The organism is Acidaminobacter sp. JC074 (assembly GCF_022496765.1).
Taxonomy (GTDB): domain Bacteria; phylum Bacillota; class Clostridia; order Peptostreptococcales; family Acidaminobacteraceae; genus JABXKX01.
Genome location: NZ_VANV01000002.1, coordinates 57672 through 115342, shown reverse-complemented (window position 1 = coordinate 115342; position 57671 = coordinate 57672). Strand labels below are relative to the sequence as shown.

The following is a 57671-nucleotide window of genomic DNA, read 5'->3' as shown; positions in this document are numbered from 1 at the left end:
GTTGTAATCCCTCCTGCTGCTGCAGAAGCTGTACCAGTATAGAAGTCTTCACTTTCAGTCAAGCCAGGGTCATTTAAGTGTACATGAGGATCAATAAAACCCGGAAACACATACTTGCCATTAGCATCAATAACAGTTTCAGATGGTAAAATAACCATCTGACTGTCATCAATTTTTTCTATTTTGTCATTTGTAACATAGATATTGCCTTGAAAAGTCTTGTCTTCTGTTACAATTGTGCCGTTTTTAATACATAAGTTATACATGTCTACTCCTTAGGCTGGGATGCCCATTAATGTCGCTAATAATGTGATGATTGGTAGTAAAATGATTGTCTTAGTGACAAAGATGATAGCTAAGTCCTTGAATTTAAGAGGAATTTTTGAAATTAGAACATAAGCCCCCATCTCTGACATAAAGACGATTTGAGTTAATGCAAGTACACCAATAATAAATCTTGTTTTTGCTGATACAATTGTTGAAGATATTAGGATAGGAACAAACATATCTGTGAAACCAACAATTGTTGCAGGCGCAGCAGCCGCTGCTTCCGGTACTTGAAGTAGTTGCAAGTAATACTTAAAAGGTATTGAGATTATATCAAATATAGGTGTATACTCTGTTAAAATCAATGCAAATACACCAATAGTCATAACGATTGGAATCAAGGTAACAAATAGACTTGTAATCAAAAGGAAAGAACCCTTAAGCATATCCTTGATACTTGGTGCAGTTTGAGCTTTTCTAACACCTAATTCAAAGGCATAAGATAATCTCTTTTTACTTGATGGAATTTCATCTTCTAATCTATTTTTATTTTCTACATAGTAAGTATCAGCTAACTTAGATAATGGTGGTATTCTAGACATAACAACGACACTTGCAAAACCAGCTACAAATATAGCGATGTAAAATTGTAAGAAATACTCTGACAAACCTAATATTTCACCACACACCAACCAGAATGCAACACCTGTCGCTGTAAAACAAGATGCGATAATTGCAGCTTCTCTCTTTGTATAATTACCTTTTGTATATTGGTCATTGGTAATAACAAGACCAAGTTCTACCATACCAACCCATGACGTTAAAAGGTCTACAGTTGCTCTTCCTGGAAGCTTAAATAAAGGTCTTGTAAACTTGTTAACTAGGGTACCTATAAACTCCATAAGGCCAAACTCTACCATGAGTGGCAACAATATAACTGATGGGATCAGCCAAATACCAATTACAAATAATAAATCAAAAATAACAGGTCCAATATTTTCATTTAAAACAAACTCTGGACCAACTCCGAATAAAACCATAAAGAATAATGCAGCACCAACAAGTCGACCTACTGTATTCAAAGCACCTGCATTAAAGGTCTCTTCTAGGAAACCATGTTCTTTAAACTTTGGTTTAAAAATAAACACATAAGTTGTTACCAAGGCTGACACAACTATAAAAGCACCAGTTATATAGGTATTCCAAACGCCTAAACTATCTTGGAAGCCCTGACACAAAGCACCAATAATTAACGTGTAACCACCATTTGCATTTTTAATAGGAAATAAAAATATAATCAGTCCCAGTAATGATGGTATAATAAATTTTAACTTGTCTTTTAAAGTAAATTTCTCTTCCATATTTTTATGTACAGTATTTCCTTCTATCATACTTCCCCCTTATATAATACTAACACACTTATCCAAATTCGCAGACTTCATCATGCTCTGTACAGTCTTCTTTGATGACTGTAAAAGGTCTTCAAGGTCTATATCTACAAATGCCTTGTCCTTTAAAACGAGTTTGCCATCAATGATAACCGTATCTACTTGATAACCATTGCCAGAAAAAATCATATTTGATACTGCTGATAGATTGGGTGTTGTCGAAAGACTCTTGGTATCTACTATGATAATATCTGCTTTCTTTCCAATTTCTATTGAACCAACTTCTTTATCAAGTCCTATGGCTCTTGCACTGTCGATGGTAGACATCTTAATAACGTCCATAGCATCTAATACAGAAGCATCCATATTATGAACCCTGTGTAACAATGCACATGATTTCATCGACTCAAACATATCTTGGTTGTTGTTACTTGCAGCACCGTCAACGCCGATACCAACCACTGCTCCGTGCGCTTTAAGATCAAGAATGGGTGCTACACCATCACCAAGAATCATATTGGCAACAGGATTATGAGCCACGCTGACACCCCTGTCTGCGATGAGTTTTTTCTCATTTGCATTGATCCAAACACAGTGAATGAGCATGGTTATTTCATCTAAGACACCTAAAGTATCTAAATACTCGATGATACCCATGTTATGATCGGCCTTGATGGTTTGAAGTTCACCAAAGGTTTCTGCCGTATGCATTTGAAAGATGGTCTCATACTTTTTTGCAAGACCATGCAGCTCTTTAATCATTTGGCCTGTACAATCAATTGGCGTAATGGCTTCTACACCAATTTTCAGACGCCCATTAAGGCTATTATGATGTTTCTTAATACAGGCTTCGGTCTCTATAAGTGCTGTCGTTAAATCTTCAATCACGCAATCTGGCACTTCAGGCGCATATTTCATATCTTGCGTCGCCCTACACAGGATACCTCTTATGCCAGTTTCATCTACCGCCTTTGCCAAACCATCCATATTCTCTTTCTTGTGAATCATATAATGGCTATCACAAAAACATGTGGTGCCAGTTCGAATCATTTCAAGCATATTATGTATGCCTGCGATTCGGGTTTCTTCATAACCCATTTGAACACCTAAAGGAAAAATCACTTTTAACACCCAATCATCCAAGTTTAGATTGGCCCCTATTCCTTTCATTAAGGATTGGAAATGATGGGTATGGGCAGTCACAATACCTGGCATAACTATCCCATGATCATGTTCAAAGTAATTACATGCTTCACCGTTTTCAATTATCTTATCAAAATACTTTTCCCTCATATTCTGATACCTGCCATAGTCATGTATCAGGTTATCTTTTATGACAACTAGACCTTCTCTTATGACATCTCCTTCTGAGTTCATTGTTAATAACAACTTACCTTTTACAAACTTATAGCCACTTTTCAATCAATCCCCTCCTAACTGATCTCTCGTCTACTTTTTAATTGTAATATTCAGAAAATTTAAAATCATTGGTGTTCCTTGTAGATTCGAGTTCCCTTTTATGATATTCTTATCAAAAGTGACACTGTACATATTTTTAGCATTATAATAGACTCAGGAGGCGTTTATGAATCACAATTATTATCATTTGGATTTTTATAAGTTAACAAGAGTTGGGTCCTTTTCTGTTAAAAACGAGCTAAAACTCATGATGGTTCTAGAAGGACAGATTACCCTTCGCTTTACAGAAAACTGTCATGTGCTTACAAAACACGACATAGAGATTATAAACTTTAATGAGCCACATGAGCTAAAATCAAAGTCCGATCAAAGTATTGTCTGTATACTGAGTATTTCTGAAGAGTTTATTAACTTATATGCACCTGAAATAAAAAATAGAATCTACAACTGTCACACCAGTGAGTTTTATGAAGGCGGTGCAGATTTAGACGACATCAACAAGCTCAAGTCAAAGCTCTTGGCAATCATCAATAATATCATGTCTAAAGGAACACACTTAATATCAGATATGCAAGATATGTTGGCCTTAATTATTAAGAATTTTGATGATATCAACAACCTGCTTTCAGCCTCGGACAGCGAACTTAAAAGTGATCGTTATTACAACATCATCTCCTATATACGACTCCATTTAAATGAACACATCATGCTGAACGACATCGAACAAGAAGTTTTTATTTCTAAGGAGTACATTTCTAGGGAATTTAAAAGACTTTTTAACAGGACTTTCAAAGAAATTCAAGCCTATTACAGGGTTATAAAGGCCAGCTCACTCTTATTGAATACAAAACTCAGTATTGAAGAAATCAGCATTGAAGCCGGCTTTTCAAGTAAGCGCTACTTCTATAAGTATTTTGAAAAGTTTTACAAATCCACACCAAATCAATTCAGAATGGAAGCATCCTCTCTAAAAGATGCTTATCTTCTTGCAGATAAAGAGACTGTTGGTCATCTTCTAAATCAACTGCTAATTGATCAAACAAGAAAATCCATTCAAGTGACCAAGAAGTTAACAGTCATTTGGAAGCATATAGACGAAGTCACTTCTTATTCTCTTGATACTTACGACTACCTAGAAGTTGTCTTTGATAAAGAAGATCTTGAAACTTGTAACTATCAAAAGATTGTTGATAAACTCGTAGAATTAGATTCTAAGGGAAGAAATATCAAAAGGATTTCATACCAAATACCTGTAGGTCAAACTGATCCAACAGACTTATTTTCAGACTTAATCTATACACTAAGACAAGTGCCATATTTTAAGAATAAACCTATAGAAACCATACTTGATTACACAATAAAACAGTAGGCATTTACCTACTGTTTACTATTAACTCTTGAATTTTCTTTATTCTTATACATATGTTCATCCACCTGTGACAGCATGGCTTTCAGATCTAGATATTCATAATGGGCATAGAATCTATAACCTGAAGATATAGATATCGTGTAGTCTTTCAATCTTTTTTGATTATAATCTTCTAGACGACTTTCAAGTCTACTCGCTACTTTTTCAGCAGCTCTAATGGAGTCTGATGGTAACAGTGCTATAAACTCATCGCCACCGTACCTACAAAGAATGTCTGAACCCTTGACAGACACTTTTAGAATGGATGCAAATCCTTTTAAGGCACTGTCACCTTCTAAATGACCATACTTGTCATTAATTGACTTAAAATCATTTAAATCAATGATCATTAGGCAAAATGGGACACGCCTTTTTATGAGTTCTTTTGCCTTGTCTTCAAATACCCTCCTAGAGTCTAACTGTGTCAGATTGTCCTTTAACATGGCATCTTTTTCTACAAGTATGTAGACAAAGACAGTTACCACACAAAAGACAGGCCATGTAATCATCCAGCCGTAGAAAAACAATTGAAATATAGCTGCCAGTATAGGAATGATCCAAAACATGAGTATAGACTCAATCAAACGTGTAGAAACAGTTCTTCTATTCCTATAAACCATGACAACCGACCAGACAGGTACCATGTACATAATAAGCACGACTAGATAGAACAAGGGTCCCCTATGATAAACACCAGAGCTATCAATTCTAAAAATCACATGAACAAACAGATTAATTAAACTTAGAACAACAAGTAAGATTGTAGGTGAAAAATAATAGATTAATCGTTTTTTTAGCCTAACTTTATCATGATATATTTTATAATCAATGTATATGATCCAAAATGTTAAGGGCAGTGCCAAGGTTGCATATATAAAAGTATTCAAATAAAAGTTTAAATGCCTTGCAAAGTCTCCTTGAGTACTGGCAAGTATCATATACCAACCGAAAAAATCGAGTGTTAAGTTAAATAACATGGCTATAATTACATACTTAAACAATCGACTTGAATTATTTTCTTTGGTCCATCTTCTGGTATTAAAGTACACAAAGAGTAATAAACCAAAAGAAACCAAGTGTAAATCAAAGGCTTTTGCAAAATCCATAGTTCCCCCAAATATCATTTCAATTCCAACAATTTAGATTATACCATAAGCCATCCAAAAAAAGAGTAACATAGGCTACTCTTTTAAGGCTAATTTTCTCTTTCTTTTGTCTTCGTACATATGACGGTCTGCTTCTTTCAGTAAGTCATCCAAAGTTTTTTCTGCATGTAAATCATAAAAACTAATACCTATAGAAACATTCAACCATTCTTTTTCTGGTATTAAAACAGGTTTATTTAACCACTGACTTATTTTAAATTCATAACCTCTCAAGTCACTAAAAACAGCTTGTATCTTTTCTTTTATCTTCTGACCACTGTCCAAATCATTGTTTAAAAGCATAATGACAAACTCATCCCCACCATACCTGCCGACCAGATCAGTAGATCTTAAAGTTGTTGTGAATAAATCTGCAACACTTATTAAAATTTTATCTCCAATATCATGTCCAAATGTATCGTTGTAGTACTTGAAATTATCCAAATCTAAAAACAAAATAGTAAAGCTATTTATTAAGCCACTGTTCACCCTTCCAATCATTTTTAGTATTTGCTCATGGAAATGTTCTCTATTGATTAAGCCAGTTAATTGGTCCGTTGAAGCCATATTAAATAGCTCATCATTTTGTGCTTCTAGTTCATCATTTTGATCTTTTAGAAGATGATTAAGTTTATTAAGCTCTTCTGTTCTTTCTCTTACCATTTCCTCAAGATGAAGTGTATGTTCATTAATGGATAGTCTCATCTGGTTATAAGCTTGGATTAAGGTATTCATTTCATCTGATGAGCCATAATCCTCCATCAAACTGTTTTCAGACATTTTTGAGCTACTAATTTTTTCTGTTAATGTAACAAGAGGATTAACCATTCTTCTAGCATAGAGACTGGCAGCAAAGGCTAAAACAACAGTCAATGGGATGGTTACCAAAACCAAGAGGCTTATCAGACGTTCTGAATCTGCATATGTCTCTTCTGGAATAGTTGTAATCATCAATTTCCATCCTGGTGTTACTGCTATATCATAGTAAGTAAGAATCTTATTTTCTTTTAGAATGCCATCATAGTATTCACCAAATCCAAAGTCTTTTTCTCTACTGTCATGCCAAATATCTTCTAGACCCTTATAACCCATTTCATCTGTATCTAATAGATTGGTTTTCATCGCATGTTCCTGGCTTGGATGGGCAACAACCAAGCCCTCTTGATTACATAACCAACCGTATGAGTTGTCACCAATATTGGCATCAGATGCAATCATTGATAACTCCTCAATTAATAATACACCACTGACTGCTCCTATCAGTTGTCCCTCAACTCTTACAGGTACTAAAATTGCAATAGCAGGCACCTGTCTTGCTCTACCTATGACTGGATCAGATATGATGTAGTCAAAATCACCACTCATAAGTTGATGATAAAAGTCTCTGTCAGATGCATCTGTTTTTTCACCTGAAGGCGTTTCTGTCTTACCATCCATCTCTAAAAAGAAAGTATTGAAAAAGTCATAGTTTTCATTTTCATCAATTTCCAATAGAGCATGCAAAATAGCCTCTCGGTCTAAATTTTTCACAGATACCTCAACCGAAAGTTCTTTTAACTCATTGATATGTTTGGTGAAATAATCGTCCATCATCTTGGCTTGGAGTTCGTTCACCTTAAGTGACTTGTCAATGGCAATGTCTTTCAAATGATTACTTTCAAATACAAAGAAAGTAACTGAAATAACAATAATAGTAATTAGGACAAGCATGACCGAGCCAAATGCTATCCGACTTTTAATGGATTTAAACATAAAGCCTCCTGTAACTTATTCATACCCTAGAATGATAAAGAATATCTACAAAAGGCTAATTATCTATTTAATGTATCTACCCAATGCAAAAGACAGTGAAATTGCAAGTATGGATGTAACTAGAAAACCCAACATATGACTTAATGAGAAGTATTTCAACACAATAACAATCATAACAATCACAAAAGAGTGAACCATATAAGCGCCAAAAGCATTAGATGACAGTGATTTTAATACTGGTGATGTCTTATTCAAGTACTTCTGAAATATGGATAGCAAAGACAAGGTCATGACAAGATACATAACTTGATCGAAAAAACTATACAATAACTGATAAATGCTAAAACCACCAAATGCATAGGTAATATCATTAAACTCATAAACCATCAGCCTGATAACATATGCCATTGCAAGTAATAAGGGAATTAATAACAAGGTTAAATACTCATATTTTTTACTCTTTAAATGCGTAAGCCAATCATGCTTACTAAATAAAACACCTAGAGAATAGGCAAATATATACTGTGGTATATGCGCCGGCTGAAAACCTACTATCGGCAGGAAGTAGCCTACAGGATAAAAAACTCTTACAACAAATGTGATAACAGTTACTAGTGCAACTAAGAACAGTAAATATCTCGATTTCGGAAATCCTCTTTCAAATGCTGATTCTCTATAAATTAACTTTGCAAACAAGACATCAAATATAAAGAGTACCAGCATAAACCAAATTGCCCCCATATTGAATCTTATGGTCACCTCAGAGATCTTAAGACCATAATAGGCTAAGTCTTTTATGATAAAAATTAATGGAGAAACAATAAAGTAATAAAGCAAAACAGGTATAAAGAGTCTTTTTACTTTGCCTTTAATAAATGACTGCTTTCCTTTTTTCTTAATTGATTTGTAAGAAAAGAATGCTGAAATGGTAAAAAACAACCCCATAAAGTAGGATTGGCTATAGGCAAGAAATCCAGTTAAAATCACTTGTAAAGATTCACTGGCTTGTGTAGGAGCTGAAATAATGAACTCACCCGCACCTCCAAATACAATTGCCACATGAAATAATATCACCTGCATCGTTAAAATGATTTTTAAATTGTCTAAATAAAATACTCTTTTCGTCATCATACATCCTTTCTAAACTTGTATCATTAGCTTAAACGTAAATTATCTTTATGACCATCAGTCTAGAGTAAGATACATGTCCTAGGTCGTAACATACAAAAAAACTCCTCATAAGTGAGAAGTTTAAAAGTAAAATTTAACTATCTGAGTCGTTTTCAAAATCCAATGTCCGCATTTGTCTAGCATGGTAGATACGTGTGAAGAAAACTGCTGACCAGTTTATAATAACAATCCCCCACCAAACACCTCTTATACCTAGATCAAAGACATTACCTAATAAATAAAAGAGAATGATTGGTAAAATGATTTGTCTGTATAAACCAATATATACAGCAAAATTTGGACGTTTGATCCCTTGTAAGGAAGATACAGATACATTTAAAAGTACATAGGTTACAAAGGCAAACACTTCAATTCTTAGATAAACTGTTCCTGCAGATACAACTAAAGGATCATTGTTAAATAGGCTTATAACAAGTGGAGCTAGTGGATATATAACAATAGCACCAATAATCATCATAATGGTTGTTATTTTAGTGGCTACACGATGGATTTCTAATATCCTATCTTTGTTTTTAGCACCAAAGGATTGGCCTGTTATGGTCAATACAGCTATATTTAAGCCTAGGGCTGGCAGTAAAACCAGCTGTTCAATTCTTACCGCTGCACCGTAGCCTGCTATGGTCGGCGGGTCTGCAAATCTTAAAATAAAATAGTTAATAACAAATACACCAATGGCAACAGTTGCCATATTTAAGCTTGCTGGTACACCCTGTTTAAGGATTTCTCCACAGACACTAAGTAAAATCTTTACCTCTTTTAAAATACTTTTTTCAAAAACTTCACTTCTCAAAACTTTATATAAGAGATAGATAACGCCGATCAACTGTACAATCACAGTCGCTAGTGCAACACCCACTGTACCAAGCTTAGGCAGTCCGAACCAACCAAATATAAAAAGTGGATCTAAGATTAAGTTTAAAAAGAAACCAAAGACTAGAAAATTTCTGTAGGTCTTGGTATCACCACCTGCATTTAGAAAGCCATTTAAAATACTGTTCATGATAAAGAATAATGCACCATAAAGGATGGTCTTAGTGTAGTCTACTCCTAATGTCATGGATCTACCAGAGGCACCTGATAATCTAAATAAAAAAGGTATAAGTATTGGTGATAATAGCCATAACAAGAGACTCATCATAAGTCCCAGAAAAACGGCATTGTATAAATAAGCATGTACTTTATTAGAGTCTTCTTCTCCTAAAGATATGGAAGCTAAGGCTGTCATACCTGATCCAATACCAGTTGACAAGGCTATCAAAATAAAGAAGATTGGAAATGATATGGTCATACCTGCCAAGGCATCTGTTGACAGCTTACCTGCATAGTATGTATCAACAACGTTGTAAAGGGTGTTGAACAAATAGCCTATACTAGCTGGTATGGCTATTTCTCTTATATGTTTATATATTGATCCTTTTGTTAAGTCACTCATAATCGTCTCCTTTTTCTCTTTATATCCAAAGTCTACTAATTTAATCTATAAACATGCTTTTCACAAACTATATATTCTTGCATTTCTTAAAGTTTCATTATCAATCTGTAGAAATTCAAAATTTGATTTTTGTCTATAGATAAATTCATGTATAATTGAGTCAGAGGTGAAATAATTGAAAATCGGAGACTTTGCAAAACAATTTAACAAGAAGAAATCAACTATTAGACATTATACAGATATGCATCTACTCATACCGACTTTAACGAATAGGTATCCTGATTATGACGATCAGTGTGTAAAGGACATGACATCTGTTTTACATTTAATTGATCTTGGTTTAAGTTTGGATGAAATTCAAGCCCTCATGGCCTACGAAAGACTGCATACGAATATAGTGAATCAGCAATCTAAACCAATTGAGCATCTTCTCAATGAAAAAATCAGCGAAACGTCTGATGAAATCATTCGATTAACTGAACGACTTGACCAATTAAATAAATATAAAAATCATATATTAAACAATAGAGAACCATTTGACAGTGACAAGGGATCTAGCCTTCAACTTCTTGGATGGCTTGTTTGTCCTATATGCCAAAAGGAGTTTAGTGCTACCAACTGCATGATCTTAGAAAACACCATTGTATCTGGCGACTTCATATGTGAGTGTGGTCAACATTATATCTTTAGAAGAGGCTTATTTATGCCTTGTCGTTCAGAAGAACCTAAGTTTAAGGAAGGCAGACAATATGATAACCTATCTGACTTTATAGAAACGTCCTCTTCTGAAGGTATCTCTTCATTAAAGCATGTAGGAGACATTATTAGAGAACATATGTCTGAAAAAGAAAACATACTTTTTATTGCAAGTGATGCAGATATAATAATTGGCAAGGTTCACGAAAGCTTTGAAGAAGGAAAAAACTATATATTTTCTTCATATAACATCAATATACTTCTAGATGTTAAAAACCTGCTTTATAAGGAAAAAGCACCCGGAAACTTTCTATTCGTCATTGTCAATGAGGGATTTCCCTTAAAAAATAACTTCAACTTAGTTGTTGATAATAGTTCCATAATAACGGAATGTTTTATGAAGTTGAGACCTTATCATTCCTTAGACTATGTCATAAAAAATACCGAAGCGCTCTTTTTAAGTTCTTTTTATTCTGCAAAACTTAAAGATATTATAGATACTGAGTTTAAGTACTTGAATATAGACAATTACATTAACTATTTTAGAGAGCATCAATATCAACTTGTCTCAAACATACCAATAGCAGAATTTAAGAAACCTAGTCAAATGCTGCCAGCCTTAAAATCGGATACACTTGAAATTTCATTACTTGTACTAGAAAAAGACTGAGAATAATCATCTCAGTCTTTCTTATCTACACCACGAAGGTATCAACTAACTTTTACTCTACCAAACCATATTGATGCATTTCATCCATACTCATATAGTGCATGCCATCCGCTTCTGCAGCATTGATTGTAAAGAAGTAGAAACCTTTAGGATCCGGCATTTCCATTTCCTTATAATACTCAATATACTTCTTATGTTCTTCATCATCTTTAGGTAGTAAAGCAGCATTTGTTACTTTACCACCAGCCCAAGAATGTACACCAACTTGTGCACCTTCCTCAGCCGTTCTCTTTACGCCTGCACAGAAAAAGTCTGTTCCACCTGAAGCGATATGTCCATCCTTAGCTACATAAGTATTTAAACCCGCCTGTCTAACAAGTCTAGAAGCTACCAGGTTGGACTCATCATCTACTGAACCATCAACACTAACCATTTGAATGGTTTTTACATCAGGATAATCTTTAATCAGTTTTTTAACTTGTCTGATTGTATCTTTTGAAATCACACCAGACATATAGGCAACATCACCTTCTATTTTAAATGATGACATCATTTCACGTGTGATTCCCATTTGTAGCGTCATAATCTTTTGAACATCTGCCGCACCTATGTAGTTTTCTTTATCATACTGGTCTGGATTACTTGGTGTTTTTAACATGTAGGCTCCAAATACACCTAAACCTAATACCATTATCAATGCGCCTATTAAAATCTTTTTCATATTGTCCTCCAAAACTTTTATTTATTATCATGACTCTATGATACTTGGCCTACATTGATTTGTGACTAAGCAAAGATTAAGATTTCTTAATCTACAAAAAATCACCAGCTGGGCTGGTGATCAAAATAAAGGTAATTCAATTTGAATGGCAACCGATAAGTCCGTCTCGTCTTCCTTTAGTAATCCAACTTGGCCATCATGTAAGTCAACAATCTTTTTAACAATGGCCATGCCTAGTCCTGTTCCAGAACCTGTAGTCCTAGCGTCGTTTCCTATTATAAAGGCTTCAAACACCTTTTCTCTAATAGCCTTTTCAATACCAACGCCATTGTCTCCTAGTGTAATGACCACGTGACTGCCTACCTCTTTAATTGAAAAGAAGATTTTAGCCCCTTTGTCATTATACTTAAGGCTATTACCTATAATATTATCGTAGATTCTCTTAAAGTTCATAAGATCGAGAGAAACTTCTATTTTATCTTCAGGCAAATCAATATCTAACTCATAACCTAAAGTATCTAACTCATTGTACTTATTAATCAGGTATTCTCTTGAATAATCTACAATATCACAAGAAACCATTTCAAATTTCAAATCTGAATGAAAAAGTTTACTATACTCACTGAATAGATTAATAAGCTCACTCATCTCATCAGTCTTTGTCACGATTTTTTGCATCATCTCTTCTTTTTCTTTATCAGACACCTCTTCTTCACTAAGAAGCTTCGTATAAAGCTGAACAACAGATATTGGCGTTTTTAAGTCATGAGATATATCAGCAATCATCTTTTGATTGTTATCTTGAGCCTCTTTTAATCTTCCAGCCATCTCATAAAATCTTGAAAATATATTTTTGAACTCTAGAGGACCATTATAAGTCATCGGTATCTGACTATCCTCAACATCAAAGTTCAACATGTTTTCTTCAAGAACCTCTATAGGTTTTATCACCTTCTTATTCAGTCTCTTAAGATATAAATACAAGGATAAAAGTGCAGAAAGGATAATAATCAAAAGTATCGCAAGTATAATAACAATCATTTCACCTAATAAATACTCATTGATTTCTGTTGGAAACATAAAGACTGCTAGATGTTTCTGATCATTCACATAAAAAACTTGTTTGATCATTTCAAAGTTTTCGTTCTCACCATATAAGCAGTCAAAGGTATCTTCATCCATTTTGCCTTCTATGCCTCTATTTGAGTAGATGACTTGACGAGTATCATCCACGATAACAAGCGTCTTTATATCACCTGTCATTTCTTTAAACTCAATTTTGTAAAGCCTTCCCTGGTCACTTTCAATCCAAGATGTTGTTAAATCATCTAACTCATCAGGGATTAAATATGTTTGATCCTCACTGTATGGATATTCAATATCATCATTCGATTGATAGACGATCTTAAAGTACTCATCAAAAACATAGAAATGACTCCCCTGACCATATTCTTTTTCTATATCTAGTTTATCGTATTGACCAGAATCAAACCAATCTGAGTTAGATGCATAGGGCTCTTTGAAAAACTTTTCCTTAGCAATAAAGGCAAAGTAAAACACCGAAACCACAATAATAGAAATGATGACTATAGAAATAATAACAAATACCGCGAACTCCTTGAGCATGACAGAAAATAGTTTACTACCTTTTTTAGTTTTCAATTTTATACCCTAATCCCCTAATTGTTTTTATATAATCCTTACCCTCTTTGTTCTTCCCAATTTTATCCCTAATATGAGATATGTGCACAATGACCACTTTTTCATCACTTTCAAAGTATTCTCCATTCACATGCTCACATATCTGTTTCTTCGAAAATATCTGATTGGGATGTTCCAAAAAAAGCTTGAGTATTTTATACTCTGTTGCTGTTAGTTCAATCAGTTGCCCATTCTTTAGAAGCTGTAGACTTTGAGTATTTAAAACCATCTCACCAAAAGATATCTCCTGCGATGGTTTCATAGTCCCCTTCATAATCTTCCACCTTCTCATAGACGATTTTACACGCGCAAGCAGTTCAGGTGGAGAAAAAGGTTTTGTAATATAATCATCAGCCCCCACTGATAAACCTTCAATTTTATCTATCTCACCACTTTTAGCTGAAACAATCAAGATAGGCATTTCAGATTTCTCTCTAATTTTCTCTATCAAATCTATTCCCATCATGCCCGGAAGCATCATATCAATAATGCCCATATCAAAGTCATTGGCAAAGAATAGGTCTAGTCCCTCCTTGCCGTCATTGGCTATAAGTACATCATAACCTGCATTATGTAAATAAAGTTTCATTGCCTTAGAAATATCTAAGTCATCTTCTACTACTAATATTTTTTCATTCATTTTACACCTCTCAACTCATTATACATAATCCAATTGTAAAAAGAAAACAAGAAAATACCTTATCAAAATAGATAAGGTAATTAGTCCTTTGTTATCAGTTTTGTTTCATCCATACGATAAATCAGACGTATAGACTCCATATCATTGTTCTGGGGTATACACGTTATAAACACATCGTCGTATCTGGTATATAGTTTCTCAGAAATGAGTATGTAGTAATCATCTGTTTCCACACCTTGGTCACTTAAGTAGTTTATAGTATATAACATAGGCTTAGAACTTGATTCCATGTGGTCATGAGAAATAACAATAAATCCTAGCTGAAAAACAATCATAGCAATCGCCACCATCACCATTTTTCCTTTGTTGACCTTAAGCTTCACTAAGGAACCAATAATTGAGCCAAGTATAGCAGACAGGACATACACAGGTATGATGATTAATATAAACCTAGGTAATATTACATAAAATACAAGTGTGGTGATAACAGAAAGAAATGATAAAAACAAATAGTTATACTTGTGTTTGATAAAAGTCTCAATAAATAAAGACCAGGACAAGGTCGTCGTTCCCAATATAATAGAAACAATAATTTGATCTTTCAAAGTATCCGTTATTAAATATGACAAAATACTCGTACCTATAATCAACATGCCATAAACACCGAATATCCTAATGCAAACTGTAAGAAAAGACTTCTTTTCTTTCCTTTTACCAAATACAAGGTCTGTAACAATAATAACGATAAACGTAAGTATTACTAAAATCAATAAACTATTTTTCTCTATCATCTTTTCACCTCAACACAATTAGTTTAACATATGTATCTAAAGTAGAGATTAGCCAAAGTGCAAAAATAATGTTTTATTAAGAAAAAGGACCGAAAGGTCCTTAAACTATCCTTAACTTACTTTGATCTTATCTTCTATCTTGATCAAGTCTTCCTCTTTTGTTGATTTTCCAAAATAATGAACGACAAAATAGATACCAACAGAACCTAGAATAAGTGGTACTATCACTGTTAAGCCTGTAAATCCTACTATAAGGTAACACAGTACAGCAAATGCAGCAGGTACCAAGGCATAGGGAATTTGTGTTTTTACATGGTGAATCAGATCACAGCCTGTTGCAGAAGCTGATAGTATAGATGAATCTGAAATTGGCGATGTTTGATCACCAAATATAGAACCTGAAAGTGTTGCTGCAATCGTTGCAATAACAAGTGTCGATTGAGTCGGATCACTTGTATAAGCTGCTGCAAGTGGTATTGCAAGTGGAAATACGATCGGCATGGTTCCCCAAGAAGAACCTGTTGAGAAGGAAATTAAACATGCCAAAATAAATACCATCATAGGAATCAATGCGCCTGGAATAGATGTTGTTAAAGAGGTAATTAAGAAATCGGCAGTACCAATTTCAGAAAGTACCGAACCAAGTGCCCATGCGAGGATCAAGACAACACAAACCTCAAACAGTTCTTTAGCACCATTTATCCAAGATTCAAAAATGTCACTTATAGATAATTTTTCTTTAAGAATACCAATAATCCCTGCAACAAAACTTGATGATACTGCTGCCCAAACCAGTACTGGCATAGGATCAGCATCTCCAAATGCTGTTCTAAAGCCTTCAAAACTGAAAGGATTTATATCTGGATTCCCCATAGAACCTGCATACCAGATACCAAAGAAGGTAACTGCTATCATGGTAACTATCGGCAGTACTGCATAATATACCTTGCCGCCACCATATTCAAGTTCTTCATCTGATACTGAAATCTTTGCATCATCTGCATGAACCTTACCAGTCAGTCTTGCTCTCTTTTCCGCTGCATACATCGGACCAAAGTCCTTCATCTTATAAGCAAGTAAAAATGAGATGACAATTGCAAATATATTATAAAACATAAATGGAATGTTCTTGAGTATCATGGCAAATGCATTGACTTCGTGACCGAGCTCGTAAAATGCATCAGAAACCAAACTCATTTCAAAACCAATCCAGGTAGTCATAATAGCTATACCAGCTACAATACCAGCTGTTGTATGTACGTAGTAAGCCAGTTTCTCTCTTGATATCTTTAACTTATCCGTTAGTGGTCTCATGGTTGGCCCTACAACTAGGATATTTGCATAATCATCAAAGAAGACAATACAACCTAATAACATGGTAATGATCTGAGCACTTCTAGGGGTTTTAGCACTTTTGATGAGTTTTTCTGCTATGGCTCTTGTACCACCAATTCTAGATACAATACTAATCATGCCCGCTATACATGTAGTAAATATCAAAATAGCAGCATGCGATTTCGAAGCCAGTGAATCGATGACATACACGTCTAAGGTTCTCATAAATGAGATACCTGGATTAAAGCCAAATAACAATAAAACACCAGTAAACAATCCTAATAATAATGACAGTACAACTTGCTGTGTAATAAGCGCCAGAGCAATTGTGATGATTGGCGGTAAAAGTGTTAATATACCTGGATTACTTCTGCTAAGAAGCAGAACAATCAAGACTAGAATCCCACTAATTATCAGCCATTTTGACCTCTTATTTTTCATAAACTTCCCCCTCCATTAAAATTTCCTTCATTAAGTTTTCACTTAAGTTACCACCTGTAATAACTAGACCTATCTTCTTACCACCTATCCTTTCTCTATTTTGAAGTACTGCACCTACACAAATCGCACTTGCAGGCTCAGCAACTACTTTTTCTTTAATTAATAAATGTTCAACGCCCTTTCTTATGTAGGCTTCTGAAACTTGTATCAAATCATCGTACAGACCATCAGCCATTTCATATGCAAGTTTACCTACGCCACCAATCAAGGCATCACAAATAGATGATTCAGAAGGATAAAACTCATAATACTTATGATCATCAAGTGACTTGATCATTGCTGGACAAGCTGCTGTTTGAACACCAATGACTCTTATGTCAGGTTTTAGTCCTTTTGCTGCTACAGCAACCCCAGTAGACAAACCACCTCCCCCAATAGGTACTATAATAGTGTCTATATCTGGACATTGGTCCAAGACTTCTATGGCAACCGTTCCTTGCCCTGCGTAGATCAAGGGATCGTTGTAACAAGCGTCAACAAAAACCATATTATGTTCTTTAATATACTCCTTTGCATAGGCTGAAGCCTCATCATAGTTAAGACCAACCTGGATGACCTTGCCACCGAAGTATTCTATGTAATCAACCTTGGACTGTGGTGTTGTGGTTGGTACAATCACTTGAACCTTATCCACACCAAGAAGTTTACCTGCATATGATACTGCTGCCCCATGGTTACCAGAGGACACGGCAACAACGCCTCTACTCTTTTCTTCCTCTGTTAGAGAGGTAATCTTACTGACTGCTCCCCTTATTTTAAAAGACCTTGGTATCTGCATATTCTCAAGCTTTAAGAAATAATTTTTATCTTCACTTTCTAAATAAAGAGATGGATTTAGGTTGGTTTTTATAATATGGGGACGGATTCTTTTATAACTTTCTTTGACATCATTTAAATTAAACATAAACACTCCTTTTTTTGATTCTATAAAAATGTTATCCTAATTTTCAGAATATTTCTTTGGACAAAGTCTAATTATCATGTATAATAACTATACTTAGTACAAAAGGAGTTTATATGTCATTATCAGTCTTAGAAGCTACACATATCGGCGAACTTAAGAAAATGGAACTGATTGCAGGAAAAAATGGTCTCGACAATACAATCGAAACCATTGGTATATTAGATCATGAAATTGTTGAATCTGTAAAAGGAAACTTCGGTGCAGGTGATTTCGTATTAACAACCTTCACTGCGGCAAGAGACAATGAAAGCCTCTTGATCAAGTGTATCAAAGACCTTATAGCCTGTGATATTGCTGGTCTTGCCATCAAGAAAGTCTATTACACCAGCCTGCCAAAAGAAATTGTAGACTTTGCCGATAAAATGGGCCTACCAATTTTTATGTTCGACAATGAAATTTATACAGAAGACATTATCAGAGACCTTTCATTTGGCATTAAATCTAGATCAAATATAGAACTCATGTCATCAAAGATTGGCCTACTCTACAACAATGAATACAACCGCGCCCTTGTATCAAAGTTGGCTCTTGAAATCAATCCATATATGAACCATGAACACGTTGTATTTTATCTAAAAGACAAGTATTATGTATCAGATGACTTTCTTCTTTATGTAGCAGAAAAGTATTATAACTCGGGTGTTAAATCAACCCGCCACTCTTTGATCAAGTACAATGACGGTTTAATACTCATTCTAACCTATAAAAAAATTACAGACAGAGACATTAATCTTGACTTCGAACACATACTCGACCAATACGACATAAAAAGAGACGCTTTTTCCATAGGCAAGTCACAGATCTATAAAAACCTTCATATGCTTGATAAAAGTATCAAGGAATCCATCTATGCTGCAAGTGCATCGGAACTTTTAAGTCAACCACAAATGTCATATGACGAATTGGGCATCTACAAGTTTTTACTGCCTCATATTAAAGACAAGTGGCTCATATCATTTACGCGTGGCCTACTCGATCCAATCATCTCGCACGATGATGGCAAACTGATTGAAACTGCAAGAGTCTACATTAAAAACAAAGGTGATGTTATTAAAACTGCTGAGGAACTTTTTCAGCATAAAAACACCATAAGATACCGTATAAAAACCATGCAGCAACTGACTCATATAGACAATATCTATGACTTTAACGAGCAAATGACCATAGCCATTAAGTTTGAAAATCTACAATAAGAACTCAAACCATCGAGGCTTTCATTACTTATGAAAACAGGTTTTCATACCAATAAAAAATCGAGAATGAAAATTCTCGATTTTATAAGTTAAATTCGTCTTTTAGAAGTTCTGAAATCCCTTGATGGTTATTTGACAGTGTTACCTTATCTGATATTTTCTTGATGGCTTCAGGAGCATTTTCCATGGCAACACCAAGGCCAACTTTTTTTAGCATGTCCCTATCATTTTCACTATCTCCAAAGGCTATGACACGGTCCATATCAATACCCAAATGATCTGCAAGTACCTTCGTACCTGTGCCTTTTGTTATACCACTGGCTGTGATTTCGAAGACATTGTAGTTGGTAACAGCCAGCTCAAAATCTTCTGATGAATCCATTAATTTTTTCAGTTTCTTAGAGACCGTCTTCCACTTCGGAAAGCAAATAACCTTATGGACCTTGCAAACATCTCTAGAAATGATCATCTTCAAGTCTTCCATCTCAGGCACATATTTCAGACAGTTGTCATCTTGGCCTCTCTTATAAAAGAGTTTATGAAAAATATAATGAAACCAATTACTGATATAAATATGTTTATGCGTCACAAAAACAGGTTTGATTTTAAGTTTTTCAAAGGCTTGAAAGAGGTTTAACTTTTGACTCAAGGTCATGCTTGTATCAAGAATCAACTCATCATTGTTACCTATAACAGCGCCATTTGAAGCCATATAGAAAGTGTCCTCTCCGATTAAGTCTGCATGATGTTTGGCATCAAAAGCAGCCCTACCTGTTGCTATAGATACTGAAACACCTCTTTCTTGAAGTTGTCTCAAAACTCTTAGAGATTCTTCATCAATTTCTTTTTTGGAGTTTAATAATGTGCCGTCCAAATCTAAACATATTAGTCTATAATCACTCATTTTCAACCTTCCTATCTTAACTTCACTATAGCACATAAAAAGTTAATTGAGTATGATTCTTAACAAATTAATATTATTTCAAACCAAAACTGAATCTAATTAGATTCAGTTTCAACTAGTTAACATCAATCAAAACAGTTTCGAAGGAACCATTACCATCTAGGTCTACCCTTACATCACCATAAAATCTTGCTCTTAAATCACCAGTTGTTAATGTTAAAGTAGCACCATTCCAACTAAATCCAATATCATTACTTGTTCCACTTTCTAAACCTGCAGTTATGATGTTCTTTTGTGTAGTGGTTGGTTCAACTGAAAACACCAAATTTCGTGATTGCCAAAAGTAGAATGTATATGGGCTTGCACCACTTAGTGGCGTGACAGTTGGAAGATTATCAATTACAAATACACGCTTACTATCTGTATAAGGCGAACCAGTGTCTGGATTATTTTCATCCGTTTTCACTTGAATTGTCGTACTACCAATGGCTTCACCACCAATCAAACCATTATCCATGGATACAACATTACTATCCTCAGTCGACCAATAAACAAGTTGATTGTCTGCATCTATAGGTTGAACGGATGCAGTCAATTGCCTACTCTCACCTAGGACAATATAGATATCATCTTCAAGTACATTAATATTAACACCTTTAACCTCAGTTGGTCGTACAACTATTAAACATGTATCTTCAAAATCACCTGAAACACTTGTGATAGTGACCGTTTCCTCACCACCTTTTTTGGCAATAACTGTACCATTTTCAGTTACATCGATGATTTCAGAATCTGTCGGTTTCCAAGTTACAGTTTGATTTTCAGCATTTGAAGGAATAATGTTGTAATTTAACGCATATGACTCACCCTTATCTAAGGTTACACTCTCTTCTACAATATCCACACCAGTTACTTGTACAACTTCTAATATTTCAAGTGTTAGTGTTGTTGTCTTTTCAGCATTATCTACCGCTGTTGCAGTTGAATACTTAGTGCCATGTTGGCTTGTATTTATTGTAGCCGGCACCCAAGTAACTTCTACTTCTTCATCTCTACCACTCGTCATTCTAGCTAATATAGTAGATGGCAAGCCATATTGATCACCTTGATTGATGACGATATTAAGTGGATGCAGATAATCAATTGTTGCATTCGGTGGAATAGGATGATATTTATCTTCAAGGTAGACCAAGACCTCATCTACATCGCTTTGATCTAGTACTGCATCATAAACAATAAGTTCAGCTACATCTATATCATCAAGACTACTAGATAGTGTAATGTCAGAAAATAAAGTGATATAGTCTGGTAAATCATCTCCAGTATATATTCTAAACTCTTCTTCCGAGCTTTCTTTTGATATTAAGAAAATAGTGCTATCTAGAGGATCAACTGTATAATTCACACTCATAGAGTCACCCGTTTCAAAGTATAGGTAATTCACATAAGTATCATAAATCTGCTCATTTGAAACAAGTTCACCTACAAAAAAGTTTTTTATCAACTCTGGCTGTGCATTAGAACTTCCTTGCACACCATCATTGTTTTCATCAGACATATCATGCCATCTCTTTACTCTATCTTGCCCACCAACTTCATTGATTGCGCTTGAATCTTCTTCAAAAATCATCGAAGCGTCTAAATGTACTGCCAAGTCACTTATATGAGGAAGCCCTGATACAAAGATATGATTACTATGAGATATCGGACCTAACTTCCCTGATTTTGCAGCAGACGTTACAGTACACACTATATGTTTACCTGCATAAGAAGATTTCAAGTAGGACAAAGAACTCGATGTATTACCTGGTATAATTGTATAATCATTTGGGAAAATTGGATAATACCTACCTTCATCTGTTTCTACAGGTTCTGCATACATAGGCATATGATAACCATCTCTCGATATATACCACCTATATATATAAGTCAAATGGGCACCATGACTAGACGTTAGTCTTGCATCTGAATCCACATAAACATTTGATGTATCAACATATACATGGTCAAGAGAACCTGAATGATCCCTAAACTCTATATCAACTTCAGTCGTGTCCGTAAGGTATAAAGGCATATTTTTCTTGGCAACTGTAGTAAAAAACGACTGTTCATCTCTAATCCCAGTTAGACTAACTGTTCTTGGATAATAAGTAACTGTTACAGGATGACTGTCACCAAACAAGACGATGGTCTCACCCACAGGCTCTGTTCCCTCTGTAATGGCTTCATTCATCAGATCAATTTCTTGTTCAATAAGTTGTTGTGTTTGAAAAACATCGTCTGTATAATTTTGAGATCTTTTCAACATGGAATAAGAAGAAGCGAATCCAGAAAATATGGCCATAACAATAATAGATAATAAAGCTAAAGAAAATATGATTTCAATTAATGATAAACCTCTTTTGTCTTTAATCACAGTTCTCATCTCCCTTTATAATTCAGGTCCTTTCAAATACCATAAATCATTCACTATATCTGATCTGATTTCATTAAAAACTTCTTGGAGTTCATCAGAGTCACCTGCTACATATTGGCGATTCTCTGCATTACAGGCAAGTGCAATGTCTCGAAGACTGTTTAGATCTCCGTTTTTAGATGAAAAACCGATCACATAAACTTTTGCAAAGTCGTCTTTGGCTAAATACTGAGTGCCAATTAGATCCACATATTCAGTACCTTCATCAAGTAGATCCCATCCTTGTGACCATAAGACTTGACTACTTTCTAGATCTCCTTCAGCAACATTACCATCACTTATAATAAAATCTACATCACTTGCATCTGGATCATATACACTGGCTGCAGTTGTAACACCATCCACTAATACAATCACATAGTTCTTTGGTGTCACATAATAGCCTACGGTATCATTATGTTCATCCAACATATAATAGGCCCTTCTTAAACCATCACCCGTGTTCGTTGAACCATTTGCCACCATTGCATCTATGTAGGATTTTAAGGCCGCTGAGTTCGTATTGACATTCTGAAATGCCCTTGGGTCATTTGCCTCTCCTGAGAAAGGTACAAGTGATATGTCAATATTCTCTTCTGATGAAAATGCATCAATTAATGCTTTTGCCTCAGTTTTGAGAATATTGATACGCTTTTCATCTTCACGGTTGGTTCTTTCACCATATATATCTCGTGTCATACTTGTAGACTTGTCTAAAACCATGGCCACATGACCAACGAAATTTTGAGATCTTTCTGTATTCTTAAAGGCGATTGCAACCGATGGGTCATAAGGTGGAGAACTCAAGTCAATAACCTGTAAAGAGTTAAGCGCTTCTACTTCTGTTATAAACTCATCTATAGGTTCTAACAAACCATAGTCATCGTCATCACTCATTGGATATGTTTTGATTGTAAACTCTAATAGAGAAGAATCACTGTCCTCATCTCTTTTGTTAAATTGAAGTTTATAGTTAACATTTGGTATGGCATCTAATAAGACAGTCGAAGTGTGACCAATACCTTCTTCATAAGTATACTTGACAATTTCACTGCCCTTAACACCAGGAGACATTTCCTTCTCCTGAACGCCTATATAGTGCCATCCATCATCTAAATTATCTTTATGAAAACTTGATTTAGGAATCGTAAATACAGCTGTTGCATATCTTATGACATCACTCGTCTGTTGCATGGTTGATCTGATTTCATGTTGGAACTCATACTCATCAACTGACCGGTTAATGGTAGATCGTCCAAATATCATCATCGAAAAACCTAGCATGATTATAACACTAGTGAGTGCCAGTACAATTAATATTTCTATCAAGGAAAATCCTTGATTGTTAAGGAGCTTATTTTTCATGTCATCCCCCTATAAGTTGTTTTGTACAAGTGGATTGTCCACTAGAAATTGCAATCTAGCAGTTTTAGTCACACCTGTATCTGCTACAGTTGCTGTAGATACAATCTCAACCCACCTTCTACCATCTTGTTCAAATGCAAAGACCCTGATTGTCACACTTCCATCAACACTGCTCTGAATTGTACCTGATGAGCCATCTGCTGTAAACATAATTGTATCTTCAAGTTCTTCTCTGGTATCTATACTGCCTGTTTTATAGAGATTGTTAGATAAGGTGTTGTCTTCATCATGATCTGGTGAGACCGTTAGTGCAGCAAATGTAAGTTCTAATCCTGACACTGCCAAATAATGTGCTCTAATCGTATCTTCTTGTGAAATCGCTTGTGACATATTGACATCAACTAGGTTGAGCATGCCAACTACAATTGTCGTGACCACAACAAAGGTAATAATAACAAAGATATAGGTAAAACCGGATTGATTTTTCAACTTCTGATAGATTTTCCTCATAATATCACCATCACTCTCTTGAAATTACAAAAGGTTCTTCACCTTCAAGCGTTACAGTACATACACCATTTATCGGCCCTGATAACACAATTTCTGTATAATAATCTGATGTTAAATTCTGTTGGTCCGCTGGCCATAGATTATTAGCCGCAAGAATGGTTTTCCAATCATCCGATTCAAGTTCCTCTTCTAATCTTTGATTGATTCTATGAGCCACCATGGCATTAACCGCCATTAATGCTAAGTTCTCATCTTTTAATTTTTCGTTTCTTTCTTTATAGGCATCATAACTAGGTATGGCAATGCCTATGATGATAGACATGATTGCTAGGACAATAATTAGTTCGATTAATGTCACACCGCTATATTTCTTCAATCTAGACATAAATGACCTCCTAAGTAAACACACTTATTCTTTTACTACCCCGCTCACAATGAGATACGCATTTTGTGTTATAATGATTATCAATACTAAGACTTGTCTTGGCTCTAACGAAAAAAGACCGTCGTAAAGACAGCCTTTAATGGTATAAACTTTCATCAATATCTGGATGATGAAATGGCACAGTTAAAATAAAGGTTGTGCCAACACCTAACTTAGATTGACACACGATATTACCTTTAAGAATATTTATTGCAATATTGTAGGTGATATTGAGCCCAAGACCAGTACCGCCTTCACCACGTTTTGTTGTAAAGAATGGGTTAAAAATCTTCTTGATATATGCTTCTTCAATACCTCGACCATTGTCATGAAAACGGATTATCAAATCATCATCATGCTTTTCTACATTCACCCTAATAATTCCTGAGTCATCCTCATCAAAGCCATGAAGTAAACTATTCATAATTAGATTAGTAAAAATTTGAGCATAGGCTCCCGGATAAGAAACCACAGTAATATCTTCTGGACACTCGTTCACAATGTCAATTTTTCTATGTTTAAACTTCGAATGTAAGTTTCTTATCGTTTCATTAAGATAGTCATGAAAATTAAATATCCTGATAGAATGACTTGCCTGGTCAACAGCAACTTGTTTAAAGCTTGTAATCAACTCTCCCGCTCTTAATAGATTTCTAACGATACTAGCTGATGATTCTTCTAATCTCCCTAGGGATTCCAGAAACTCTTTTTTTGATAAGGTGTTTTCATTTACTTTATCAGTTAGACGGTTCACTTCTCTTTCAATAAATGAACTCACTGTTAAACTCACACCTATCGGTGTATTGATTTCATGAGCAACACCTGCTACAAGTTCTCCTAAGAGGGCCATTTTACCTGACTCCACGAGGAGTTCTTGGACTTCTTGAAGCTCAGTAAGAGTATTGGATAAGTTCTTATTGCTGGCTAAGAGTTCTTCTTCTGTTGCTCTGATAACTTCAAGAGATTCTATAAGTTCTGCATTTTTTAAATTTAATTCCTCTGTTCTTTCTTCTACCTTATGCTCTAAATCTTCATTTAAACTTTGAATGGCCCTTCTGGCATCTATAATCTTATAGCTCATGATATTAAAGCTTCTTGAAAGATCACCGATCTCATCATCGCTTCTAATATCCATTTGTGGCACATCATCTTCACTTTCAGCAACAGACTCCAAAGCAGATTTTAGGCTCGTAAGGGGCTTTGTAACCTTGGTAATGGTGACGAACAGAGTCATGATTAAGAAGGCGATCAAAAGAACCATCTCTAAAAGATGAATCTGATAAGATCTTGTAATTTGCTGTTCGATGAAATATCTTGTCATGGTTAACTCTACAGATCCTATCACTTGACCATTATGCTCTATTTCTTTCGTCTTTTTTGTCAAAAGGTCACTTTCATGCTGGAAGCCATATGTTTTTCTGTCAAATAAGATACCTAGTGAAACATCTTTAACAACAATCTGACTGACAGCATCATTTTTAAAGAAAGAATCACATATGCTGATGAGGGTTTGTTCGTTTAAGTTCCAAAGAGGTTCCTCTAGTGATGAAGCTGCCACATCTATCATAGATTCTAAGTCTGTTTCAAACTCAGCATTGTGATAATATGAGTTGATGCGTTGAATGATGACATTCATTATGAGCATGATAAATAGCACTGTTAAGATAGCGCCCAGTGCTAACTTCTTCCATATTTTGTTGAGCTTTAATAAAGAAGATTTTTTCATCATTTCATCCATTTCATTCTATTTAAATTCATTAAACTCCAAGTAAGGTAGTCCATATTTTTTCGCAAGTTTTTCTACAGTGCCATCATGGTGCATACTTCTTACAGCCATTTCATACTTGTCCAATAGCGGCTGTAAGTTTTTAGCCTTTGAAAAGACATTGTAAGAGTAATCATAATGAACAGGTGGCATCAAGGCTTCTACACTATCTTGTAAGCCCATTTCCATAGAAATATTTTTACCTGTCGACTCTATATCAACTATTAAATCTACTCGTCCATTCTTTAAGTTTTCCATATTTTTTTCAGGTGTATCTGCAATTATAAAATTAAAAGTCTCATCGTCTTTATAAGGCTCTAGCAGGCCTATATAATAATCTCTGATATAACCAATTTTGTAAGGCTTCAAGTCTTCTACACGACCTGAATAATCTATTTCCATGGATGACTTTTTAAAGAGAACTGTCGGATAAGCAGCATATGGCAACTTAGGATAATAACCATATTCACTGCGTTCTTCTTTAAAGTACAAGTCTGTTGCTATATCCAAGCTACCTTTTTCAAGTTCTTGAAGCATTCTTGCAAATGGAATATCTACAAACTCATAGTTTACACCGATTCTATCTAGGGCTTCTGCAGTGTACTCCACTCCAAAGCCAATGAGTTGATCATTTTCATAATAAGCATAAGGCTTTGTTTCGCCAAGTATACCAATCCGAAGTGTTTCTAACTGATCAAAGAAATCTCTTTCATTCTCTAAGTCTACAAAAACATCATTGTAGTATGTCATATCATAGGCTACGTATATTTCAGATATTCTGCCGTCAGACTTCATATCTTTCAGTTCCTTGTTCACGCTGATGATAAAGTCATCCATTTCGGTGCTTTTTCTAAAGATGGGATAATTGAAGTCACTTGTTAAAGTTGGTTGAAGATACATCAAGTTATCTTCGATATTTCTTACGCTTAAGTACTCTTTCACAACAGCGTAATCTTCAACTATCAAATCAACTCTTCCCTGTAAAAGCTTGTCTATGTTTTCATCTGCTGTTATGGCAATGTCCACTTTTACTAGATTGTCATCAATCGCCTGCATGAAATCACTGGTATAGAAGTAGTCTTGTACAACACCAATGGTATAACCACTTAAATCAGAGAACTCTCCATAATATTCGATACCACTTTCTTGTAAAGAAATGAACTCTATTTGACTAAAACCAATGGCTTCACTTGAGTAGACCAAGAAGTCTTCTCTCTCAACATTGTAAAAGAAAGGAAAAGCTAAATCGACTTGACCGGCCTTCACAGAACTTACAAGCCTCGACCACGGCAAGCCCATGACTTCATACTCATATCCTAAAGACTCCAAGCATGAAGTAATTATATCAACATAGGGTCCAGATACCTGGTCATCTTTGCCATTTATATATGGACTGTATTCATTAAGTACACCAACCCTGATGACCAAATCGTCTCTTTCTTCAATAACTTCTTGAACCTCAGGTGTACTGACTGGATCATTTGCATCACAGGCCAATACTAGAAACATCATTAAAAAACTTAATATAAGGTATGCAAGTTTCTTCATGTCTATCTCCCTTCTCTCAAGATGATCATATATAGCTAATTCATACCCATTCCTACTTGGATTTAACACCAATCTAGTAGATATGAAGACAAAAAAATAACCCCATGTTTAAACACAGGGTTAGATTCTTTATTTTAATTGATCCATTACTTCTTTAATAACTTTTGGTGCTTTTCTACATTTTTCTTCTGATACTGCACAAACTGCAAATCTTACACCCTTAGCAAGTGGTACCATAAAAATGTTCTTTTCAGTTAAAGCATCACTGATTTCATATGGATTGTCACAAGGTAAAGATACGAAGAAACCATCTCTGTATGGTAACAACTCAAGATCTACCTCTTTAGCTGCCTCAACAAAAGCTTCAGCTCTTCTTCTTAAAATGCCCTTCCACTCATCTTTCTCTGTCGTGTACTGAGCCAGTAGGTCTTTGTTGTTGTAAATCTCAGAAACAACTAACATAGCCCCTCTGTTACCGTTTGACCAGTTTGCTCTACCTGAGTGTAGTGCAGCAATGTTAAACTCATCAGCAATTTCTTCATTTGAAGAAATACCAATGATTGCACCTAGACGAAGACCATACATTGTATAACCTTTAGAAGTTGAGTAAGCTACCATTGTAAAGATGTTGTTTGGTAAGTTAGAGAATTTAGAGAAGAACGCTCTCTTTTCATCTTTTTCACCAGCAAAATCGATGTAAGCTGTATCTACTAATAAAACAATCTTCTTTTCAGGATTTTTAGCTTCTTCTTTAACAAATGCTAAAATCTCATCCCACTCATCATCAGATATTGAATAACCTGTTGGATTTTGAGCAGGTGTATTTAGAATCGCCATAATACGATCTTGTCTGTTTAAAATTTCTTTAAACTTCTCTTTGAAGTCAGCAACATTGAAGTGACCGTCTTCAGTGAAAAGCTTAAATGTTTTGATGTGTCTGCCTGCTTCTTCTGAAATCGTCTTATATGGAGACCAATACCAGTCAGAAGTAAGAATTTCATCACCTAGATCAGTGTAGTTCCACATAGCGATTTTTAAAGCGCCAGAACCACCTGGTGTAGCAACCGCTCTAATGTGAGCATCTGGCTTGTAACCAGCAAATAATGTTTCAACTGATGCTTCTAAGTATTGTGGCATACCAGCAATTGGTGCGTAAGCAGAAATTTTCTCATTAGGCATAGCCTTTAAAGTACCAAATACAGAATCAAATGCAATTAACTTGCCGTTGTCATCCATTAATGCACCTAATGTAGAATTTGTTACATTTTCCTTACCATGCTTTTTAATAGCTTCTTGAGCTTTACCAGCTATAGCAAAAATCGCATCTGCTTTTGCAGGCCATTTAGCATGACTTGCTACCATAGAATTTGTCATAACATCCCCCTTGTATAATAGACCCTAAGGTCTTTAGTAAATTAAATAATACTTCTATAGTCATAATAACGACTTTCTAGGCATTTGAAAACACTTTTTTGCGATTATTATTATTTTTTTACTTTTAAGGGGAAAATCCTACTTTTTTGCAAGAAAACTATCTTTTTGAGTCATATTATTCAGGTCTTATGCAATAAAACATGTATTATAAGATACAATTCGAAATTTCGAAATCAGTCACTCTCAATATTGTCAAATAACCAAACTTTTTATATAAGATTGGCTATTATGACATACAGGAACATGACAGTCTGTGGTGTATAAGTAATAAACTTAGGCTCAGTATTTAACAAGTCCAAATCATCCTTATTTGCTTCTAGCCTTCTTTTGTCATCATAATCATAAAGGCTTATCAACTTTCGATAAACGAAGACTATGATGGTTCCGCCTAGAAGAGCAGCTAAAAACCAAGGTAATAAAGAAGCTAATGTCACGACTTCATTGACTACTGGCTCTGTTGCTTCTACAGGTCCTATGATCATTGTTAGAATGGTGCCAAAACCATTGTTTAGAAAATGTAGAATCATGGCTGGAAAAATAGACCCACTTATTATGGCTGCATAGGCAAATATAACACCTAAGGCAAAGGTGTAAATCAGTTGGTCATAACCGACATGAAAAAGAGAAAACATAAGACCACTTAAGAGCGCTAAGCCATGCATATTAAGGCCTGACTTCTTATCTAATAACAAACCTCTAAACATCATCTCTTCACATATAGCTGGGGTTAGAGCCATGATAAAGAGCTCCTGATGCGGCAAAACTGTAAGTGATTCTGTAAAAGCCATTATGCCATTTGGATTTTCTCCAAAGATAAAAGTTGTTAAACTGCCTAAAAAGCCATTGATAGGAAGAGCAGCTAAGAAGATGACTAACAAATAAGGTATGGTCGTCAACTTAAAGCTCTTAAGTTTAAAACGGTACTTATCAACCTTAAATGCAAATGCAATGATTATGACTGGAAAAAGAATAGTAATATACTGTCCAAAATATATGGTCACACTAGGGGGTAAAGCACCTAATAAGAGTGATGATGATTCTAAGATAAGACTTAAAATCAAGTAGATGATGCCAATTTTAAATATACGATTCATAATGCCTCCTTAAATTCAATTATACTAAGAATAAATTACCAGCCTTAATCCAGGATTTACTCAAGCTTAAGATTTCTTAATCTTTTAAGCTTTTGAAACAAAGACTTTAAAATATTGATAGTCTTTTGTTAAAAAGATATAATAGTTTCACTTATAGGGGGAAATTATGACTTATAATCCAACACTGAAATACATTCAAGATACCATTGATTACATAGAAGATAATATTGATTCACCCATGGATGCAGACACCATTTCCAGTCATGTATCCTTATCTACATCGTATTTAAAGAAAATCTTTAAAGCCATCACCGACATCAGTTTAATTGAGTATGCAAGAGCAAGAAAACTTAATCACTGTCTAAAGCTTCTAAGTGAATCTTCTATGACCATCAGTCAAATCGCATTCCAAAATGGTTATGATTATGAACAGTCATTTTCACGTGCTTTTAAAAAACAGTTTGGCCTGTCTCCTAAATACTACAGAGACCATCCAAAAGAGATTAAAATCACACCGAAGCTAGATTTGTCTTTTATATTCGAGATAAAAGATGCCTTAATTGTTAAACCTGTTTTCAAGCGCTTGCCGGCTTTTAAAATTGGTGGTCTTCGTCATCATGTAACTTTAGAAGATAAGTTTAAATACAAACCATCTAGGCTGGCAAGAGACTTTCATTTTAACCATAAAAAGTCCATTCAAAATCCAGTTAGAAATAATGACTATTACGGTTACACTCTACCGGATCCACTTGATGACATGGCGACGTATTACTACACAGGTTTAAAAATAACTGAGGACAGTATACTGCCTGATAGGTATCAAGCCATTGATATCCCTGAACAGACATACATTGTTTTTAGGTTTATTGGCAACTTTGATCCCATTGATATCACCTGGGAACATTTAAAGACCATATGGGACTACAGAGACAAGTACTTAAGAGACAATCCAGACATAAAAAAATGTGACTATGGGTATTTTGAATACATCGATTCAAGAAAATGTTCAAAGACCTATTGTGAAATGGACATCTACGTACCTCTTAATCTATAAAGATACAAATTGTTATGGTTTTAACAATAATTCATCACTATAATGATAATGAATTAAGGAGGCACCATGAACTTTGACTCTATCATCTTTATAGTCTTACATCTATCAAACAACCTAAAAGCATTTGAATCTGTAGAACCTGTTAAAACAAGCGCTGGTTTTGTTGTTCCCTATGAAATCATTGGTATGATAACAGTTATTCTATTGATACTTCTAGGTGCTTCCTACAAATTACTTTTAGACAAAAAAATTAGAAATATTAAGAGACGATCAAGTTGATCGTCTCTTTACATGTTTATAACCTATAACAGCTGCGCCAATCGCACCAACCAATTGTGCATCTTCATGTGTCACAACTTCTAAATGAAGTGCCTCTTCAAGTGCTTTTCTTACATGTTCAACTCTTGCCAGACCACCCGAGAAGAATACCCTTCCACCTAAAGGTAGTCTTTTGGCTAAGTTACTTGTCCTGTTACTGATAGAATGAATAACACCCATCGCAATATTAGGACCAGGTACATCTTCAGCTAGTAAACTGACTACTTCACTTTCAGCAAAGACAGTACACATACTTGAAATTTTAATAGTTTCAGCACCTACAACATAATCATCTAGATCACATAAATCTTCATGTAAGATCCGCATAATGACTTCTACAAATCTGCCTGTGCCTGCTGCACACTTATCATTCATAAGAAAGTCTTTTATGTTGTCATCTTCATCTAAAAGGATGACCTTGCTATCTTGGCCCCCGATATCTACAATAACTGAGATATCATTTGATAAGTAAGCAGCACCCTTGCCATGACAAGTAATTTCAGTCACCTGCTTATCAGCGTCTTCTAACAAGGCTCTACCATAACCTGTAGTTACAGTAAAAGCATTTTCCCTATAAAGTTTCTCATGAACTTCCTTAATGGTTCTTCTTGGATTGGGACCTGTCGAAACAAGGACTCTTTCGATGATTTTCTCACCATCGAAAAGAACACCTTTGGTTGTTGAAGAACCTGAATCTATGCCAATAGAGTACATTATAACATCTCAATAAAGGCAGCCATTCTCGTATTTAATTGACCAACATCTGAAGTTGAGTAATCAGTTTCTACTGAAATATAAGCCTTATTTTTATCGTCTTTAACAAAATCCTTTACGTTTTTAGCTTCAATTGCATATGTATGACAAGCTTGTAAAATTACTTCTACAACGCCATCTACCTGGTACTCATTAATGGCTCTGTCTAATAATTCAAATCTCTTTGTATTTGGAGACATACATGAACATCCAATTTTCAAATATTTCTCAGCAAGTGCATCGTAGATATCTTCGTTGTTCTCATCAACTAGATCCTCTACTGCCTTAGCACCCATACAGTTTTCATAGAATACAACTGTTGCACCATTGTCTTCAATGGCTTTAACGATTTTTTCTGTTACACCACCAATAGGGCAACCTGTAATTAAAATTCTAGGTTTAGCTTCTAGTTTACCTCCGGCTTCATATTCAGACTTTACTTTAGCAGTAAGTTCTGTTAACTCTTTAATGGTATCTTCTTTCTCAAACTTAAAAGTCGTACCATAAAGAACCTTTAACAAATCTAAACCAGAGATTGCAGGTGGATTTAACTTACCTAATGAATAGAAATCTTTAAGCGCTTGTCTTTCTCTGTTCTTAAGAACAATGGCTTCTTTAACTTGGTCATCTGTAATTATTTTATCAAACTGCTTTTCTAACGTTTCTTTTAATAAAATAATCTCGTCTTTCCACATATCTCTTGAGTATTTTTGTACAGGATTATGTGGTAATTGCATAACATGAACTGGTTTAAACTCACCCATCATTTCAAACATTTTTCTCTTACCATCACAAGTTGTTTCGCCCACAACTAGATCAGAAAAGTAGAAATACGGACATTTGTCAGTCTTACCAAAGCCATAACTCGACTTAATAAGTGGACAAAGGTTTCTCGGTAATTCTTTTTCAGCTTCCTCAACAGTCTCATCACTTGTTGCACATAAAGAGACTGTAGCAGCCCCGATTGCTAATGGAATCTCTTGCGGCATAAATGTACAAAATGTACCAATCATCGGTCTGTCTTGTTCTTTAAACTTTTTTGCAGTTATAAAGCCATTTCTTCTTGCTTCTGAAAACTCTTCGAAAATTTCTGGTAACTCTTTTTTTATCATAGATACTTCCTCCCTCATATGCTCTAATTATCCATTAGGCTAGGGTCTTTTTCCAATTGAAATTATGAAACCTTAAACTAGTGAGTATAAAAAATATAAATGATTACTATACAAGTATAAATAGAATACTTATCTAGCATTTAAAAATACATACATAAAATACATATAAGGAAAATCCAGTTTTTTCTTTTTTAAAACGACATCAAACCAAGTGTATAACTGCATACCGATATATTTACACTTTTATAGTAGAAATTGATTGACTAAAACGTTTTCACACCGTATTCTAGTAGATGCATTTATTATTATTTTGAGGCTAAAAAAGTTATGGAGGCAAAAATGAATAAAAACACACGAGGCTGGATTGTTGTTCTAGCAGGTACAGGTATCAACCTGGCATTCGGCGTCTTGTATGCCTGGAGTATTTTCGCAGGTCAATTACAGGACTCATTAGGATGGACTAAGGCACAATCAGCATTACCTTATACAGTTGCCATCATCATGTTCGCATTGATGATGATTCCTGCAGGCCGTCTTCAAGACAAGTTCGGACCAAGAATCGTTGCAACAGTTGGTGGATTACTTATTGGTATAGGCTGTATCTTAGCAGGTTCATTAAGATCTTTACCGGGACTTGTATTCTCATTTGGTATCTTAGCTGGATCAGGTATCGGTTTAGGTTATGCATCAACGACACCACCTGCAGTTAAATGGTTTGCACCTGAGAAAAAAGGTTTGATTACAGGTATTGTTGTAGGTGGATTTGGTTTGGCATCACTTTACATTGTACCACTGAGCAAGTATCTTCTTTCAAATTATGATGTTTTTACATCATTTAGATTATTAGGATTTTTGTTCTTGATCATCACAATTCCACTGGCACAACTGGTTAAAAACCCAGATACACCTGCTGTATCTAATAGCCCTAAGGCACAGGCTAAAAAAGTATACGATTTAAACTTTAAAGAAATGTTAAAGACAAAAGAGTTTTACATGTTATGGTTTATGTTCTTTGCTGGTGCAACTGGTGGCTTAATGACAATCGGTGGTCTTAAGTCAATTGTAAAAGTTTCACTTGGCGAATCAGCAGCCTTTCAATTGGTTGCCTTTGCAGCTATTGCAAACGCACTTGGTAGACCAATGGCAGGCAGTATTTCTGGTAAGCTGGGTCGTGGAAAGACAATGACTTTACTTTATATTTTACAAGCGGCATCACTCTTTATGTTCCATAGTTTAAATGGTTACCTAGCAGTGTTTGCAGCAGCATGTATGATTTACTTCTCTTACGGTGCTATGTTATCTGTATTCCCATCAGCATGTGGCGATAACTATGGTACTAAAAATCTTGGACTTAACTATGGTATTATGTTCTCTGCATGGGGTGTTGGTGGTACAGTAGGACCAATGATCGGTGGTAAAATCGCTGATATTACAGGTTCTTATGCAATCGCATTTAACTCTGCAGCAGTCATTCTTATTATTGCAGCTGTAGTAGGTTTTGTTTATAAACCATATGTTCATGAAGAAAAGTCCATTTCTAAAGCAGCATAATTCAATACCACAAATGGTGGCATTTTAAAAGATCTCCTAGGAGATCTTTTTGATTTCATGCATTTTATATTCATCAGAAAACTTGTAGATATAATCGCCAGACAGACCTTTCATAAAACCGTTTGTAAATGCTTGTCTGAACTGATAATAAAGAGATACATCGACACCCTGACCTTGCCAGTTATCAGTATGAACACAAGTATCTGTTTGCCACTGAACTCTGTTTTCATCTTGCTCAATCACCTTGTTGACACGATCACAAGGCATACCATCTAATAAAACAGTGTTTAAATGATTAAAGGCCTCTATAGCAGATTCAGCCTTGAAAAAGCCACCTGTTTCTAAACCAACTTCATAGTAGGCTTCTTTTACCTTCTCAAGTAAACCTGTATCAGCATTCATAAGTGCAAATACCAAAGAAGCTTGTCTCTTTTCAGCTGTGTTTATAACATTTTGAAGCCAGCCATGAATGTTGTTATGGTCAATGATATTTTCAAGAGGTGCTAAAGGTACATAGTCACCAAATCTATCTACTAAGATCTTATGCCCTTCACTTCTATCCGTTTTTTCTACCATCAATCTTTCGATATTTTCAAATAATACGATTTTCTTATACAAACCATAATGTATCGGCGCTAATTGTTTACTCATACTCTCTCCATTTCTCTTTTTTATTTATTATACCACAATAGTAGAGTATGATATGTAACAAAAGTTACAAAAAACTATGAAACATGATTTCTCACTTTTTATTTGCCTCATCTAAAGCCTTCTGAGCTTTTTCCTTAGCCTCTTTTAAAACATTTTCAGCAGATATATTCTGATTAATCAGCCTTGTAGCTGCTTCTACAATTGCTTCATTTATTTTACCACCTGTTGGATCGTAATAAGGCTTACTAGTATGAGACAACTGCTCCTTAAAGATATTTAGCCTTTCATCTTCAGTAACAGCTCTCTGATAGGTTTCAGTGTCATAAGCAGCTTCATTGCCCGGTAAATAACCAGACTTAGCTATCCATTTAGCATTAACTTCTGAGCTCATTAAGTATTTTATCCACTCCCCCGCTGCTTGTCGTTCGTCATCATCTATTGATTTAGGAATGACCAGCCCTATAGCATATGTTACTGGTGACGAATCGTGTTTCTGCCATGACAAGTGAAGTTTAGTTGAAATCTCATTCTTGTCATAAATATCTTTGTCGCTTACAGAGCTTATATTGCCAATTGCACGCCCAGATTTCACATCATTTAGTACTTCATAATAATCATCCCACCCAAGATTTTTTTCATAATATTTGATAACTTTATCTTCATGTATCCATATTCTAAACTGTTCCCATACTTCAATCCACTTAGGATCATCAATTAAAACATTTTCTAAATTCTCATCTATAAACTTGCCACCATTAGACATAACAGCATTAATAAGCGTTGTTTCTTCATTAATCAAACCAAAGAACATAGCATTGCCCTTGGACTGTTCTTCTATTAAAATTTTCATGATATCCTGGTATGATTCTACAGGTTCATTAACAAGATATTTATCTACAAAATCATCACGTAAATAAGTCACCCAGACTGTTGCATACATGGGAAAACTGTATATGTTATCATTCTGGATAAATACATCTAGAAACTGGTCAGGTACGGATTCTATCTTGATTGCATCACTTCCGCTGGTTAAATGATTAAGTGCTTGTAAGCCTTCAAGTTCTATCAAAGATACCACGCCTCTTTGCTCCAACAAGGCAACAGATGGTTCCGAGTTAGTTGCAATAGCAATTTTTAAAGCTTGTAATGTATCTGAATAATTACCTTGTCTGTGCCCTTTAACAACAATTGAATCTTGTGAGTTGTTGAAATCATATATCAGTTCTTCTACATAGTCTCCTAAGTTGCCTTCAAGTCCATACCAAAAGCTTACCTCCACCTTTTCCTCAATAGTCACTTCCTCATAGTTATTACATGCAGATAACAATATAATACTCAATAAAAAAAGAACTTTAAACTTCCACCCCTTCAAAGAAACCACCTTTCACTCTAAATATATTATAGCACTTCTTCTTTTGACTTGACTAGGACTACCATTTCTTGGTTTATTGCGGTATGTGTCTTGACTTCTTTTACAAAGGAAAATGCTGTCAGTAGACCAATAATCATAACAGGCATGGCGGTCACAATGGACGAAGTCTGCAATATGGATAAGTCGCTCCCCATTAAGATAAAACCAATTGGAATAACCGACAGGGTAAATGCACAAAGGACTCTTAACCATCTAATAGGTTCTTCATCTTGTTTAATGTCCTTTTGAACTGTTGCAGCAATTACATAAGAAGCCGAGTCAAAAGTGGTTGCCATAAAAATGATTGAAACAAGTGTTACAATACTGACTATTAATTCTGCAAATGGCATTGTAGAAAAAATTTCGATAATGGTTTTTGCCCCACCTTGAAGATCCAGACTTGAGATGACATCTAAAACACCTGTTAAATGAATGTTTAGACCATAATTGCCTAAAATAATAAAGAAGACAGCACAACCTAAAGAACCAAATACGATGGCACCCAGTAACATGTTTTTAATGGTTCTACCTTTTGAAATTTTAGCTATAAACAAGCTCATAAAAGGTGCATAAGCTATCCACCATGCCCAGTAAAAAACAGTCCAGTCTTGTGGAAAACCGGATTTCCCAACCGGATCTAACCATGTCATCATAATTGGAAATCTATCTACAAGAAGCCCTAATGACGTTGAAGCCATATTCAATGTAAAGATTTTATCACTGACCAAGAAAACAAAAATAAGTAGAGCAATTGCAAGAAGCATGTTGATATCACTTAAAACTTTTATACCCTTTTTTAAGCCTGAATAGGCGCTGAACATAAAAAGTGATGTTATAAGAAATAATACCATTAATTGCATAGACCTGGTCACTTCAAGGTTAAACACTTTAGCTATGCCTTCTGTTGCTAAGGGTGTACCTAAGCCTAAGCTAGTACCAGCTCCACCTAACAAACCAATAATGAATAGAATATCTATACTTTTACCTATGACCCCATTTGTTTTTTCTCCTAATATTGGTCTACAAGCTTCACTCATTCTTAAAATAGATACTTTTTTTACATGAAACATATAGGCAATGACACTTGCTGATACTAGATATATTGCCCAAGCTGTAGGTCCCCAATGAAATATACCATAAGTTGCAGCTAACTCAGCAGCTTGAAAAGAGCCTTCTGCAAGACCATAGGGGAGTGCCTTATAATAATAGGCCCATTCGATAGTTCCCCAATATATGATACTGGCTCCAATACCCGCACAAAAGAGCATGGCAGCCCATGAGAAATTACTAAATTCCACCTTATCGCTTGAATCACCTAATTTTATTTTTCCATACTTACTAAAGGCTATCCATAAGACAAATATAAGTGCAAATACACCATACCATGTGAATAAGAAACCGGATTGATAGAGTAAATTATCTTTTAAGTAATATACAAAGGCCTTACTTTCTTCTGGTCTAAAGATAATTTGTAGACTTAAAAAAGTTAACAGTGACAAAGAAGGTATGATAATCCATTTATCAATACGTTTTAACATTAGTCCTCCTTAATAATGAAGGGATAACTAAGTTATCCCTAAAAATTACTTTTCATTTCTAAATTTAATGACCATGTCATTCAATTGCTGGCCCTTGATTTTAGCGTCAACCAAGTTATTAATTTCTTCATCATAATCTTTGCCGCCAACACCTACTTCTAATGTTATTGGCAGCTTATATGGAGAACCAGCAACGATTTCCATTAAGTCTTCCCAGTTGATCAAACCTGAAAAAGGAACCATATGACTATCATGCTTGAGTATTTGAACATCATCATCTCTTAGATCAATAGGGATACCATGTGTATCCTGTAAATGTAAGGCGATGATTCTATCTTGATATCTTCTTGCAAATGCTAGATAATCATCATGACTTGTGATAGAACCATGTCCAGAGTCAAAACAAAATCCCATAAAATCAAAATCATATCTTTCAAACAATCTGTCAAACTGTTCTACTTGATCTTCATAAGGTGTACAGATTACATTTTCAACTGCAATTTTTATACCTTTATCTTTACAATAAACTTCCAACTCATCAAAAGATTTAAGTGTTTGTGCCCAGTACTTTTCTTTAAACTCTTCTGAAGCTCTTAATTCTTCCCATGGCATCTGCATATGTAGGATGATTTCCTCAGCGCCAATAACCTTGGCCAAATCTACCCTATTTTTGATTAGCTCAACACCTGCTAGACGCGTATATTCATTTAGAGATGTATAGTCTTTTCTGTTCTCAACATTTCTATAACGATTCACAAAAGTAAATTTCCCATCTACAATTCTTGCCCTTGTACCACCTTCAGTAGCATGGATACCCTTGAGCTGGAACTTATGTTTATCAAGCATTTCCTTAATCTGCACCATTTCAATGTCACAATACATATACTCACTTTGCCAGTCGTGGACCCATTGTACATGACTAAAACCAGCTTTTGCAATGTTGTCTAGTTGCTCTTCAATTGCAGGAATACTTGATATATCATTTTTATAATCTGTATTTATAGCTACCATAATTATCTCCTTTATTTGATTTACTCAAATGGTTTACTCAAATACTAAGATTCATTAACGTCGTAACAAGGCATGTATACTTGCGGCAAACGATTTCCCGCAATCTAAACGTCAATTATATTAATACATGAGTAACCAATTGATTACACATTTAGTCTAACAAGCATTTGAAAGAGATAAAATAATCAATATTGACATTATTAACTCATGATTGACTCAATATTCAGATTTTATCGCCTTCCAATTGTCTTTTCATTTACACCTTTTTCTTTCTATGATATTATGAGAACAATTTTATGGAGGCTATATGGCAAAAAAGAGAACTAAACAAAAGAAAATACAACAGAAAATAACTTTTAACTTTACACTTATTATGTTTTTAACACTTCTTATTATCTTGATTGTTATCAACAATATGACAACAACAGCCCTCTTAAAACAACTCTCAATCAATGCTCGAAAAGATCTTGAAATACAATCTGAACGAATAGATTCAAAGATAAGTGATCTGTATTCAATCAGATACAATATCATTAGCGACCCTACCCTTCAGACGCTTATGGCGAACACCATAACGACAAAGGAAAAGAATCAAATTGATTCTATCTTAAGTGAGTATGTTAAAAACTATCCCATGGTCAATGGTATTTTTATTTTTGATGTCAAAGGTCATGTTATCAATCCCAACTATCGTTTACCTCCATATGACCAAATTATCAGCAACTATGATGACTTACATGACTTCATTGGCAGTGGTCAAAGTTTCAAGTTTTCAAAACCCACACTTTTTCCATTAAATCCTGAAATTCATATAACGGACAGTAAAGATAATATTTCGTTTTTTATGAAATATATCAATACCGATACTTTAAGACAAAATGGTTATTTATTAATCTCATTTAAGAAAAACTGGTTATTTGAAGATTTTGATATATCCAACATAAGTAGCTTCGACGCTCTGGCCATTCTAGACGAAAACAATCATATGATTGCCTTTAACAAATCAAAGACTTCTTCTGCTACTTTAAATAAAATTATCGAAAACCAAGAAAAAAGTCCTTATTTAAAAATAGGACACCATTTCAAGTATGAAGATAGTTTAGATGAATATACAAATTGGAGGATCGTCGGCTTGGTTTTACATGATTTCATTCTTGATGAAACCAATGACATCAGTTTAAACATTTTAATAATTGGCTTTATAAGTTTGATCTTTACTTTTACAGTAAACGCCTTATTATCAAAACAAATAACATCGCCAATATATAAGGTTATGGACTCATTTAAAGTGTTTGAAAATAATGAATGGCCAGAGCCTATAGAACATACTTCTACAGATGAGACTCAGAAGCTGACTGACAGTGTTAACAACTTATTTGTACATATTCAGAAGCTCATGAATGAAAACCAAAAAGAACATGAAGAGAATGTTGCTTTAGAACTCAGTCTATTACAAGCTCAGATAAATCCACATTTTATTCACAACACCATGAATGCACTAGAATGCATAGCACTTGAAAATAAAAATCACGAAATTGCATCAACCATTCAGTCTATGAACTACTTGTTTAGACTCAGTATGACGCCAAAGAACAATAACTATACAGTAAAAAAAGAGTTTGAATGTATCGATCATTTCATAAAAATCATGTCATTTAGATATAAAAATAAGTTCGAGTTTGAATCTACATTGGATCCTGATTTATCTGGTCTACAACTGCCAAAGTTCCTCTTACAACCATTGGTTGAAAACGCAATTTTCCATGGTGTACTCGCCAGCCAACAGCAAGGCGGCATCATTTCTCTAGCTGGAGAAAGTTATGTAGACAGAATGAGATTTACCATCATAGATAATGGCATCGGATTCGATGTCAGTAAGATAGAAAACGAGGATGATCAAGTCGTTCACCACAGGGGCTATGGTCATATCGGACTCAGTAATATAAGAACAAGACTTCAACTATATTACAAGGATGATTTTATTTTTGACATCACAAGTAGACCTAATAAGGGTACCATTGTATATATAGACATTCCAAAGAAAGGATATGAAAATGTTTGATATTGTTATCATTGATGATGAAGCATTAGCCATAAGAAAATTGGAGATTCTTCTTGATCAAATAGACCTTGATATAAATTCAATTTCTCATGCAGAAAATGGGCTTGATGGTTATCATCTAATTAAGACCATCAAACCCAACTTGATTTTTACTGACATACAGATGCCCCTCATGGATGGCTTAGAAATGATTAGAAAGCTTCGAGCAGATGGCATCGATACCCCAATCATTATTCTTTCTTGTCATGAAAACTTTTCTTATGCTAAAGAAGCTATTCGTTTAAACACTTACGATTACTTAGTCAAAGATCTTTTAGATATCAACAAGTTAGAAAATCTTTTCAGTCGTCTTCTAGCAGAAGAATCCAAAGTTTTATTTAACAGAAAAAAACTCAATCAGAATCTTTCAACAGGTCTGCATCAGCTCTTAGACACCATACATGAACCTTCTTTAGAACTCTTGAAACAGCACTTTGCAAATGAGTCACCAGCAGAAAGATATGTCTTATTTCAATTAAAGCTCAACTTCTTAAGTGCTTTTATTACGAATCCCCTTGATTATAAGGCACTCAAGAAGTTAGAAGAAAATTTACGAGGTGTTTTAGCATCCCAAATGATCCTAAATATACACAATAGAAACATCGTCATCCTCACTAAAGTTTCTTCAGGACCAAGTCGATTAAAGTTTATTACGCAGTGTCAATCCATTTCAGCCCTAATAGTCAAAGTTACAAAAGAAGTGGTTGATCTGTACATGATTACTATAAGCCAACCATTTACGAAATTAGACCAAATAAAAACACAGTATCAGCATGTTAAAAACGTGAGTAAAAATCTACTTCCTTCTAAGATTAACCCTATTTTCTTTGCTGATGATACTAAATACTCAACTGATCTTACTTACGAAATTATTGACAATAATTTAAAAAGACTGTCAAGCTATATAGAGGACTTGGATCTTGTGAGCATACAACAAGTCATTTACAGACTCTTTGACACAAATGAAAATGGCTTTATACAGCTAAGTTATCTCAACTATTTGCATATATGCCTGTTTTCATGCTTAAAATCGATTTTGAACAACAATCAATTAAGTACTAAAAAAGTGTTTGGACGTGATTATTTGTCTTTAGATGAAATTGAATCACTCTCTCATATAAAAGACATTGAAGCTTGGTACATTGACAAATTTGAAACAATTGTTGCCTACTTGGCTAAACAAAAGGACAATAACTATTCACCTAAAATCAAACAGGCAATTTCTTTGATTGAAACCAATCCAACCATATCATTGCAGCAGTTATCTACAGCTCTAGATATGAACAAATCATATCTATGTAGACTCTTTAAAAAAGAAGTTGAAATCAATCTGACTGAATATACACTCAAGTATAGGATAGAAAGAGCCAAGGAATTACTTATTAACACACAATACAAGATCTCCGATGTTTCACGAGAACTGGGCTACGTTTATCCTCATCAGTTTAGTAAAGACTTCAAAAAAGTCACTCAAATTATGCCAACCGAATACCGAAAATTACATCATAAAAGTTACTAACATAAAATGAGCAAGCCAGTGAAGCTTGCTCATTTTTATATTTATTTTTAGATTCAGTTTGTTAATGTCGTGATACTATCAATTAATTGTATGATTAACCTACCTTAAGTTCAGCTTCCTTTTGACCCTTCATTTTCTTTTGTTGTCTAATGATCAGTGTCGTGAAAACAAAACCTATTGCCAGTAAGGCAAACTGTAACATGTGGACATTGGTATAACCACTGGCATTCCAAGAACCATCTGCGTTTGTAATAAAACCTGCTACCCATGTGTGAATAAATGTATCTGCTGAGTATGCAAGAATTGAAATTACACCTGTTGCAGTTCCTAAAATATGGTTTGGAATTGATGCTTCAGCCATTTGACCGAAGTAGATAGATCTAACACCAAGCTGTAAAAATGCAACCATTAATACTATTGTAATCGCCATTAAAACCAAAGACTTGTTTAGAGGTGTAAACATTAAAACAGCAATCAATACAGCCTCAATAACAGCAACAATTCTTATAAGTTTGGCATTGGATTTCATTTTTACACCGATTGTAGCCAAAATTGGACCAGCAACTAAACCTAAGCCGTTTGCTCTAAATACAGCTACAAACGAAGCCTGTGCATCAGACATACCAAAACCTTCTGAAAGCAGCTGGTTAAAAGAGTTTGTTGTCGCAAGACATGCATAGAATGCGAATACAACAATACCTACATACCAAACACCAGGCGTCTTGATGACTTCTGCTAAATGAGCCAACTTAAACTTACTTTCTTCATCATCAGAATTTCCAATATTATTTGGTAAGATGAAGTAGAATACAACAGCACCAACTAAATGTATAGCAGCAATAATATATACTAATAATGAAATGTTACTAGGTGTGTTACCAACAATTGCAGTTGCTACTAAACCAATTACGATGTTACCAAGTGCTACGACAGTATAACCATATGCAAATGACTTACCTTGATCTTTGTCAGAACCTGCTTTAGCAAGAGCTACAAGCCAAGACGACCAGAATGTAAATATAGTTGTGATTGCTAGTAAAATCATAATGATTTTCAGTTGAGCAATTGAGCTAGTTGTCGCATACCATACTAACAGAGCTGTAGTAGATAACATTGAAAATACGATTCCTTTTTTCGCACCTACTATATCTGTAAAGATACCTGCTGGTACATAAGAAATCATTGCGATCAAACCATATAACGATAAGAAACCCGCTATTGTCGGTAGATCGGTTTGAAAATAATCGGCCATTTGATTACCTAATGTATAATACATATACGGTACAAAATAAACCATTGGTTGGAAGAATCCTAATAGGATGACCCTTAGCCAATATACTTTTTTACTCACTTGATTTGTCTCCATTTTCCCCTCCTATACTTACATGCCTTGTAACTAAATTCTACCTTCATATAGGGTTGAAACAAATAATTCATATTGACATAATCTATTTAATATTGACAAATATAAGCTGTTTTGTGACATATCTATCATGCTACACATAAGTATTCACAGGTGTTAGGCATCTTTTTAAACATAATCAAAAAATAAGTTAAGCCTACTTACGTAGGCTCAACTTATCTGTTCATCATTTCTGTAAAAATTACCCCCAGTGCCATGGCACCAGCATCAGGATGTTCTAAACTTCGTTCACCAACATAAGATGCTCGACCTTTTGAGGCAACCATAGTCTTGGTCTTTTCAGCGCCAAGTCTAGCAGCTTTTGCGCCTTCTGTAAATGCTTCTCGAACACTTAAAGTCTCATCAGCAGATTTAACAGCTTCGGCAGTTGGAATTAATGCATCTAAAAGCGTCTTATCACCAAGTTGTGCCTTGCCACGCTTTTGGATACCAGCAACAGCAGCATCAAGCATTTCTCCAAGCTCTTTAACTGTTAAAGAATCCTTGTCTTTAGCATATTTACCCATTGCCCTAAATGCAGAACCCCAGATTGGGCCTGATGCACCACCACAATACTCAGTAATGATCATACCAGCATCCTTTAAAAAGCTACCGATCGTTTCCTGACTGAGATCATCCCATTCTTCTTTCAGTTGTTTAAAACCTTTAGAAACTGACATACCGAAGTCACCATCGCCAGCCACAGAATCTAACTCACAAAAGTAAACTTCATTTTCTATGATAATATCTGCCATATTGTTAATAGCCTTCATCATACCTTCTGTTGTTATAACACTCATTATTAACCTCTCTTTATTGCTATCGTATCTACTGGTGCATCAAAATACGTTTTTAACTCATCATCTAGCTTCAACATGGTAATCGAAGCACCTTCCATATCAATGGCAGTCATAAAGTTACCAACCATTGTGTCATAAACCTTTACATTTCTATCTTCAAGTAACTTTGCAACTGAATTGTTTAGAACATATAACTCTTGTAAAGGCGTTGAACCAAATCCATTAATCATTAAGGCTACTTCATCATCCTTACTGTATATGTTTTCTTCAAACAACTTGTTGATACAATCTGCTGCAAGCTCATCTGCAGTTTTAATTGTTCTTCTTTCAGTACCTGGTTCCCCATGGATACCTACACCAAACTCAATTTCCTGTTCTGCTAGCTCAAATGTTGGTGTTCCTTTTGCTGGAACTGTACATGAAGATAAGGCAAAACCTATTGATCTTGTATTTTCAATTACCTTGTTAGCCACATCTTTTACTTCAGCCAGAGATTTCATGGCTTCAGAAGCTGCTCCAGCAATTTTATGTACATATACTGTACCAGCTACCCCTCTTCTACCAACTGTATATAAACTGTCTTTTACAGCAACATCATCATTGATATAGACCTTGTCTACTGTAATATCATCATCCTCTGCCATTTCAGCAGCTGCTTCAAAGTTCATAATATCACCAGAATAATTCTTAATGATTAAAAGCGTTCCCTTATCAGATTCCGACTCTAAGATACCATTGTAGACTTGAATGGTTGATGGAGAAGCAAACACATCTCCACAAACAGCTACATCAAGCATACCCTTACCAACATATCCTGCATGTGCTGGTTCGTGACCTGAACCACCACCGCTGATTAGAGTTACCTTATTTTTATTTAAGTTCTTTCTCATTAAAAGCTTATGACGCTTGTTGAACTCTAATTGTTCAGGATGAGCCTTTACCATCCCTTGACACATTTCTATCACAACCGATTCAGGTGAATTAATTATTTTTTTCATCATTACCTTCCTAACTCATCAGCAACAAATATAGCTGAATAAACATCTTCTGGAGTAACTGTAAACGGCATATTATGAATTGTTTCATTAGGTGCACAAGCAAGCTTAGCAACTGCCATTACTTTTTCATTTGTTACTTCTTCAACACCTAAATCTTTTAGACTTGTTGGTAAATCCACAGATTTACAGTATGCAATTACCTCTTCAATTTCAGATTTTGGTGCATTTTCTAATACTAAATGTACTAAAGTACCAAATGAAACTTTTTCACCATGATAGTAAGAGTGTGTTTCTTCTAAAGCAGTTAAACCATTATGAATCGCATGTGCTGCTGCTAAACCTGACGATTCGAATCCCATGCCACTCAGTAATGTGTTGGCCTCAATGATATTCTCAAGTGCTGGTGTTACAACATTTCTATCAGATGCTGCAATTGCCTTAACTGAATCCTCTAATAAAGTTTCATAGCAAAGTCTTGCTGCAGCAACAGCTAATTTTGTACTTTTACCACCTGGAATATTTTCTGCAAATGATCTTTCACAAGATCTAGCTTCAAAATATGTTGATAAAGCATCTCCCATACCCGCTCTTAAAAATCTTGTTGGAGCTTTTGCAATAACTTCTGTATCTACTAATACTAGATCTGGATTACTTCTATAAAATCTGTACTCTTGGAATTCACCTTTTTCATTATATACAACTGATAATGAACTGCATGGTGCGTCTGTAGAAGCAATCGTCGGTACTGTAATAACGGGTAACAAGCCGTCATTGGCTACCGCCTTTGCAGTATCTAAGGCTTTACCGCCACCTAGGCCAATGACAACGTCACAGCTTTCTGTTTTACATACTTCAGCTAATCTTTGAACTTCTTCACTTGTACATTCTTCTCCGAAAGTACCTGCTACTAAAGTAACATCATAATTCTTAATTGTTTCATCAATCGCATCCTTTACCCTATTCACATCATCTGATGATGCTACTAATAAAGCTTTCTTTCCGAACTGAAGTGTATACTTACCAAGTTCTTTTAATGCGCCATTGTCCTGTACATACTTTGATGGTGATATTAATATTTTTTTCATTTTTTCCTCCTTCATCAATCATCTAACATAAGTATAGACTTCAGGACAACGTTTGCCATTGGACAATTATGCACTCTCTAGTGACAATATGGTCGTAATTTTCTGACAATTTAAAAAAATCGTAAAAATATGTACGATTAGTTCATAATTTTACGATTTTACTTTTCTATATTGTGCTGGTGTCGTACCAACATATTTTTTAAATACTTTAATAAAATAACCACAGTCCTCATAACCAAGGTTTAAGGATATGTTGATAATAGGTTCATCTGTTTCGTCTAAGATTGTCTTGGCTCTTTCAACCTTTAGTTTATTTAAATAGGATGAAAAACTCTCACCAACTTCTCTTTTAAACAACCTACTAAAATACGATGATGATATATTACAGCGATATGCCATGTCATCGAGATAAATCTTCTTTTCACAGTTGTCTTTCATGTAATCAAGAGCAGGTTTTATTATTAAATCCTTATGTTCTTCAACTATTTTTGGAGCATCTTCTACTGTATTAACAGGAGAAGGTTTAGGCTTAGTTAAGTTTAACTGTCTATTTCTTTCATTGAGTTTGGCTTTTAGAATGGCTTCTTCTACCATATAGTTAACCATATGAAAAACCATTTGAGCCACAGCTTGTATCTTTTCTAACTTCATAATAGGCAGGCCAGCATACAAAGTCTCAATCTCAGGATAATCACAATTATCCAACAAGAATCTTTTACTAACGATTCTTTCAAGCTGCGAGATGTTATTTTCATCTTCTAACTTGATCTGTCCCATCATTAATGCACCTAAATACTGGTCGTCAACAGTTATTGGTATGGCAACATCCACAACACCCATATGACACATATAAACATAGGGCTTTTGTAGCCTTGCAGCTTCTAGTCCACCCCTTGAATCACACTTTTCACATAAATCATTCAATTTTTCATCTGATCTAACTAAGGTGCAAAAGGCTTGGCAACGACTGTGTTTTGTTACAGGATTCCCTTTAAAATCCACAGCAATTATTGCCATTTCTGTCGCTTTAGACATATCATCCTGTATCTTCTGAAACTTTTCAATATTTAAGATATAATCCAATTGATAGAACTTACTATCCATTATTCCTCCATGTACATATTATTATCACTTACTTTTACATTGTACTCATTACCATGATTTTTTTCAACTTTTATACTTTTGACTATTATAAGATAAGGTACAATTATAATATGGTAATTCATATATACACTTCAAATGCCACTTTTTGAGCAAAACAAAACGTAACAGATGATTCTGTTACGCAAATAAATCTAGCTCTCTACTGCTTTGTCATCCATACCTTGTTGATATGGTCGTCTTTCATTTCATAAATGAAAATGTAAGCTTCAGTAGTATTGTCTTTAGTTGTCATAGTTTCGAAAGTAACAACCTTATCATCAGTTGTCATCATGTTGTTTAGCGTCCAATGATAACGATCTTCAGGTTTTGTAGTTTCAATCATTGTTTTGATATTGGTTTTTCCTTCTACAAATGTAGAATGATCATCAATAACTAGAAACTGTGCATCGTCTGTAAAATACTCTAACATTTTGTCTGCTTCATAAGTGTTTTGATACTCCATCATCTTTGTAATGATATTCTTGTAATCTTTCATAATATTGTCCTTTCTATTCCCGAATATGGTTCAACAAAGGCATAGTCACATTCTATTACTACCCAGAATTGAGACTTTTAAGCTTAATTATGCATCCAAGAGATGTATTTCCGCTATGTTCATGGCATGATCGCCAACACGTTCAATATTATTAATAAGATCTAAGAATATAACACCTGATTTGGCCTGACAGATACCATCGCTAAGACGTCTGATATGTTTCTTTCTTAATGCTTCTTCTAACTCATCAATACGCTGTTCTATCTCAACGACCTTAGAAGCTTCAGCCTGGTCTTCATTCTTGATATTGGCAATAGCAATATCTAGAGCTTCTTTAGCAACTTCATAAATTTCTCTTAACTCTACATTGGCTTCACTAGAAAACTTTAATTGGTGTTTGATTTTATAGGTGGTCAACTCAGCAATATTTTCTGCATGATCACCTAATCGTTCTATATCATTAACAGAGTTAAAAAGTGTATCAATCATCTCTCTTTGGTCACCTGATACGGCAGAGTTCGACATTTTTACAAGGTACTCTAGTATCTCTTCTTCCATTAAGTTGATTTTCTCTTCATACCTGTTGACCTTAGTAACATTGTCTGGATTACTATCTAAAAAGCCATCCATGGCTGTGTGAAAGGACTTGACTGCTAGATCACCCATTACAGTGATTTCATTTTTTACTTGCTCTAAGGCTATATACGGCGTCCCCAAGATTCTGTCGTCTAGAGCCAAAGTATAATCCTTCTCCTCAGGACTAGATTGCTGTGGTAATACCTTCATTACAAACTTAACCAAGAGTGGTGCAAATGGTAGAAGTATCATGGTATTGACGACATTAAATAATGTATGAGCCCATGCAATTTGTCTTTCCGGACTAGAAGACATCATCTGTACAACAGAAACAGTTATCCCAGATAAGAATATAGCAAAGATTGTCGTACCAATGACTTTAATTGTTAAATGCATAATAGCAGCTCTTTTTGCCACACGTTTGGTACCGATTGAAGAAAGCAGCGCTGTAACACAAGTACCGATGTTAGCACCTAAAAGTACTGGAAAGGCAGATTCAATGTTTAATAAGCCTGCCCCTGCTAGGGCAATCATAATACCCGTAGTAGCCGACGAAGACTGGATAACGGCTGTCACTAAAAAACCTGTACCAATTGCTAAGAATGTATCAATACCACTACCTGATCCAAATCGCGTTAATAAATTTGTAAAAGGTTCGTATGATCTAAGCGGCTTACATGCCCCCTTCATAATGTCCATACCCATAAATAAAATACCAAATCCTATAAGGATTTCTGCATATTTTTTTATTTTTGGATTCTTTGTGGATAAATTGATCACCACACCAAGTGCAATTGAAAATGGTGCCAGTGCTGTTAAGTTAATCGACACAAGCTGTGCAGTAATGGTTGTACCAATATCGGCACCCATAATGATCCCAACAGACTGTGTTAGATTCATAATACCTGCATTAACAAGACCAACAACCATAACAGTTGTTGCTGATGATGACTGAATAATAGCAGTAACGACCGTTCCAACAAGTACCGCCATTATCCGATTTCTTGTTAAAGATTCAATAATAGATTTCATTTTATCGCCAGCAGACTTTTGAAGGCCTTCTCCCATGACATTCATACCATATAGGAAAAGTGCCAGTCCACCTATCAACTGAACGATAATTTCTGTTACATTAAAATCAACCATGCTTCACCCCTTAAATATTTTACGCCCAATTCTATTTTACTTCATAATTTTTCAAAATAATATGAAAATTTAGTTTTTTAGAACAAGAAAAACTTTGGACACATGCCAAAGTTTCTCTTAGGTTATGTTATATGATATAAAACATTCGTCACCTTCAAGTGTTGACTCAACTATTTGCTTTTAAATTCATAAATGATATCTATAAAATCTTGACCATAAGTTTCAAACTTCTTTTCACCAACACCCTTGATTTCGAGAAAGGCCTCTTTAGTTGTCGGTAAATAAAATGCCATTGATTCTAGTACAGAGTTTGCAAATATTACATATAAAGGTACCCGCTTCTTACTAGCGATTGATTTACGTTTTTCTGCAAGTAAGTCATACAAGTCCCTATTGTAATCCAAATCAGTCTTAGGTTTTTTCTTAGACTTTTTCTTATCTTTAACTTGTATACGTTCTTTTCTTACCAGTATCTTGGTCTCACCTTTTAGAACGGCTCTTGATGACTCATTAAGTTTAAGGATTGGAAACTGGTCCACAGTCATGGTGATATAACCTCTGGCAATCAGGTTCATAATAAGTTCTCTTAGGCCACCTTCAGATATATCTGGAATAATACCATAGGTAGATACTTTATTAAGCTCCCAATTCATAATCTTTTTATCCTTAGATCCCCTCAAGACCTTGATGATCATATTGGTACCAAACCGCTGATTGGTTCTATAAATACAAGACAGTATCTTTTGAGATTCTACGGACATGTCTACAAACTCAGAATCATTTAAACAATTACCACATGAACCACAGTCTATGTATGCTTTCTTTTGACCAAAATATGAAATAATTTCATCACGTAGACAGTCGTTGGTATGGCAATAGTTAACCAATACTTGCAGGTTGGTTCTTTGAATCTTGTCTCTCTGAGGGTCTGTATAATTCTGAGCAATCAAAAGCTTTTGCTTAACAATATCAGATGGTGAGTACATCAAAATACAAACACTTTTCTTACCATCTCTTCCAGCACGACCAGCTTCCTGATAATATGCTTCCATATTTTTAGGCATGTTGTAGTGGAGTACAAATCTAACATCAGGTTTATCTATTCCCATACCAAAAGCATTGGTTGCAACAATAATTTTTATCTGATCCAGCATAAAGGCTTCTTGTATGGCGGTTCTTGTATCACTTTCCATACCACCATGGTAGCCTTCTGCTGAGAAACCCTGTGACTTTAGCTTTTGAGACAAAGATTCCACAGCCTTTCTCGTAGAACAGTATATAATACCTGACCCTTGATCAAAGTCATTATTTAGATAATCTTTTACGTATTTGTTTTTATCTTTAGGTTTGACAACCCTGTAAAATAGGTTTTCTCTGTTAAAACCTGTAGTCAATTCAAAGGGCATGTTCAGTTCTAGAAGCTCTTTTATTTCACTGACAACATAGGATGTTGCTGTAGCTGTAAAAGCTGTCACAACAGGTCTAGTCTTTAAGCGATTGATAAAAAGTGGTATGTTCTTATAAGATGGTCTAAAATCATGGCCCCACTGACTGATGCAGTGTGATTCATCGACTGCAATTAGAGAGATATTAATCCTCTGTGATAAGTCATAAAACTGATCGCTTAAAAGTCTTTCAGGTGCCACATAGACCAGTTTATAACGATTATCAATGATCTCTTTAACGCGCTCATTCGATTCTGATAAAGTCAGTGTAGAATTCAGATAAGTAGCAGGTATACCCGACTCATTTAGTCCATCTACCTGATCTTTCATAAGAGCAATCAGTGGTGATATAACAATACATATGCCATCTAATAAAAGGGCTGGCAACTGATAACACAGAGACTTCCCGCCTCCTGTAGGCATGATGGCCAACACATCAGAACCCGAAACAATCATATCTATTATTTCCTCTTGACCATACCTAAAGGTATCATAGCCAAAGTGTTTTTTAAGTAATTCGTATTTATTCAAAATAACCTCCAGATGTTATTATAACATCATTGCATATAAAAGGAAATATATGTCATTCGTTATTTTGTAATTAAAAACAAACCAATGACTGAAACTACAAAACCAGCAGCCTTTGTCACTGTCAGCTGGTCTTTAAAAACTAAAGTCCCTAAAGCGACTAGAATAACCGTAGAAGCAATACTGGCTACTAGAGGTGCTACACCAATATCCCATCCCGACCTATATACCATAAGAAAACCTACCTCTATCAAAAAGATAGAAACACCCAATAAGAGTGGCGCATAATTTAAATGCGATATTTCTTCCGTCACAGACTTTTTAGAAATAAAAAGGAAATACACAAGTGAAATTGTAAGAGCACATACATAAGTAACAATCGCTCCAAATACGGGATCTATGTTACTTGGCATAGACTTCTGAGCAAAATGATAAAGTACTGTTCCTAGTATGGCTATAAGCATAGATATAAGATACATAAGTGCCTCCTTAGACTATATTAATTACAAAATTATTTTACTCAATATTCTAATAAATAGCTATACAGATGAAATTTAATGTGTTATTATATAGAAAAGTAATCATGATTACAAAATTGACAAATATAAATTTTGTCGTATTTTAAATAGTCCATCACTCAAAACATATGTTTTGAGTCTTTAGATATTAACATAAGTCTAAGACAAAGTAGCACGGCTAAGGTGCTATTTTGTTTTTCTTCTATAATAACCATATGACTCTCGACAATCAGCTTAACAGTATTTCCATATAAAAGGACCTCAAGCTATTCAATCTTGAGATCCCTTTTTTGTCGAAAGACTACATTTTTCTCTTATATGCGTTTTCATATATCCTCTGTAAACTATCTTTAGATCCAAATGGCAAATAATTTAGAATTGGAGATTCATAAACCTTTTTATATGTTGCTTCTTTAATCTCATACTCTTGCCAAGATCTGTATAAACCGATTTCTTTTAGGAAGCATCTTATCCCATCCTCTATAGGTTTTTCAAATATAGCCGCTACGTCATCCATTCTCAAGCTGTATCTCGAATAGGTCTCATTTACAAACTCAGGATACACAAGGGCTAGAGATTCACCATGGCTGATATGAGTAAGACCACCAAGAATTTCGCTCAGAGGATGCGGCGCATGAGCACCAGCATTAGCTAAAGATACACCAGCTGACCACTGAGCAAACATCATCTTTTGTCTATATAAAATATTATGAGGTTCAATTAAGACCTTTGGTAAATACTCCACAATTAACTTCATAGCCCTAAAGGCATACATCCTAGAGATTTCTGATGAAAAGTCACTGATGTATGACTCAAATGCATGGGTAAATGCATCAAAACCAGTAGAAGCTGTTAAGCTTACCGGAAGGGTCAACAGAAGCTCTGGATCTAAGATGGCCTCTTTTGAATAATTGTCAGGATGATAAATTGAGTTTTTATCATCACCATCTGTGATTACTGCAGCCTGTGTAACTTCAGAGCCAGTACCCGATGTTGTAGGTACAGATATTAAAGGTGTTTTATTACTAGTTAAAGAGTCATACTTTTCAAAAGGACTTGAGTAAGTAGAAAAAAGATGACTCCAATTTAAAGGTATACACTTATTTAATAGTGCTATCGACTTAGCCGTATCAATACTAGAACCTCCGCCTACCGCCAAGACAACCTGTCCTTCAAAGTCATTAAAGGCAGTGATCCCATCTTCAATGACTTCTTTTGGTGGATTGGCCAGGACCTTGTCAAAGTGATAAATTTCTATGCCTTCTTGTCTTAATATGTCCTTAACTCTATCGAACAATTCTTTCATAGGAGCAACATTTTCAGTTGTCACAAGAAAACATCTCTTACCATAAGTCTTCACTCTTTGACCAATGAGTTCTAACTTGCCATTGCCAAAATGAACTCTTGTTGGTGAGTAAAAATCAAAATTCATCTCTGCCTCCTTTATAGAAGTTCAAAGCCAGCTGTAAAGTGACGAAGTGAAGTTATTGGACCTTCATAAACAAGTTTCATCCCCTTATAAGCGTCACGATTCTTGTAGATATCTCCTAAAGCTTCAGCTATACAATCCAAATGGTTATTGGTATAAACTCTTCTTGAAACAGATATTCTCATTGTCTCAAGTTCTGGCCAGATAGGATTGCCATCTTTATCTTTAGAACCAAAAGCGCAAGCACCTAATTCAACAGCTCTTACACCCGCTTCTTCATAAAGTGCACAAACAAGTCTTTGAGATGGAAATTCATTTTGCGGAATATGTGGAAAGAATCTTCTACCATCCACATAAACACCGTGACCACCTGTAGGCTCTACAATAGGAACTCCCTTCTCCTTAAGCTTATCTCCTAAATACTTAACTTGATTGATACGATATTCTAGATATTGGACATCACATACTTCCTGTAGACCAACAGCTAAAGCTTCCATATCTCTGCCAGACATACCACCATAAGTGATAAATCCTTCATGAACAATGGCCAGTTGATTGGCTTGTAAAAATACATTTTCGTTTCTTGACAAGAAGAGTCCACCAATATTTACAAGACCATCTTTTTTAGAAGACATGGTCGCTGTCTCACAATAAGAAAACATTTCTCTAGTTATCTCTTTGATTTCTTTGTCTGCATATCCTTCTTCTCTTGTTTTAATAAAATAAGCATTCTCAGCGAGTCTAGCAGAATCCATTACAAGAGGGATATTGTATTTTTTAGCAATTTCACTTACTTCTCTTATGTTTTTCATAGATACCGGTTGACCACCATTGTTATTACAAGTAATCGTAATGATAATCACACAAACTTGATCAGCACCTTTATCATCAATAAGCTTTTGGAGCTTGTTTGTATCTATATTACCTTTAAAAGGATGTTGACCACTGCTTGTATCTAATCCCTCATCAATAACAAAATCTACAGGTATGGCACCTAATACTTCTGCGTTACCTCTGAAAGTATCAAAGTGCATATTACCTACGGCATACTTGCCCTTTTCGCAATAGATAGATGCCATGATATAATCTGCAGCACGACCTTGATGAGTTGGCTGAACATTTTCAATACCAAATACATCCCTAGCTGATGCTTGGAGTTTATAAAAAGACTTACAACCAGCATAGGATTCATCACCTAACATCATGGCTGCCCATTGTTCAGTGGACATGGCAGATGTACCGGAATCTGTTATACAGTCTATATATACATTTTCAGCCTTTAATGTAAACGCATTGTACCTAGCTTCTTGAAGCCACTTTTGACGTTCTGCTTTCGTTGTCTTTTTAACTGGTTCAACAACTTTTATTCTAAATGGTTCTGCTGTCATATACTTCATAAAACTTCCTCCAATTTAATTCCTTTTAAATACACTGTTTTTTCTCTCGACACAGACTCTATATCTTCAAATGGATTGTCTTCTAAAACTAAAAAGCTGGCTTCATAGCCTCGTTCCAACAAGCCCAACTTTAAGCCTAGAAGCCTTGCTGCTTCGTAGGTTGCAGACTTTATAGCCTCTTCAGGTGTAAAGCCTGCTTTTGTCATTAAAACCAACTCATACGAACCCTTTCCATGTAGGTTATAGGGGGTACCTACATCTGTACCAAAAGCAACATTAACACCTGCTCTATATGCCTTATAGATATTTTTTCTGTGATCTTCTAATACTGATAAACTGGCCTTATGCAGTGGATCTTCAGGATGGTCTTTCAAGCCCTCTTTTGTTGCATAGTAAGGTGCTGAAAATGTCGGTACAACATAAGTACTTTTTTGAATCATAGATTGTATAAGATCTTCTTTTAAGAAGACACCATGTTCTATTGAATCAACGCCAGCTTCTATGCATGCTCTTATGGTTTCATAACCATGAGCATGAGCAGAAACTTTTCTACCATGCATATGTGCTGTTTCTACTGCCATCAAGATCTCTTCATTGCTCATTTCCTGTGGGCCAGGTTCTTTTCCTCTAGATCCAACACCACCTGAGGCCATAATCTTAATCAAGTCAACATTCTCTTTTATAAGTTTTCTAACACCGTGTCTGACAGCTTCTGGTCCATTACAAACCATGCCTATATGAGTTCCATGCCCACTGGTAATGCAAATAGCCCTTCCAGCTGAGACTATCTTTGGCCCCAAATAGCCTTCGTCTATATAATCTCTGATACCTAAAACATAATCCCTAGGTGAACCCAGATCTCTTATAGCTACAAAGCCATCCTTTAACATTTTTAGTGCATTTCTATAGCCGTGAAGAACTGCTTTTGCTCCAGTCTTTGAAGAATCTACTTCTTCATTGATTAAATGACAGTGTC

The 57671-nt window shown here is 35.0% G+C and carries 48 protein-coding genes (2 of these 48 cut by a window edge); 8 read left to right on the top strand and 40 right to left on the bottom strand.

Features of this window, described 5'->3' with window-relative positions:
- The 3 genes in view from allB to EZV73_RS02405 are tightly spaced (at most 9 nt apart) and all read right to left on the bottom strand, a layout consistent with a single transcriptional unit that may run on beyond the window.
- Window positions 1-266, bottom strand: the 5' portion of a protein-coding gene (allB, locus tag EZV73_RS02415) for an allantoinase AllB (RefSeq protein WP_240837968.1). The gene continues 1084 nt to the left of window position 1, outside the view; the window shows 266 of its 1350 coding nt (coding positions 1-266); it begins with the start codon at window positions 264-266; its stop codon lies beyond the left edge, outside the window.
- Window positions 267-275: 9 nt separating this feature from the next.
- Window positions 276-1658, bottom strand: a complete 1383-nt coding sequence (locus tag EZV73_RS02410; protein ID WP_240837966.1) for a YjiH family protein — start codon at window positions 1656-1658, stop codon at window positions 276-278.
- A 9-nt stretch (window positions 1659-1667) separates the two neighbouring features.
- Complete coding sequence (locus tag EZV73_RS02405; RefSeq protein WP_240837964.1) at window positions 1668-3077, bottom strand: amidohydrolase family protein; 1410 nt, start codon at window positions 3075-3077, stop codon at window positions 1668-1670.
- A 163-nt stretch (window positions 3078-3240) separates the two neighbouring features.
- On the opposite strand from EZV73_RS02405, the gene EZV73_RS02400 reads away from it, so the two are divergent.
- Entirely contained in the window at window positions 3241-4443 is a 1203-nt protein-coding gene (locus EZV73_RS02400) for an AraC family transcriptional regulator (protein ID WP_240837962.1), read from the top strand.
- A gap of 8 nt (window positions 4444-4451) precedes the next feature.
- On the opposite strand, the gene EZV73_RS02395 is transcribed toward EZV73_RS02400, so the two are convergent.
- The 4 genes from EZV73_RS02395 to EZV73_RS02380 all read right to left on the bottom strand — a co-directional run bounded on the left by EZV73_RS02395 (window position 4452) and on the right by EZV73_RS02380 (window position 10002).
- Window positions 4452-5588, bottom strand: coding sequence for a GGDEF domain-containing protein (locus EZV73_RS02395; protein ID WP_240837960.1), 1137 nt, complete (start codon window positions 5586-5588; stop codon window positions 4452-4454).
- Between the two features lie 75 nt (window positions 5589-5663).
- Complete coding sequence (locus EZV73_RS02390; protein WP_240837958.1) at window positions 5664-7379, bottom strand: diguanylate cyclase; 1716 nt, start codon at window positions 7377-7379, stop codon at window positions 5664-5666.
- Between the two features lie 63 nt (window positions 7380-7442).
- Window positions 7443-8507 carry an acyltransferase family protein gene (locus EZV73_RS02385; protein WP_240837956.1) on the bottom strand — a complete coding sequence of 355 codons (1065 nt, stop codon included), beginning with the start codon at window positions 8505-8507 and terminating at the stop codon, window positions 7443-7445.
- A gap of 136 nt (window positions 8508-8643) precedes the next feature.
- A complete protein-coding gene (locus EZV73_RS02380) occupies window positions 8644-10002 on the bottom strand; it encodes an MATE family efflux transporter (RefSeq protein WP_240837954.1) in 1359 nt (452 codons plus the stop codon).
- A gap of 175 nt (window positions 10003-10177) precedes the next feature.
- On the opposite strand from EZV73_RS02380, the gene EZV73_RS02375 reads away from it, so the two are divergent.
- The gene (locus EZV73_RS02375) at window positions 10178-11368 is read left to right on the top strand and encodes a MerR family transcriptional regulator (RefSeq protein WP_240837953.1); all 1191 of its coding nucleotides are present in this window, start codon (window positions 10178-10180) and stop codon (window positions 11366-11368) included.
- A 52-nt stretch (window positions 11369-11420) separates the two neighbouring features.
- Here EZV73_RS02375 and EZV73_RS02370 read toward each other — a convergent pair whose 3' ends face one another.
- The 6 genes from EZV73_RS02370 to EZV73_RS02345 all read right to left on the bottom strand — a co-directional run bounded on the left by EZV73_RS02370 (window position 11421) and on the right by EZV73_RS02345 (window position 17961).
- Window positions 11421-12089 (bottom strand): hypothetical protein, encoded by a 669-nt coding sequence (locus EZV73_RS02370; RefSeq protein ID WP_240837951.1) that lies wholly within the window; start codon window positions 12087-12089, stop codon window positions 11421-11423.
- A gap of 120 nt (window positions 12090-12209) precedes the next feature.
- Window positions 12210-13751, bottom strand: a complete 1542-nt coding sequence (locus EZV73_RS02365) for a sensor histidine kinase KdpD (protein ID WP_240837949.1) — start codon at window positions 13749-13751, stop codon at window positions 12210-12212.
- Window positions 13741-14430 (bottom strand): response regulator transcription factor, encoded by a 690-nt coding sequence (locus tag EZV73_RS02360; RefSeq protein WP_240837947.1) that lies wholly within the window; start codon window positions 14428-14430, stop codon window positions 13741-13743. The genes EZV73_RS02365 and EZV73_RS02360 overlap by 11 nt, the downstream gene beginning before the upstream one ends.
- Before the next feature lie 80 nt (window positions 14431-14510).
- Window positions 14511-15221, bottom strand: a complete 711-nt coding sequence (locus tag EZV73_RS02355; RefSeq protein ID WP_240837945.1) for a hypothetical protein — start codon at window positions 15219-15221, stop codon at window positions 14511-14513.
- Window positions 15222-15332: 111 nt separating this feature from the next.
- Window positions 15333-16997 carry a Na+/H+ antiporter NhaC family protein gene (locus EZV73_RS02350; RefSeq protein ID WP_240837943.1) on the bottom strand — a complete coding sequence of 555 codons (1665 nt, stop codon included), beginning with the start codon at window positions 16995-16997 and terminating at the stop codon, window positions 15333-15335.
- A complete protein-coding gene (locus tag EZV73_RS02345; protein WP_240837941.1) occupies window positions 16987-17961 on the bottom strand; it encodes a threonine/serine dehydratase in 975 nt (324 codons plus the stop codon). Before EZV73_RS02345 ends, EZV73_RS02350 begins: the two co-directional genes overlap by 11 nt.
- 113 nt (window positions 17962-18074) lie before the next feature.
- Here EZV73_RS02345 and EZV73_RS02340 point away from each other — a divergent pair, with 113 nt between their 5' ends.
- Window positions 18075-19214 (top strand): PucR family transcriptional regulator, encoded by a 1140-nt coding sequence (locus EZV73_RS02340; protein ID WP_240837939.1) that lies wholly within the window; start codon window positions 18075-18077, stop codon window positions 19212-19214.
- 82 nt (window positions 19215-19296) lie between these two features.
- Here EZV73_RS02340 and EZV73_RS02335 read toward each other — a convergent pair whose 3' ends face one another.
- From EZV73_RS02335 to EZV73_RS02295, 9 genes are all read right to left on the bottom strand, one after another.
- Window positions 19297-20118 carry a Cof-type HAD-IIB family hydrolase gene (locus tag EZV73_RS02335; protein WP_240837937.1) on the bottom strand — a complete coding sequence of 274 codons (822 nt, stop codon included), beginning with the start codon at window positions 20116-20118 and terminating at the stop codon, window positions 19297-19299.
- A 115-nt stretch (window positions 20119-20233) separates the two neighbouring features.
- Window positions 20234-22534, bottom strand: coding sequence for an Ig-like domain-containing protein (locus tag EZV73_RS28835; RefSeq protein ID WP_240837935.1), 2301 nt, complete (start codon window positions 22532-22534; stop codon window positions 20234-20236).
- A 15-nt stretch (window positions 22535-22549) separates the two neighbouring features.
- Window positions 22550-23938, bottom strand: a complete 1389-nt coding sequence (locus EZV73_RS02325; RefSeq protein WP_240837933.1) for a VWA domain-containing protein — start codon at window positions 23936-23938, stop codon at window positions 22550-22552.
- A 9-nt stretch (window positions 23939-23947) separates the two neighbouring features.
- Window positions 23948-24448 (bottom strand): hypothetical protein, encoded by a 501-nt coding sequence (locus EZV73_RS02320; RefSeq protein WP_240837931.1) that lies wholly within the window; start codon window positions 24446-24448, stop codon window positions 23948-23950.
- Between the two features lie 10 nt (window positions 24449-24458).
- The gene (locus EZV73_RS02315; protein WP_240837929.1) at window positions 24459-24833 is read right to left on the bottom strand and encodes a prepilin-type N-terminal cleavage/methylation domain-containing protein; all 375 of its coding nucleotides are present in this window, start codon (window positions 24831-24833) and stop codon (window positions 24459-24461) included.
- Window positions 24834-24969: 136 nt separating this feature from the next.
- Window positions 24970-26598, bottom strand: a complete 1629-nt coding sequence (locus tag EZV73_RS02310; protein WP_240837927.1) for a sensor histidine kinase — start codon at window positions 26596-26598, stop codon at window positions 24970-24972.
- An 18-nt stretch (window positions 26599-26616) separates the two neighbouring features.
- Window positions 26617-28185, bottom strand: a complete 1569-nt coding sequence (locus EZV73_RS02305; protein WP_240837925.1) for an ABC transporter substrate-binding protein — start codon at window positions 28183-28185, stop codon at window positions 26617-26619.
- 129 nt (window positions 28186-28314) lie between these two features.
- Window positions 28315-29559, bottom strand: a complete 1245-nt coding sequence (locus EZV73_RS02300) for a pyridoxal phosphate-dependent aminotransferase (protein WP_240837923.1) — start codon at window positions 29557-29559, stop codon at window positions 28315-28317.
- 269 nt (window positions 29560-29828) lie between these two features.
- Window positions 29829-30713 carry a type II CAAX endopeptidase family protein gene (locus EZV73_RS02295; protein ID WP_240837921.1) on the bottom strand — a complete coding sequence of 295 codons (885 nt, stop codon included), beginning with the start codon at window positions 30711-30713 and terminating at the stop codon, window positions 29829-29831.
- 166 nt (window positions 30714-30879) lie between these two features.
- Here EZV73_RS02295 and EZV73_RS02290 point away from each other — a divergent pair, with 166 nt between their 5' ends.
- Together EZV73_RS02290 and EZV73_RS02285 are read left to right on the top strand one after the other, a co-directional pair.
- A complete protein-coding gene (locus EZV73_RS02290) occupies window positions 30880-31767 on the top strand; it encodes an AraC family transcriptional regulator (protein ID WP_240837918.1) in 888 nt (295 codons plus the stop codon).
- Window positions 31768-31833: 66 nt separating this feature from the next.
- Entirely contained in the window at window positions 31834-32046 is a 213-nt protein-coding gene (locus tag EZV73_RS02285) for a hypothetical protein (protein ID WP_240837916.1), read from the top strand.
- On the opposite strand, the gene EZV73_RS02280 is transcribed toward EZV73_RS02285, so the two are convergent.
- Both EZV73_RS02280 and EZV73_RS02275 read right to left on the bottom strand, forming a co-directional pair.
- Window positions 32038-32799 (bottom strand): acyl-CoA dehydratase activase, encoded by a 762-nt coding sequence (locus EZV73_RS02280; RefSeq protein ID WP_240837914.1) that lies wholly within the window; start codon window positions 32797-32799, stop codon window positions 32038-32040. The two genes, EZV73_RS02285 and EZV73_RS02280, sit on opposite strands and share 9 nt — an antisense overlap.
- Window positions 32799-33950 (bottom strand): double-cubane-cluster-containing anaerobic reductase, encoded by a 1152-nt coding sequence (locus EZV73_RS02275; protein ID WP_305037105.1) that lies wholly within the window; start codon window positions 33948-33950, stop codon window positions 32799-32801. Before EZV73_RS02275 ends, EZV73_RS02280 begins: the two co-directional genes overlap by 1 nt.
- 339 nt (window positions 33951-34289) lie before the next feature.
- On the opposite strand from EZV73_RS02275, the gene EZV73_RS02270 reads away from it, so the two are divergent.
- The gene (locus EZV73_RS02270; RefSeq protein WP_240837911.1) at window positions 34290-35501 is read left to right on the top strand and encodes an OFA family MFS transporter; all 1212 of its coding nucleotides are present in this window, start codon (window positions 34290-34292) and stop codon (window positions 35499-35501) included.
- A gap of 36 nt (window positions 35502-35537) precedes the next feature.
- On the opposite strand, the gene EZV73_RS02265 is transcribed toward EZV73_RS02270, so the two are convergent.
- The 4 genes from EZV73_RS02265 to EZV73_RS02250 form a co-directional block, all read right to left on the bottom strand.
- Window positions 35538-36152 (bottom strand): hypothetical protein, encoded by a 615-nt coding sequence (locus EZV73_RS02265; protein WP_240837909.1) that lies wholly within the window; start codon window positions 36150-36152, stop codon window positions 35538-35540.
- 91 nt (window positions 36153-36243) lie between these two features.
- The gene (locus tag EZV73_RS02260) at window positions 36244-37524 is read right to left on the bottom strand and encodes an extracellular solute-binding protein (protein ID WP_240837907.1); all 1281 of its coding nucleotides are present in this window, start codon (window positions 37522-37524) and stop codon (window positions 36244-36246) included.
- A gap of 26 nt (window positions 37525-37550) precedes the next feature.
- A complete protein-coding gene (locus tag EZV73_RS02255) occupies window positions 37551-39101 on the bottom strand; it encodes a BCCT family transporter (RefSeq protein WP_240837905.1) in 1551 nt (516 codons plus the stop codon).
- 45 nt (window positions 39102-39146) lie between these two features.
- Window positions 39147-40112, bottom strand: a complete 966-nt coding sequence (locus EZV73_RS02250; RefSeq protein ID WP_240837903.1) for a sugar phosphate isomerase/epimerase — start codon at window positions 40110-40112, stop codon at window positions 39147-39149.
- A gap of 307 nt (window positions 40113-40419) precedes the next feature.
- Between EZV73_RS02250 and EZV73_RS02245 the strand changes: the two genes are divergently transcribed.
- Both EZV73_RS02245 and EZV73_RS02240 read left to right on the top strand, forming a co-directional pair.
- The gene (locus tag EZV73_RS02245; RefSeq protein ID WP_240837901.1) at window positions 40420-42174 is read left to right on the top strand and encodes a histidine kinase; all 1755 of its coding nucleotides are present in this window, start codon (window positions 40420-40422) and stop codon (window positions 42172-42174) included.
- On the top strand, window positions 42167-43732 hold the full coding sequence (locus EZV73_RS02240; RefSeq protein WP_240837899.1) for a response regulator: 1566 nt from the start codon (window positions 42167-42169) through the stop codon (window positions 43730-43732). The genes EZV73_RS02245 and EZV73_RS02240 overlap by 8 nt, the downstream gene beginning before the upstream one ends.
- A 94-nt stretch (window positions 43733-43826) precedes the next feature.
- Here the strand turns inward: EZV73_RS02240 and EZV73_RS02235 are convergent, their stop codons facing one another.
- The 12 genes from EZV73_RS02235 to EZV73_RS02185 form a co-directional block, all read right to left on the bottom strand.
- Window positions 43827-45098, bottom strand: a complete 1272-nt coding sequence (locus EZV73_RS02235) for a nitrate/nitrite transporter (RefSeq protein ID WP_240837897.1) — start codon at window positions 45096-45098, stop codon at window positions 43827-43829.
- 212 nt (window positions 45099-45310) lie between these two features.
- Window positions 45311-45934 carry a dihydroxyacetone kinase subunit DhaL gene (gene dhaL, locus EZV73_RS28830; protein ID WP_255812666.1) on the bottom strand — a complete coding sequence of 208 codons (624 nt, stop codon included), beginning with the start codon at window positions 45932-45934 and terminating at the stop codon, window positions 45311-45313.
- 2 nt (window positions 45935-45936) lie between these two features.
- Window positions 45937-46932: a dihydroxyacetone kinase subunit DhaK gene (dhaK, locus tag EZV73_RS28825; RefSeq protein ID WP_255812663.1), complete on the bottom strand. Its 996-nt coding sequence runs from the start codon at window positions 46930-46932 to the stop codon at window positions 45937-45939.
- A 2-nt stretch (window positions 46933-46934) separates the two neighbouring features.
- Complete coding sequence (locus tag EZV73_RS02225) at window positions 46935-48017, bottom strand: glycerol dehydrogenase (protein WP_240837895.1); 1083 nt, start codon at window positions 48015-48017, stop codon at window positions 46935-46937.
- Window positions 48018-48167: 150 nt separating this feature from the next.
- Window positions 48168-49121: a PocR ligand-binding domain-containing protein gene (locus EZV73_RS02220; RefSeq protein ID WP_240837893.1), complete on the bottom strand. Its 954-nt coding sequence runs from the start codon at window positions 49119-49121 to the stop codon at window positions 48168-48170.
- 199 nt (window positions 49122-49320) lie between these two features.
- Window positions 49321-49656 carry a nuclear transport factor 2 family protein gene (locus EZV73_RS02215; protein WP_240837891.1) on the bottom strand — a complete coding sequence of 112 codons (336 nt, stop codon included), beginning with the start codon at window positions 49654-49656 and terminating at the stop codon, window positions 49321-49323.
- Between the two features lie 87 nt (window positions 49657-49743).
- Window positions 49744-51378: a Na/Pi cotransporter family protein gene (locus EZV73_RS02210; RefSeq protein WP_240837889.1), complete on the bottom strand. Its 1635-nt coding sequence runs from the start codon at window positions 51376-51378 to the stop codon at window positions 49744-49746.
- 170 nt (window positions 51379-51548) lie between these two features.
- Window positions 51549-53354: a DNA helicase RecQ gene (gene recQ, locus EZV73_RS02205; RefSeq protein ID WP_240837887.1), complete on the bottom strand. Its 1806-nt coding sequence runs from the start codon at window positions 53352-53354 to the stop codon at window positions 51549-51551.
- A gap of 59 nt (window positions 53355-53413) precedes the next feature.
- The gene (locus EZV73_RS02200; RefSeq protein WP_240837885.1) at window positions 53414-53830 is read right to left on the bottom strand and encodes a hypothetical protein; all 417 of its coding nucleotides are present in this window, start codon (window positions 53828-53830) and stop codon (window positions 53414-53416) included.
- A 340-nt stretch (window positions 53831-54170) separates the two neighbouring features.
- Window positions 54171-55301, bottom strand: a complete 1131-nt coding sequence (locus EZV73_RS02195) for an iron-containing alcohol dehydrogenase (RefSeq protein ID WP_240837883.1) — start codon at window positions 55299-55301, stop codon at window positions 54171-54173.
- Window positions 55302-55312: 11 nt separating this feature from the next.
- Complete coding sequence (locus EZV73_RS02190) at window positions 55313-56695, bottom strand: tryptophanase (protein ID WP_240837881.1); 1383 nt, start codon at window positions 56693-56695, stop codon at window positions 55313-55315.
- Window positions 56692-57671, bottom strand: partial view of an amidohydrolase family protein gene (locus tag EZV73_RS02185; RefSeq protein WP_240837879.1) — the 3' portion only. 151 nt of this gene lie beyond the right edge of the window; 980 of the gene's 1131 nt are visible here — the last part of the coding sequence; its start codon lies off the right edge, out of view; its stop codon occupies window positions 56692-56694. The genes EZV73_RS02190 and EZV73_RS02185 overlap by 4 nt, the downstream gene beginning before the upstream one ends.

What these genes read in the sequence shown, in the direction of transcription:
- EZV73_RS02310 (WP_240837927.1), bottom strand. Translation starts at nt 26,598, where the DNA reads ATGAAAAAATCTTCTTTATTAAAGCTCAACAAAATATGGAAGAAGTTA.
- EZV73_RS02225 (WP_240837895.1), bottom strand. Translation starts at nt 48,017, where the DNA reads ATGAAAAAAATATTAATATCACCATCAAAGTATGTACAGGACAATGGC.
- EZV73_RS02215 (WP_240837891.1), bottom strand. Translation starts at nt 49,656, where the DNA reads ATGAAAGATTACAAGAATATCATTACAAAGATGATGGAGTATCAAAAC.
- EZV73_RS02355 (WP_240837945.1), bottom strand. Translation starts at nt 15,221, where the DNA reads ATGATAGAGAAAAATAGTTTATTGATTTTAGTAATACTTACGTTTATC.
- dhaL (WP_255812666.1), bottom strand. Translation starts at nt 45,934, where the DNA reads ATGAGTGTTATAACAACAGAAGGTATGATGAAGGCTATTAACAATATG.
- EZV73_RS02220 (WP_240837893.1), bottom strand. Translation starts at nt 49,121, where the DNA reads ATGGATAGTAAGTTCTATCAATTGGATTATATCTTAAATATTGAAAAG.
- EZV73_RS02265 (WP_240837909.1), bottom strand. Translation starts at nt 36,152, where the DNA reads ATGAGTAAACAATTAGCGCCGATACATTATGGTTTGTATAAGAAAATC.
- EZV73_RS02390 (WP_240837958.1), bottom strand. Translation starts at nt 7,379, where the DNA reads ATGTTTAAATCCATTAAAAGTCGGATAGCATTTGGCTCGGTCATGCTT.
- EZV73_RS02385 (WP_240837956.1), bottom strand. Translation starts at nt 8,507, where the DNA reads ATGACGAAAAGAGTATTTTATTTAGACAATTTAAAAATCATTTTAACG.
- EZV73_RS02400 (WP_240837962.1), top strand. Translation starts at nt 3,241, where the DNA reads ATGAATCACAATTATTATCATTTGGATTTTTATAAGTTAACAAGAGTT.
- EZV73_RS02350 (WP_240837943.1), bottom strand. Translation starts at nt 16,997, where the DNA reads ATGAAAAATAAGAGGTCAAAATGGCTGATAATTAGTGGGATTCTAGTC.
- EZV73_RS02245 (WP_240837901.1), top strand. Translation starts at nt 40,420, where the DNA reads ATGGCAAAAAAGAGAACTAAACAAAAGAAAATACAACAGAAAATAACT.
- EZV73_RS02320 (WP_240837931.1), bottom strand. Translation starts at nt 24,448, where the DNA reads ATGAGGAAAATCTATCAGAAGTTGAAAAATCAATCCGGTTTTACCTAT.
- EZV73_RS02270 (WP_240837911.1), top strand. Translation starts at nt 34,290, where the DNA reads ATGAATAAAAACACACGAGGCTGGATTGTTGTTCTAGCAGGTACAGGT.
- EZV73_RS02410 (WP_240837966.1), bottom strand. Translation starts at nt 1,658, where the DNA reads ATGATAGAAGGAAATACTGTACATAAAAATATGGAAGAGAAATTTACT.
- EZV73_RS02240 (WP_240837899.1), top strand. Translation starts at nt 42,167, where the DNA reads ATGTTTGATATTGTTATCATTGATGATGAAGCATTAGCCATAAGAAAA.
- EZV73_RS02300 (WP_240837923.1), bottom strand. Translation starts at nt 29,559, where the DNA reads ATGACAAATTCTATGGTAGCAAGTCATGCTAAATGGCCTGCAAAAGCA.
- EZV73_RS02200 (WP_240837885.1), bottom strand. Translation starts at nt 53,830, where the DNA reads ATGTATCTTATATCTATGCTTATAGCCATACTAGGAACAGTACTTTAT.
- EZV73_RS02285 (WP_240837916.1), top strand. Translation starts at nt 31,834, where the DNA reads ATGAACTTTGACTCTATCATCTTTATAGTCTTACATCTATCAAACAAC.
- EZV73_RS02255 (WP_240837905.1), bottom strand. Translation starts at nt 39,101, where the DNA reads ATGTTAAAACGTATTGATAAATGGATTATCATACCTTCTTTGTCACTG.
- EZV73_RS02370 (WP_240837951.1), bottom strand. Translation starts at nt 12,089, where the DNA reads ATGAAAAAGATTTTAATAGGCGCATTGATAATGGTATTAGGTTTAGGT.
- dhaK (WP_255812663.1), bottom strand. Translation starts at nt 46,932, where the DNA reads ATGAAAAAAATAATTAATTCACCTGAATCGGTTGTGATAGAAATGTGT.
- EZV73_RS02345 (WP_240837941.1), bottom strand. Translation starts at nt 17,961, where the DNA reads ATGTTTAATTTAAATGATGTCAAAGAAAGTTATAAAAGAATCCGTCCC.
- EZV73_RS02295 (WP_240837921.1), bottom strand. Translation starts at nt 30,713, where the DNA reads ATGAATCGTATATTTAAAATTGGCATCATCTACTTGATTTTAAGTCTT.
- EZV73_RS02250 (WP_240837903.1), bottom strand. Translation starts at nt 40,112, where the DNA reads ATGGTAGCTATAAATACAGATTATAAAAATGATATATCAAGTATTCCT.
- EZV73_RS02380 (WP_240837954.1), bottom strand. Translation starts at nt 10,002, where the DNA reads ATGAGTGACTTAACAAAAGGATCAATATATAAACATATAAGAGAAATA.
- EZV73_RS02190 (WP_240837881.1), bottom strand. Translation starts at nt 56,695, where the DNA reads ATGAAGTATATGACAGCAGAACCATTTAGAATAAAAGTTGTTGAACCA.
- EZV73_RS02275 (WP_305037105.1), bottom strand. Translation starts at nt 33,950, where the DNA reads ATGATAAAAAAAGAGTTACCAGAAATTTTCGAAGAGTTTTCAGAAGCA.
- EZV73_RS02360 (WP_240837947.1), bottom strand. Translation starts at nt 14,430, where the DNA reads ATGAATGAAAAAATATTAGTAGTAGAAGATGACTTAGATATTTCTAAG.
- EZV73_RS02235 (WP_240837897.1), bottom strand. Translation starts at nt 45,098, where the DNA reads ATGGAGACAAATCAAGTGAGTAAAAAAGTATATTGGCTAAGGGTCATC.
- EZV73_RS02210 (WP_240837889.1), bottom strand. Translation starts at nt 51,378, where the DNA reads ATGGTTGATTTTAATGTAACAGAAATTATCGTTCAGTTGATAGGTGGA.
- EZV73_RS02315 (WP_240837929.1), bottom strand. Translation starts at nt 24,833, where the DNA reads ATGTCTAGATTGAAGAAATATAGCGGTGTGACATTAATCGAACTAATT.
- EZV73_RS02395 (WP_240837960.1), bottom strand. Translation starts at nt 5,588, where the DNA reads ATGGATTTTGCAAAAGCCTTTGATTTACACTTGGTTTCTTTTGGTTTA.
- EZV73_RS02195 (WP_240837883.1), bottom strand. Translation starts at nt 55,301, where the DNA reads ATGAATTTTGATTTTTACTCACCAACAAGAGTTCATTTTGGCAATGGC.
- EZV73_RS02335 (WP_240837937.1), bottom strand. Translation starts at nt 20,118, where the DNA reads ATGAGTGATTATAGACTAATATGTTTAGATTTGGACGGCACATTATTA.
- EZV73_RS02280 (WP_240837914.1), bottom strand. Translation starts at nt 32,799, where the DNA reads ATGTACTCTATTGGCATAGATTCAGGTTCTTCAACAACCAAAGGTGTT.
- EZV73_RS02305 (WP_240837925.1), bottom strand. Translation starts at nt 28,185, where the DNA reads ATGAAGAAACTTGCATACCTTATATTAAGTTTTTTAATGATGTTTCTA.
- EZV73_RS02290 (WP_240837918.1), top strand. Translation starts at nt 30,880, where the DNA reads ATGACTTATAATCCAACACTGAAATACATTCAAGATACCATTGATTAC.
- EZV73_RS02340 (WP_240837939.1), top strand. Translation starts at nt 18,075, where the DNA reads ATGTCATTATCAGTCTTAGAAGCTACACATATCGGCGAACTTAAGAAA.
- EZV73_RS02325 (WP_240837933.1), bottom strand. Translation starts at nt 23,938, where the DNA reads ATGAAAAATAAGCTCCTTAACAATCAAGGATTTTCCTTGATAGAAATA.